This is a genomic window from Bradyrhizobium sp. Crot121 (assembly GCF_059512385.1).
The window spans coordinates 56828-110585 of sequence record NZ_JCAMOR010000023.1; the positions used below are offsets into that span (position 1 = coordinate 56828).

56 protein-coding genes and 1 pseudogene (1 of these 57 only partly in view) are annotated in these 53758 nt (G+C 63.4%); 29 read left to right on the forward strand and 28 right to left on the reverse strand.

The features are described from left to right. Both AC5ZGW_RS20995 and AC5ZGW_RS21000 read left to right on the forward strand, forming a co-directional pair. Nucleotides 1–100, forward strand: the final stretch of a protein-coding gene (locus AC5ZGW_RS20995; RefSeq protein WP_028165591.1) for a protein-L-isoaspartate(D-aspartate) O-methyltransferase. 551 nt of this gene lie to the left of the window's left edge; the window shows 100 of its 651 coding nt (coding positions 552–651); its start codon lies beyond the left edge, outside the window; it ends in the stop codon at nt 98–100. Between the two features lie 110 nt (nt 101–210). Next, nucleotides 211–1605 (forward strand): peptidoglycan DD-metalloendopeptidase family protein, encoded by a 1395-nt coding sequence (locus tag AC5ZGW_RS21000; protein WP_130226373.1) that lies wholly within the window; start codon nt 211–213, stop codon nt 1603–1605. Between the two features lie 141 nt (nt 1606–1746). Here the strand turns inward: AC5ZGW_RS21000 and AC5ZGW_RS21005 are convergent, their stop codons facing one another. Continuing rightward, a complete protein-coding gene (locus tag AC5ZGW_RS21005) occupies nt 1747–2718 on the reverse strand; it encodes an ATP-binding protein (protein WP_130226372.1) in 972 nt (323 codons plus the stop codon). A 183-nt stretch (nt 2719–2901) separates the two neighbouring features. Between AC5ZGW_RS21005 and yajC the strand changes: the two genes are divergently transcribed. The 5 genes from yajC to AC5ZGW_RS21030 are packed head-to-tail and all read left to right on the forward strand — an operon-like array spanning nt 2902 to nt 7194. Continuing rightward, nucleotides 2902–3264 (forward strand): preprotein translocase subunit YajC, encoded by a 363-nt coding sequence (gene yajC / locus AC5ZGW_RS21010; RefSeq protein ID WP_028165588.1) that lies wholly within the window; start codon nt 2902–2904, stop codon nt 3262–3264. A gap of 38 nt (nt 3265–3302) precedes the next feature. After that, on the forward strand, nt 3303–4907 hold the full coding sequence (gene secD / locus AC5ZGW_RS21015) for a protein translocase subunit SecD (RefSeq protein WP_130226371.1): 1605 nt from the start codon (nt 3303–3305) through the stop codon (nt 4905–4907). 10 nt (nt 4908–4917) lie between these two features. Then, nucleotides 4918–5943: a protein translocase subunit SecF gene (gene secF / locus AC5ZGW_RS21020; RefSeq protein ID WP_130226370.1), complete on the forward strand. Its 1026-nt coding sequence runs from the start codon at nt 4918–4920 to the stop codon at nt 5941–5943. A 4-nt stretch (nt 5944–5947) separates the two neighbouring features. Then, the gene (locus AC5ZGW_RS21025) at nt 5948–6331 is read left to right on the forward strand and encodes an Mth938-like domain-containing protein (RefSeq protein WP_028165585.1); all 384 of its coding nucleotides are present in this window, start codon (nt 5948–5950) and stop codon (nt 6329–6331) included. Continuing rightward, nucleotides 6328–7194: a phytoene/squalene synthase family protein gene (locus AC5ZGW_RS21030; RefSeq protein ID WP_130226369.1), complete on the forward strand. Its 867-nt coding sequence runs from the start codon at nt 6328–6330 to the stop codon at nt 7192–7194. Before AC5ZGW_RS21025 ends, AC5ZGW_RS21030 begins: the two co-directional genes overlap by 4 nt. Nucleotides 7195–7203: 9 nt before the next feature. Here AC5ZGW_RS21030 and AC5ZGW_RS21035 read toward each other — a convergent pair whose 3' ends face one another. From AC5ZGW_RS21035 to AC5ZGW_RS21050, 4 genes are all read right to left on the reverse strand, one after another. After that, entirely contained in the window at nt 7204–7479 is a 276-nt protein-coding gene (locus AC5ZGW_RS21035; RefSeq protein ID WP_130226368.1) for a DUF1488 family protein, read from the reverse strand. Nucleotides 7480–7554: 75 nt separating this feature from the next. Then, the gene (locus tag AC5ZGW_RS21040) at nt 7555–8658 is read right to left on the reverse strand and encodes a serine/threonine protein kinase (protein ID WP_130226367.1); all 1104 of its coding nucleotides are present in this window, start codon (nt 8656–8658) and stop codon (nt 7555–7557) included. Nucleotides 8659–8661: 3 nt separating this feature from the next. Then, nucleotides 8662–10089 (reverse strand): methylenetetrahydrofolate--tRNA-(uracil(54)-C(5))-methyltransferase (FADH(2)-oxidizing) TrmFO, encoded by a 1428-nt coding sequence (gene trmFO / locus AC5ZGW_RS21045; RefSeq protein WP_130226366.1) that lies wholly within the window; start codon nt 10087–10089, stop codon nt 8662–8664. A 126-nt stretch (nt 10090–10215) separates the two neighbouring features. Further along, complete coding sequence (locus AC5ZGW_RS21050) at nt 10216–10368, reverse strand: DUF1127 domain-containing protein (RefSeq protein WP_080663824.1); 153 nt, start codon at nt 10366–10368, stop codon at nt 10216–10218. A 674-nt stretch (nt 10369–11042) separates the two neighbouring features. Between AC5ZGW_RS21050 and AC5ZGW_RS21055 the strand changes: the two genes are divergently transcribed. Then, entirely contained in the window at nt 11043–11462 is a 420-nt protein-coding gene (locus tag AC5ZGW_RS21055; protein ID WP_245474749.1) for a hypothetical protein, read from the forward strand. A gap of 152 nt (nt 11463–11614) precedes the next feature. Here AC5ZGW_RS21055 and AC5ZGW_RS21060 read toward each other — a convergent pair whose 3' ends face one another. Both AC5ZGW_RS21060 and AC5ZGW_RS21065 read right to left on the reverse strand, forming a co-directional pair. Next, nucleotides 11615–12427, reverse strand: coding sequence for a lytic murein transglycosylase (locus AC5ZGW_RS21060; RefSeq protein ID WP_130226365.1), 813 nt, complete (start codon nt 12425–12427; stop codon nt 11615–11617). A 215-nt stretch (nt 12428–12642) separates the two neighbouring features. Then, nucleotides 12643–13551, reverse strand: coding sequence for a DUF2189 domain-containing protein (locus AC5ZGW_RS21065; protein WP_130226364.1), 909 nt, complete (start codon nt 13549–13551; stop codon nt 12643–12645). A gap of 297 nt (nt 13552–13848) precedes the next feature. Between AC5ZGW_RS21065 and AC5ZGW_RS21070 the strand changes: the two genes are divergently transcribed. Both AC5ZGW_RS21070 and AC5ZGW_RS21075 read left to right on the forward strand, forming a co-directional pair. Further along, nucleotides 13849–14244 carry a DUF3597 domain-containing protein gene (locus AC5ZGW_RS21070; protein ID WP_130226363.1) on the forward strand — a complete coding sequence of 132 codons (396 nt, stop codon included), beginning with the start codon at nt 13849–13851 and terminating at the stop codon, nt 14242–14244. 88 nt (nt 14245–14332) lie between these two features. Continuing rightward, on the forward strand, nt 14333–15124 hold the full coding sequence (locus tag AC5ZGW_RS21075) for a fumarylacetoacetate hydrolase family protein (RefSeq protein WP_130226362.1): 792 nt from the start codon (nt 14333–14335) through the stop codon (nt 15122–15124). Between the two features lie 15 nt (nt 15125–15139). Here the strand turns inward: AC5ZGW_RS21075 and AC5ZGW_RS21080 are convergent, their stop codons facing one another. Then, a complete protein-coding gene (locus AC5ZGW_RS21080; RefSeq protein ID WP_028165575.1) occupies nt 15140–15412 on the reverse strand; it encodes a GNAT family N-acetyltransferase in 273 nt (90 codons plus the stop codon). 17 nt (nt 15413–15429) lie between these two features. Continuing rightward, the gene (locus AC5ZGW_RS21085; protein ID WP_130226361.1) at nt 15430–15720 is read right to left on the reverse strand and encodes a GNAT family N-acetyltransferase; all 291 of its coding nucleotides are present in this window, start codon (nt 15718–15720) and stop codon (nt 15430–15432) included. Nucleotides 15721–15929: 209 nt separating this feature from the next. Here AC5ZGW_RS21085 and AC5ZGW_RS21090 point away from each other — a divergent pair, with 209 nt between their 5' ends. The 3 genes from AC5ZGW_RS21090 (at nt 15930) to AC5ZGW_RS21100 (ending at nt 18977) form a co-directional block, all read left to right on the forward strand. Further along, a complete protein-coding gene (locus tag AC5ZGW_RS21090) occupies nt 15930–16334 on the forward strand; it encodes an SPW repeat protein (RefSeq protein ID WP_028165573.1) in 405 nt (134 codons plus the stop codon). Between the two features lie 133 nt (nt 16335–16467). Then, nucleotides 16468–18111 (forward strand): acyl-CoA synthetase, encoded by a 1644-nt coding sequence (locus AC5ZGW_RS21095; protein ID WP_130226360.1) that lies wholly within the window; start codon nt 16468–16470, stop codon nt 18109–18111. After that, on the forward strand, nt 18111–18977 hold the full coding sequence (locus tag AC5ZGW_RS21100; RefSeq protein WP_130226359.1) for a PCC domain-containing protein: 867 nt from the start codon (nt 18111–18113) through the stop codon (nt 18975–18977). The genes AC5ZGW_RS21095 and AC5ZGW_RS21100 overlap by 1 nt, the downstream gene beginning before the upstream one ends. Before the next feature lie 941 nt (nt 18978–19918). Here AC5ZGW_RS21100 and AC5ZGW_RS21105 read toward each other — a convergent pair. After that, a complete protein-coding gene (locus AC5ZGW_RS21105; protein ID WP_130226937.1) occupies nt 19919–20257 on the reverse strand; it encodes a hypothetical protein in 339 nt (112 codons plus the stop codon). A 92-nt stretch (nt 20258–20349) separates the two neighbouring features. Between AC5ZGW_RS21105 and AC5ZGW_RS21110 the strand changes: the two genes are divergently transcribed. The 4 genes from AC5ZGW_RS21110 (at nt 20350) to AC5ZGW_RS21125 (ending at nt 23536) form a co-directional block, all read left to right on the forward strand. Then, on the forward strand, nt 20350–21132 hold the full coding sequence (locus AC5ZGW_RS21110; protein WP_130226936.1) for an AAA family ATPase: 783 nt from the start codon (nt 20350–20352) through the stop codon (nt 21130–21132). A 14-nt stretch (nt 21133–21146) separates the two neighbouring features. After that, a complete protein-coding gene (locus AC5ZGW_RS21115) occupies nt 21147–21902 on the forward strand; it encodes an AAA family ATPase (protein WP_130226935.1) in 756 nt (251 codons plus the stop codon). Between the two features lie 156 nt (nt 21903–22058). Continuing rightward, nucleotides 22059–22601, forward strand: coding sequence for an SRPBCC family protein (locus AC5ZGW_RS21120; RefSeq protein ID WP_130226934.1), 543 nt, complete (start codon nt 22059–22061; stop codon nt 22599–22601). Between the two features lie 2 nt (nt 22602–22603). Then, a complete protein-coding gene (locus AC5ZGW_RS21125; protein ID WP_130226933.1) occupies nt 22604–23536 on the forward strand; it encodes a YVTN family beta-propeller repeat protein in 933 nt (310 codons plus the stop codon). 253 nt (nt 23537–23789) lie between these two features. On the opposite strand, the gene AC5ZGW_RS21130 is transcribed toward AC5ZGW_RS21125, so the two are convergent. From AC5ZGW_RS21130 to AC5ZGW_RS21145, 4 genes are all read right to left on the reverse strand, one after another. Next, nucleotides 23790–24443, reverse strand: a complete 654-nt coding sequence (locus tag AC5ZGW_RS21130; RefSeq protein ID WP_130226932.1) for an HAD-IA family hydrolase — start codon at nt 24441–24443, stop codon at nt 23790–23792. Continuing rightward, nucleotides 24368–25123, reverse strand: coding sequence for a hemerythrin domain-containing protein (locus AC5ZGW_RS21135; protein ID WP_245474787.1), 756 nt, complete (start codon nt 25121–25123; stop codon nt 24368–24370). The genes AC5ZGW_RS21130 and AC5ZGW_RS21135 overlap by 76 nt, the downstream gene beginning before the upstream one ends. Before the next feature lie 123 nt (nt 25124–25246). Continuing rightward, entirely contained in the window at nt 25247–28222 is a 2976-nt protein-coding gene (gene uvrA / locus AC5ZGW_RS21140) for an excinuclease ABC subunit UvrA (RefSeq protein ID WP_130226931.1), read from the reverse strand. Nucleotides 28223–28530: 308 nt separating this feature from the next. Next, nucleotides 28531–29286, reverse strand: coding sequence for an outer membrane protein (locus AC5ZGW_RS21145; protein ID WP_130226930.1), 756 nt, complete (start codon nt 29284–29286; stop codon nt 28531–28533). Nucleotides 29287–29738: 452 nt separating this feature from the next. On the opposite strand from AC5ZGW_RS21145, the gene AC5ZGW_RS21150 reads away from it, so the two are divergent. After that, nucleotides 29739–30236, forward strand: coding sequence for a single-stranded DNA-binding protein (locus AC5ZGW_RS21150; RefSeq protein ID WP_130226929.1), 498 nt, complete (start codon nt 29739–29741; stop codon nt 30234–30236). A gap of 415 nt (nt 30237–30651) precedes the next feature. After that, on the forward strand, nt 30652–33390 hold the full coding sequence (gene gyrA / locus AC5ZGW_RS21155) for a DNA gyrase subunit A (protein WP_130226928.1): 2739 nt from the start codon (nt 30652–30654) through the stop codon (nt 33388–33390). 163 nt (nt 33391–33553) lie between these two features. Here the strand turns inward: gyrA and AC5ZGW_RS21160 are convergent, their stop codons facing one another. Further along, complete coding sequence (locus tag AC5ZGW_RS21160; protein ID WP_035690748.1) at nt 33554–35464, reverse strand: potassium transporter Kup; 1911 nt, start codon at nt 35462–35464, stop codon at nt 33554–33556. Nucleotides 35465–35583: 119 nt separating this feature from the next. Next, the gene (locus tag AC5ZGW_RS21165) at nt 35584–35844 is read right to left on the reverse strand and encodes a hypothetical protein (protein WP_130226927.1); all 261 of its coding nucleotides are present in this window, start codon (nt 35842–35844) and stop codon (nt 35584–35586) included. A 215-nt stretch (nt 35845–36059) separates the two neighbouring features. Between AC5ZGW_RS21165 and coaD the strand changes: the two genes are divergently transcribed. The 5 genes from coaD (at nt 36060) to queA (ending at nt 39244) form a co-directional block, all read left to right on the forward strand. Continuing rightward, nucleotides 36060–36557 (forward strand): pantetheine-phosphate adenylyltransferase, encoded by a 498-nt coding sequence (gene coaD, locus AC5ZGW_RS21170; RefSeq protein ID WP_130226926.1) that lies wholly within the window; start codon nt 36060–36062, stop codon nt 36555–36557. A gap of 38 nt (nt 36558–36595) precedes the next feature. Next, nucleotides 36596–37159 carry a peptidylprolyl isomerase gene (locus AC5ZGW_RS21175; protein ID WP_028165553.1) on the forward strand — a complete coding sequence of 188 codons (564 nt, stop codon included), beginning with the start codon at nt 36596–36598 and terminating at the stop codon, nt 37157–37159. 9 nt (nt 37160–37168) lie between these two features. Next, the gene (locus AC5ZGW_RS21180) at nt 37169–37603 is read left to right on the forward strand and encodes a UCP034077 family protein (protein ID WP_130226925.1); all 435 of its coding nucleotides are present in this window, start codon (nt 37169–37171) and stop codon (nt 37601–37603) included. Continuing rightward, complete coding sequence (locus AC5ZGW_RS21185; RefSeq protein WP_130226924.1) at nt 37579–38046, forward strand: peptidylprolyl isomerase; 468 nt, start codon at nt 37579–37581, stop codon at nt 38044–38046. The genes AC5ZGW_RS21180 and AC5ZGW_RS21185 overlap by 25 nt, the downstream gene beginning before the upstream one ends. Nucleotides 38047–38152: 106 nt before the next feature. After that, nucleotides 38153–39244 carry a tRNA preQ1(34) S-adenosylmethionine ribosyltransferase-isomerase QueA gene (queA, locus tag AC5ZGW_RS21190; RefSeq protein WP_130226923.1) on the forward strand — a complete coding sequence of 364 codons (1092 nt, stop codon included), beginning with the start codon at nt 38153–38155 and terminating at the stop codon, nt 39242–39244. Between the two features lie 221 nt (nt 39245–39465). Here the strand turns inward: queA and AC5ZGW_RS21195 are convergent, their stop codons facing one another. From AC5ZGW_RS21195 to AC5ZGW_RS21205, 3 genes are all read right to left on the reverse strand, one after another. Further along, entirely contained in the window at nt 39466–40089 is a 624-nt protein-coding gene (locus AC5ZGW_RS21195) for a PepSY domain-containing protein (protein ID WP_130226922.1), read from the reverse strand. A 637-nt stretch (nt 40090–40726) separates the two neighbouring features. Then, a complete protein-coding gene (locus AC5ZGW_RS21200) occupies nt 40727–41440 on the reverse strand; it encodes a TetR/AcrR family transcriptional regulator (protein ID WP_130226921.1) in 714 nt (237 codons plus the stop codon). A gap of 100 nt (nt 41441–41540) precedes the next feature. After that, a complete protein-coding gene (locus AC5ZGW_RS21205; RefSeq protein ID WP_130226920.1) occupies nt 41541–42578 on the reverse strand; it encodes an aspartate-semialdehyde dehydrogenase in 1038 nt (345 codons plus the stop codon). Between the two features lie 306 nt (nt 42579–42884). Here AC5ZGW_RS21205 and tgt point away from each other — a divergent pair, with 306 nt between their 5' ends. Continuing rightward, nucleotides 42885–44018: a tRNA guanosine(34) transglycosylase Tgt gene (tgt, locus tag AC5ZGW_RS21210; protein ID WP_130226919.1), complete on the forward strand. Its 1134-nt coding sequence runs from the start codon at nt 42885–42887 to the stop codon at nt 44016–44018. Between the two features lie 3 nt (nt 44019–44021). Here tgt and AC5ZGW_RS21215 read toward each other — a convergent pair whose 3' ends face one another. Next, nucleotides 44022–44237 (reverse strand): hypothetical protein, encoded by a 216-nt coding sequence (locus AC5ZGW_RS21215; RefSeq protein ID WP_028165546.1) that lies wholly within the window; start codon nt 44235–44237, stop codon nt 44022–44024. A gap of 231 nt (nt 44238–44468) precedes the next feature. Between AC5ZGW_RS21215 and cysK the strand changes: the two genes are divergently transcribed. Together cysK and AC5ZGW_RS21225 are read left to right on the forward strand one after the other, a co-directional pair. Next, on the forward strand, nt 44469–45446 hold the full coding sequence (gene cysK, locus AC5ZGW_RS21220; RefSeq protein ID WP_130226918.1) for a cysteine synthase A: 978 nt from the start codon (nt 44469–44471) through the stop codon (nt 45444–45446). Nucleotides 45447–45448: 2 nt separating this feature from the next. Further along, a complete protein-coding gene (locus AC5ZGW_RS21225) occupies nt 45449–45688 on the forward strand; it encodes a BrnA antitoxin family protein (RefSeq protein WP_130226917.1) in 240 nt (79 codons plus the stop codon). Nucleotides 45689–45760: 72 nt separating this feature from the next. Here the strand turns inward: AC5ZGW_RS21225 and AC5ZGW_RS21230 are convergent. Both AC5ZGW_RS21230 and AC5ZGW_RS21235 read right to left on the reverse strand, forming a co-directional pair. Then, nucleotides 45761–47204: pseudogene (locus tag AC5ZGW_RS21230) on the reverse strand (caspase family protein). Between the two features lie 181 nt (nt 47205–47385). Then, nucleotides 47386–48264, reverse strand: a complete 879-nt coding sequence (locus AC5ZGW_RS21235) for a DMT family transporter (protein WP_130226916.1) — start codon at nt 48262–48264, stop codon at nt 47386–47388. A gap of 163 nt (nt 48265–48427) precedes the next feature. Between AC5ZGW_RS21235 and AC5ZGW_RS21240 the strand changes: the two genes are divergently transcribed. Both AC5ZGW_RS21240 and AC5ZGW_RS21245 read left to right on the forward strand, forming a co-directional pair. Continuing rightward, a complete protein-coding gene (locus AC5ZGW_RS21240; protein ID WP_028165541.1) occupies nt 48428–48826 on the forward strand; it encodes a RidA family protein in 399 nt (132 codons plus the stop codon). A 9-nt stretch (nt 48827–48835) separates the two neighbouring features. Continuing rightward, entirely contained in the window at nt 48836–49036 is a 201-nt protein-coding gene (locus AC5ZGW_RS21245) for a hypothetical protein (RefSeq protein WP_028165540.1), read from the forward strand. Between the two features lie 51 nt (nt 49037–49087). Here the strand turns inward: AC5ZGW_RS21245 and AC5ZGW_RS21250 are convergent, their stop codons facing one another. The 6 genes from AC5ZGW_RS21250 to AC5ZGW_RS21275 form a co-directional block, all read right to left on the reverse strand. Continuing rightward, the gene (locus AC5ZGW_RS21250; RefSeq protein WP_165435290.1) at nt 49088–49639 is read right to left on the reverse strand and encodes a hypothetical protein; all 552 of its coding nucleotides are present in this window, start codon (nt 49637–49639) and stop codon (nt 49088–49090) included. After that, on the reverse strand, nt 49584–49940 hold the full coding sequence (locus AC5ZGW_RS21255) for a hypothetical protein (protein ID WP_080663820.1): 357 nt from the start codon (nt 49938–49940) through the stop codon (nt 49584–49586). Before AC5ZGW_RS21255 ends, AC5ZGW_RS21250 begins: the two co-directional genes overlap by 56 nt. 197 nt (nt 49941–50137) lie before the next feature. Further along, nucleotides 50138–50737: a formyltransferase family protein gene (locus tag AC5ZGW_RS21260; RefSeq protein WP_130226915.1), complete on the reverse strand. Its 600-nt coding sequence runs from the start codon at nt 50735–50737 to the stop codon at nt 50138–50140. Between the two features lie 195 nt (nt 50738–50932). Then, complete coding sequence (locus AC5ZGW_RS21265) at nt 50933–52222, reverse strand: hemolysin family protein (protein ID WP_130226914.1); 1290 nt, start codon at nt 52220–52222, stop codon at nt 50933–50935. 271 nt (nt 52223–52493) lie between these two features. Beyond that, the gene (locus AC5ZGW_RS21270; protein WP_028165536.1) at nt 52494–52742 is read right to left on the reverse strand and encodes a hypothetical protein; all 249 of its coding nucleotides are present in this window, start codon (nt 52740–52742) and stop codon (nt 52494–52496) included. Between the two features lie 113 nt (nt 52743–52855). Next, complete coding sequence (locus AC5ZGW_RS21275; RefSeq protein WP_028165535.1) at nt 52856–53059, reverse strand: hypothetical protein; 204 nt, start codon at nt 53057–53059, stop codon at nt 52856–52858. Nucleotides 53060–53758 lie beyond the last annotated feature (699 nt).

The window sequence follows — 53758 nt, forward strand, 5'->3', positions numbered from 1 at the left end:
CTTGGTGCGGGTGACCAGGACCGAGACCGGCTTCGAGCGCAAGGAACTGGTCGACGTGCGCTTCGTGCCGGCCCTGCCGGGGGTGGCGCGGGAACTGTAGAGTCTGGGGATTGCTGCCTCGCGCCAATACCTTATTCCGAAGGTTAAGCGGTTATTTACTCGGTACGTGTTTACTCAAAACAGTATTTTGTTGCGTACGAGTGAGTAACCATGTCCGCTCTTGTCGAGTTGCTTCGCTCGCGCCGCGTCCCGCAGGTGACGGTGCTGGCGCTGATGTCGGTCGGTTTTGCCGGGTGCAGCGGCGACATGTCGACGCGCTTCTCGCAAAACTCTTATTCCAGCAATCCTTTCGCCTTCGAGCCCCAGGCGACCGGCTCTGTGCCGCAGCAGCCGGTCGAGCGGCGTGAGTTGCCGCAATATGCGCGGCCGCAATCGCCCTATTCGCAGTCCCAGCCCTATCAGTCCCAGCCGCTGCCGCCGCCGGTTGCTGCGCCGCAATCCTATCCGGTCTCGAACTCCAGCGTAGCAGGGGGCGGGCGGGGCGTGGCATCCTATGCGCCGCCACAACAACCGCCGCGCCTTGAGGCGCCCCAGCAGCAGCGTCTCGAGACGACTGCTGCCGTGCCGCAGTCGGTGGCGCGCGCGCCCGCAGGCCATGGCGGCACTACCATCATCGTCGGCACCAGCGATACGCTGGAAGTGCTGTCGAAGCGCTACAACGTCTCGACAGCCGAGATCCTGCGCGCCAACGGCTACAAAGGGCCGCGCGCGCTGTCGCCCGGTCAGCAGCTTGTCATCCCGCGTCCGGCTGCCGTTGCGGCGGCGCCGGCACCTGCCGTGGCGCCGCCGGCAAGCAAGCCGGTCGCGGTCGCAGCCACGGTTGGAGGCGTCCATTACGTCAACAGGGGCGACACGCTGCACAGCATCGCGCGCCAGCATCACGTCTCGCCGGCCGAGCTTGCCAAGGCCAACCATCTCGATCAGTCGGCCAGGCTCAGCCTAGGCATGAAGCTGACCGTCCCGGGCGCCAAGACCGCTGCGGCCGCGCCCACGGCGCCGGCAGTTGCGCCGGCTCCCGCTGCCGCGCCAGCCGCTCCGGCACCGAAGGTGGTTGCGACCGCCCAGCCGCAAAGCGCCCGGCTGGTTCAGCCCGCGGCGAATGTCGAACAGCCTGCTCCGGCCGCGGAACCGGTGGCGGTCAAGCCCAGCGAGACCACGAGCTCGTTGCCGACCTTCCGCTGGCCGGCCCGCGGCAAGGTGATCACCGGCTATGGCGCCAAGACCAACGGCAAATCCAATGACGGCATCAACCTCGCGGTGCCCGAGGGCACGCCGGTGAAGGCCGCCGAGGATGGCGTGGTCGCCTATTCCGGCAACGAATTGAAGGGCTATGGCAACCTGGTCCTGGTGCGGCACTCGAACGGCTACGTCACCGCTTATGCCCATGCCAGTGAGCTGCTGGTGAAGCGCGGCGATACGATCAAGCGCGGCCAGGTGATCGCCAAGTCGGGCCAGTCGGGAGAGGTGAGCTCGCCGCAGCTTCACTTCGAGATCCGCAAGGGATCATCGCCGGTCGATCCGCTGCAATTCCTCAACGGCGCGTGAGGCCGTCTTCGTCATTGCCGGGCCTGACCCGGCAATCCATCTTTGAACAAAGCGCTTTTGTGAAGATCGATGGATACGCGGGTGAAACCCCGCGTAGGACGATCGAAATCTTGGCCTGCTCTGCGCGCCATGCTGGGCGCCTTACTTGCCCGCTAGCCTCACGCCAAGCCGGCCGGCCAATTCCTGCGTGAACTGCCAGGCGACGCGGCCGGAGCGGGAGCCGCGGGTGGTCGACCATTCCAGCGCCTCGCGCTCCAATTCCTCGCCATCGACCTTGATGCCGAAATGGTCGCAATAGCCTCTGACCATGGCGAGGTATTCATCCTGGCTGCAGCGGTGGAAGCCGAGCCACAGGCCGAAGCGGTCGGACAATGAGACCTTCTCTTCGACCGCTTCGCCGGGATTGATCGCAGTGGAGCGCTCGTTCTCGATCATCTCGCGCGCGAGCAAATGCCTGCGGTTGGACGTGGCATAGAGGATGACGTTCTCGGGACGTCCCTCGATGCCACCTTCCAGCACCGCCTTCAGCGACTTGTACGAGGCGTCGTTGCCGTCGAAGGAGAGGTCGTCGCAGAACACGATGAAGCGGAAATCGGAGGCGCGCAGCACTTCCATCAGCATCGGCAGGCTCTCGATATCCTCGCGATGGATCTCGATCAGCTTCAACCGGTCCGCAGGCTTGCGGTCGAGATTGATGCTGGCATGTGCGGCCTTCACCAGCGAGGATTTCCCCATGCCGCGCGCGCCCCAGAGCAGCGCGTTGTTGGCGGGCAGCCCGTTGGCAAAGCGCTCGGTATTTTCGATCAGGATGTCGCGCATCCGGTCGATCCCCTTGAGCAGGAAGATCTCGACGCGGCTGACGCGGGCGACGTTCGAGAGCCGTCCGTCCGGATGCCAGACGAAAGCATCGGCCGCACCAAGCTGCTCGCTTGCGTCGGAGTCCGGGGCGGCGGCGGAGAGGTGGCGCGCGATCGCTTCCAGGGCGTTCGCGATCCGCTCCGCGGTGTCGCCGTTGGGCTCGCTTGCCGGACCTTTTGTCGCGGTTTTGCGGGGGCCTTTGGAGGCCAGTTTGGGCATGGCGCGAGGCGCTGATTTTTTGGCTTTTTTCGACATTTGCGCAGTTCCTGAGGGGGCAGCCTTTAACGGGCCTTGGCGGTTGCCGCAAGCGGCCTAAATGAGGGGCTGTTAACGTTGCAATTGGGCCGGCCGCCGCTATAGTCCGCGCGAATTTGCCCGGACCGGGCTTGACGCGCCAGGCGTCGCCGGTCCTTTTCCCGTCTCACGAGGATTGTCCGAATGCTGATTACTCCTGCGTTTGCCCAGGCCGGAGCCGGCGGCGATGCCAACAGCATGTTGATGTCGCTTCTGCCGTTCGCCCTGATCTTCGTGATCATGTACTTCCTGATTCTGCGCCCGCAGCAGAAGAAGGTGAAAGACCATGCCGAGCTCGTCAAAAACATTCGCCGCGGCGACACCATCGTGACCTCGGGTGGCCTCGTCGGCAAGGTGACCAAGGTGGTCGACGACGACCAGATCGAGTTCGAAATCTCCGATGGCGTCCGCGTGCGGCAGATGCGGCAGATGATCTCGGGCGTGCGCACCAAGGGCGAGCCGGCGAAGGAAAAAGCCGAGGCCAAGGACGAGACATCCGCGAAGTGATCGTCGCGCCGCAATTTTCGATCTGACAGGTCAAGGCGATGTTGTATTTCACGCGGTGGAAGGCGCTGGGGATCATCCTCACGGCGCTCGTGGTGTGCCTTTGCGCCGTGCCGAACTTTTTCCCGGAATCGCAGGTCAAGACCTGGCCGGGGTGGGCGCAGCGGCGCCTGGTGCTCGGCCTGGACCTGCAGGGCGGCTCCTATCTGCTGCTCGAGGTCGATTCCAACTATGTGAAGAAAGAGAAGCTCGACCAGATCCGCGACGACGCGCGGCGCGTGCTGCGCGACGCCAAGATCGGCTACACCGGTCTCAACGCGCGCAACGATGCCGTGGAGGTACGGATCAGCCGCGATACCGACCTGCCGACCGCGCTCTCCAAGTTGCGTGAGCTCTCGCAGCCGCTCGGCGGCTTGCTTGGTTCCAGCGGCCAGCGCAGCCTCGAAGTGTCCGATGCCGGCGGCGGGCTGATCCGCCTGACCGTGCCGCAGGCTGCCATCACCGAGCGCATCCGCCAGACGATCGAGCAGTCGATCCAGATCGTCGAACGCCGCGTCAACCAGCTCGGTACCGTCGAGCCCGTGATCCAGCGCCAGGGCACCGACCGCATCCTGGTGCAAGTGCCGGGTCTACAGGACCCGACACGTCTGAAGGAACTGCTCGGCAAGACCGCGAAGATGGAATTCCGGATGGTCGACACCTCGGTGCCGCCCGACCAGGCCCAGCAGGGCAGGGTTCCGCCTGATTCCGAACTGCTGATGAGCGCGTCGACGCCGAAGATCCCCTACGTCGTCAAGAAACAGGTGCTGGTCTCCGGCGGCGACCTGACCGACGCGCAGCCGGGATTCGACCAGCGCACCGGCGAGCCGATCGTCAGTTTCCGCTTCAATACCTCCGGCGCACGGAAATTTGCCCAGGCCACGACCGAGAACGTCGGCCAGCCCTTCGCCATCATCCTCGACAATGAGGTGATCTCCGCGCCCGTGATCCGCGAGCCGATCACCGGCGGCCAGGGCCAGATCTCGGGCAGCTTCACGGTCCAGTCCGCCAACGATCTCGCGATCCTGTTGCGCGCCGGCGCGCTGCCGGCACCGCTGACGGTGATCGAGGAGCGCACGGTCGGTCCGGGGCTCGGCCAGGATTCGATCGAGAAGGGCGAACTGGCTGCCTATGTCGGCTCGATCCTGGTCATCGTGTTCATGCTGCTGACCTATCGCCTGTTCGGCGTGTTCGCCAACATCGCGGTGACCATCAACGTCGCGATGATCTTTGGCCTGTTGTCGCTTCTGAACGCGACGCTGACGCTGCCCGGCATCGCCGGCATCGTGCTCACGGTCGGCATCGCGGTGGACTCGAACGTGCTGATCTATGAGCGTATCCGCGAGGAATTGCGGGGCGGGCGCAACGCGATCTCGGCGATCGATGCCGGCTTCAAGCGTGCGCTTGCGACCATTCTCGACTCCAACATCACCACCTTCATCGCCGCTGCGGTGCTGTTCTACATCGGTACCGGCCCGGTGCGCGGCTTTGCCGTCACGCTCGGGATCGGCATCATTACCACGGTCTTCACCGCGTTTACGCTCACGCGGCTGATCGTCGCGTGGTGGGTGTGGTGGAAGCGGCCGCAAAAGACCGTGCCGATCTGAGAGGCCTGTTGTGACTCATTACGTTCTCATTGGCCTTGGCATCCTGATCGCCGTGCTGACCGTGGTCGCCGCGCTCGGCCTCCTGCCGCCGCTGCGCATCGTCCCGGACAACACGCATTTCGATTTCACGCGCTTCCGCCGCATCAGCTTCCCGATCTCGGCGGTGCTCTCGATCATCGCGATCACGCTGTTCTTCACCCACGGCCTGAATTTCGGCATCGACTTCCGGGGCGGCACGCTGCTGGAAGTGCAGGCCAAATCCGGCAACGCCGATATCGCCGCGATGCGCGCCACGCTCAGCACCTTGAACCTCGGTGAGGTCCAGTTGCAGCAGTTCGGCGGGCCGGCCAACGTCTTGATCCGCGTCGCGGAGCAGCCCGGCGGCGACAGCGCCCAGCAGGAGGCCGTGCAGAAGGTCCGCGGCGCGCTCGGCGATTCCGTCGAATATCGCCGCGTCGAGGTGGTGGGCCCGCGCGTCTCCGGCGAACTGCTGGCTTACGGCATGCTCGGCCTGATGGTCGCGATCGTCGGCATCCTGATCTATCTCTGGTTCCGCTTCGAATGGCAGTTCGCGCTCGGCGCCATGATCGCCAACGTCCACGATATCGTGCTGACGATCGGCTTCATGTCGGTCTCGCAGGTCGATTTCGACCTCACCAGTATCGCCGCGCTGCTGACGATTCTCGGGTATTCGCTCAATGATACGGTCGTGATCTACGACCGTATCCGCGAGATGCTGCGGCGTTACAAGAAAATGCCGATGCCGCAGCTCCTCAACGAATCGATCAACTCGACGCTGTCGCGCTCGATCATCACCCACGTCACCGTGACGCTCGCGCTGCTGGCGCTGCTGCTGTTTGGTGGCAACGCCATCCACAGCTTCACTGCGGTGATGATGTTCGGCGTGGTGCTGGTCGGCACCTACACCTCGATCTTCATCGCGGCGCCGATCCTGATCTATCTCGGCGTGGGCACCGTACGCGGCGACGCGCCGGAAACGCCGGCCAGGAAGCCGGAAGCAGCGGTCAAGAAGTAGCTCCATGGCTCAATCCTCGGACGCTCCACATCTTCCGAGGTCGGCGCCGATCGAGGCCTACGGCAAGGGCGGCTTCGCCTTTGCCGACATGTCGCATCGGGGCTCGCTGCTCTGCCTGCCCGATGGCATCTGGGCCTGGCCGGTGACGACGCCGCAGCAGATCGACCGATACTCGCTCGAACGTGTGTTCGCGAAGGCCAACATCATCGACACGCTGATCGTCGGCACCGGCACCGAAGTATGGATAGCGCCCAAGGCGCTGCGGGATGCCTTGCGCGCGGTGCATGTGGTGTTGGATACGATGCAGACGGGGCCTGCGATCCGCACCTACAACATCATGTTGGGCGAGCGTCGGCGGGTGGCGGCGGCGCTGATTGCGGTGCCATGACCGAGTCCGGGTCCGGCCGCACGGACGCCGCGGCATTCTGCGCCGACCTGGTGCGCACGCATGATTTCGCGCGCTATGCCTCCACGCTGTTCGTGCCGGCGCGCGAACGCCGCGCGCTGCTCGGGATCTACGCCTTCAACGCCGAAATTTCCCGCGTTCATGAGCTGGTCAGCCAACCCTTGCCTGGCGAGATACGCCTGCAATGGTGGACCGACATGCTCGCAGGCAGCGGACATGGCAGCGTCGAAGGCAACCCGGTGGCTGCGGAACTGCTGCTCGCGATCAGGAATTTCCGGCTGCCCGTTGAGCCGCTGTCGCGGCTGGTCGAGGAGCACCAGTTCGATCTCTACAACGATCCGATGCCGTCGATGGCGGCGCTCGAGGGCTATCTCAACGAGACCGCCTCGGCGCTGTTCTCGCTCGCTGCGCGCGTGATGGCACAACCCTCCGAGGAGATCGATCACCTCGCACAGCACGCCGGGCTCGCGCAAGGTATCGCGCAAGTGATCGCCGCATTGCCGCGCGATGCTTCGCGGCGGCAATTGTTCCTGCCACTGCAGTTCCTTGAGCAGCACGGCGGCGGAATCGAAGACGTGTTCTCCGGCAAGCAGACGCCCCAACTGCGCGCGGCGATCGACCAGCTCATCAGTGAGGCGAGCAGTCATCTGAAGACCGCGTTCTCGCTGCTGCCGACGGTCCCGCCGGCGACGCGGCCGATCTTCCTGCCATTGGCGCTGGCCGAGCGCGATCTCGCGCGGATATCGCGGGCCGGCAGCAATCCCTTCGCCCCGCAGGTCACATCACGGCTGCGGGTCCTGTGGACCACGTGGCGGGCGTCGCGGCGACGGGAGTTCGGCGGCTAACACCGCGCATTACTTGCCGATGTGCTTGGTGAAGATCCTGATCGTGCGGCCCTTCACGACCGGGCCGGCATCGAACAGGCCGGACGCGATCTTCTCGATCTCGTCGCGCAGCGACACAAACTGCCCCTGCCGCGCGATGCTTGGTGTGCCGCGCGTTCCCGCAAGCTCGTCCATCGCGGCGTCGCTGATCTGACACTCCACGGCTTCGCCGTCGTTCAACATCGTGAACGTGAATGCGAGCCGTTCGGAATCATGTCCGCCAATCTTGCCACGCGTCAGCGGCATTGAAGCACTCTCCTTGGGATCGATTCCAAAGGTGCTTCGCAACGATGGCATTGTCGAGGTGGCGATGCCGAACGGTTACCGCGTCAGCCGATCCATTTCCGCGACCTCGAAATTGAATCGGTCGCGAAGATTTTTGCGCTGCTCAAGGATGTCCTTGAGGAAGGCGCGGTCGGTCTCGTTCTGCATCATCGGCTCGATCAGGTCGATCTGGTTCATCGCCACGAGCTGCAATATCTCGGTGCGCGGCTTGCCCGCGGCATCGCGCGGCAGCGCATGGACGACCTGGATATGCTCGGGCGGCTTGACGCCCTTGGCTGAGGCGAGCGTGTTGCGCAGCTTCTTCTCCAGCGCGGCCTCGTCGGCTTCCACAAAGGCATAGAGCCCGACGCCGACGCGGCGGTCGGCGAAAGCGACGATCGCGGTGTCGCGCACTTCAGGGTTCTTCCGGATCAGATCAATCAAGACCGGCGCGTCATTGACCAGCCGCCGGCCGCCGCCTTCGCGATCGGTGAAATTGAAGAGTCCGCGGGTGATCGCCTGGTAGACCTTCTTGCCGGTCTTGAGCCAGACGCTGGCGACGACGGACTTGCGTGCGAGGATCTTGCGTTCCTTCGGGGTCAGCGCCTCCGGCGCATAGCTGCGCTTGTGCTTCAGCAGGTGCCGCAAGTCCTCATAGGCCGCGATGCGGAACAGACGGCTGCGGCGCTTGAAGCAGGCGGCGAGCTGGAAATCGGTGAGATAGGCGCAGCCGTTGCGGCCGACCAGCCAGTTCTGCTCCTTGGCGAGATCGTTGTGGCAGATGCCGGCGCGATGCAGTCTGCGCAGCGCATCCTTGGCCGAGCGGAAATAGGCGACATCGCCATGTGGCTTGGCCAAGTGCAGCGCCACGCCGTCGATGAACCCGCGTACCAGCGCGCGTTGTCCCGCCCACAGCAGTTTCGGTCCGACGTCGAGGTCGCGCGCCAGCGACAGCGCGCGCCGCTCGCGCGAAAACAGGTGCAGCGCCAGTGGAAACGACCAGAACGGCACCAGGTCGAGTCGGCGCAGCACCGCATCGGTTTCGCTGGTCTCGATGCGGAAACGGCCGCGCTCGACGGTCGAGAACACGTCGCGCTTGAGCAGGACTCCTTCGCGCCATCGCGCCGACAGGGTGGCGGCGTCGTGTTTCGGCAAGCTCATGGCTCAAGCCGCCGCCGCGACGTGCAAATGCTCCGATATCCAGCGGTCGAGATCGGCAAGCGCGCGGGCGGACATCGCCTGCTTCTTCGCTACCGTCTTCTCGTTGCCGCGGAGCCGCGTGCCGTCGGGTTTCTTCGTTGGCGGGCTGGCCAGAGGCGGGAACAAGCCGAAATTGATGTTCATCGGCTGGAACGAGCGCGGACCCGTGTCGATGGTCTCGATATGGCCGCCGGTGATGTGGCCGAGCAGCGCGCCCAGCGCCGTGGTCGAAGGCGGCGGCGCCAGCGAATGGCCGCCAGCGTTCGCTGCGGCATAGAGGCCGGTGAGCAGGCCGATGCTGGCGGACTCCACATAACCTTCGCAGCCGGTCATCTGGCCGGCGAAGCGCAATCGCGGCTCGGCGCGCAGCCGTAGTTGTGAATCCAGAAGCTTGGGCGAGTTCAGGAAGGTGTTGCGGTGCAATCCGCCGAGCCTGGCGAATTCGGCGTGCTCGAGACCCGGAATGGTGCGGAACACGCGCTGCTGGGCGCCGTGCTTCAGCTTGGTCTGGAAGCCGACCATGTTGTAGAGCGTGCCGAGCTTGTTGTCCTGGCGAAGCTGTACGATCGCGTAAGGCTTTGTTGTGGGATCGTGAGGATTGGTGAGGCCAACCGGCTTCATCGGACCGTGCCGCAGCGTCTCGCGCCCGCGCTCGGCCATCACCTCGACCGGCAGGCAGCCGTCGAAATAGGGGGTGTTGGTCTCCCAGTCCTTGAAGTCCACCTTCTCGCCGGCCAGCAGCGCGTCGACGAACGCGTCATACTGCTCCTTCGTCATCGGGCAGTTGATGTAGTCGGCGCCGGTTCCGCCTGGGCCGACCTTGTCGTAGCGCGACTGGAACCACGCCACGTTCATGTCGATGGAGTCCTTGTGCACGATCGGCGCAATGGCATCGAAGAAGGCGAGCGCGCTTTCGTCAGTGAGCTCGCGGATGGCGCCCGCCAGCGGCGCCGAGGTGAGGGGGCCTGTCGCAACGATCATATTGCGCCATTCGGCGGGCGGTAGGCCCGCGATCTCCTCGCGGCGAATCTCGATCAGGGGATGGTCGTTGAGGGCCTTGGTGACCGCCGTGGAGAACCCCTCGCGATCGACCGCCAGCGCCCCGCCGGCGGGCACCTGGTTGGTATCGGCGGCGCGCATGATCAGCGAGCCGAGCCGGCGCATCTCGGCATGCAGCAGGCCGACCGCGTTGTTGGCGGCGTCATCGGAGCGGAAGGAATTGGAGCAGACGAGCTCGGCAAGGCCATCGGTGCGATGGGCCTCGGTCATCCGTTGCGGGCGCATCTCGTGCAGCACCACGCGCCCGCCGGCGCTCGCCACCTGCCAAGCGGCTTCGGAACCGGCAAGGCCGGCGCCGATGATGTGGACAGGATCTGTAAAGGGTTTGGTCATCGCGCAGGGTTAGCGCGTTTTTTCCGCGAGCGCATCTGAAACCGGGCAGAGAAACTGGGGAGAGAATACGAGAACGACCGCGTAAAGCAGCGGGCGTTATCCGTTCATTGATGGGCTGACGAACGATTAGCCGTTGTAGTGCCCAGAGGCGACGCGCGGGATATCGGAGCGATCGAGGCCGATGTCCGCCAGCTCGCGATCGCTAAGCTGCGACAGCTCGGCAACATTACGCTGATAATCCCGGAAAGCCCGGATCATGCGGATGAGCGAGAGTAACATGGTAGTCTCCTAGAAATTACGATTCAGCGTTTCGGCACGCGTCATCGTTGATGAAGTGAACATAAGTTGAGTTGATGCGGTGCGGTAGCGCTTATGTTGCGATGCAGTTAAGTGAAAAATGCATGACAAAGTAAGGGTCGATTAACCCTTCATGGGGCTGCCCGAGAAGGCGCGGGCGGTCCCGGTGTGAGGCCTGTCGGAGATCAGAAAAAGCCCGTAAAATCACTGGCTTGTTACAAGAATAGCGTCTCTGTCGCCCCTGAAGCATGTCGTGGCTATCAGTGCCGAAATCAAACGTTGAAACCCGATTGGCGTCATGCGGAGGTCAACTCGCAAGGGCTCGCTTCTCATGCGTGATTCGCATGCGTCTCTTAGAAATGAAATAAAAATCATTTCTTCTGGGGCAGATTTAGAAGAACATTCCTTCGCCATCTAGGAGTTGGCGTCGGACCGAGCGCCCGAAGCCAGGCGCAGGATCATCGTCTGGCAGACCGTCCACCCCTCAGCGTAGTCGCCCAAGGATGTTCGCACGAAGGACTCGTCGCCGACGCTGAACCCGCAGTTCCCGGTCCGCGGGAATTCGGTTCGTGAGGAGAGGAGACGGCACGTCGCACCGGGCGAGCGGCAACGATCTCTTACGCGGCGTTTCCTTACCGGGCTGTAATGAAAAATCGATGCAACGCATGCGTGCTTTGCTCGCAGCGTCGATCACATCTCTATCGCGCGGAATTCATTCTGAACTTTTCGATGATGGGCGAACAATTGTTGTCACGGATTCCGGCAATGACGTCGGCTTCCGTTCAAATAATACAGAAAATGGGGAAAATACCATGCGCAACAAACTGATCGCAGCGACTGCGATGGCTGTCATTGCTTACGCGGCCATTCCTGCCCACGCCGCCAAGGTGAGCGCCGGCTGCAGCGGCGACAATCTCAGCAAGACTGAATCTATGGTCGAGAACATGGCGGACGGTCCAGGCAAAATCGTGGCGCAAAAGGAGATTGCCCAAGCCCAGGACGCTCTGCTCGGTGGCAAGATGGGCGTGTGCGCGGCGCATCTGAACAAGGCCATGCACGCCGGCGAGGCGAAGTAGGAGGCAAGGCCTCTCGAAGGAGCCGATCGCCCTGCGGCGATCGGCTCCTTAAAGACAGAGGGGCGTTAGATTTCTTTTTGACGCGTTTGCTTGACGCGAACCGGCGTCCACCCTCGGATCAAGTCCGAGGGCATGCTTCGCTCGCAAACGCTTTAGGGCGCTCGGGTAAGCTGGGTGGCAAAATAGGCGACGGTCCGGGCGTAAACCTCGCTCTTGTTCCATTGCTGGATTACCGCGAAGTTCGGATTGCCTGGCTCCCAATTCTTGCCGCGTTGCCAGCCATGGTTGGCGAAGAAATTCGCGGTCGAGGCCAGCACATCGGGCGCGCTGTGCAGGAGATCGCGGCGGCCATTGCCGTCGAAATCGACTGCGAATTTGATGTAGTTCGACGGCATGAACTGGGTCTGGCCGATCTCGCCGGCCCATGCGCCGCGCAGTTCCTGCGCAGGGACATCGCCGCGCTCGATGATGCGGAGCGCATCCAGAAGCTCGGCCCTGAACATATCGGAGCGGCGGCAATCATAGGCGAGCGTCGCCAGCGCCCGCATCGTCGGGAATTTGCCGATGTTGACGCCGAAATCGGTCTCCAGTCCCCAGATCGCCACCAGCACTTCGCCTGGCACGCCATACGCCTCCTCGATGCGGGACAGCACCGAGCCGTACTGCTTCATCATGTTGGCGCCACGGGTGAGGCGGGGCGGCACCATGCGTCCCGAGAATTCCTCGAAAGTCTGACTGAACACCTTCTGCGACTGGTCGCGCGTGAGCACGTTCTTGTCGAGTGTGACGCCGTTCAGGCCGACCTGGATCGCGGACTGCGAAATCCCCTTCGACGCCGCCTCCTTCTTGAAGTCGTCCAGCCACGTATCGAACGAGCCGCTGCCGCAGGTCGCGGCGAACGAAGGCGTGCAGAGGGTCAGGAGCAGGGCTCCCAGCGCAGTCCGGAGGGAAAAGCGAAAGCTCATGAAATCACTCACTCCATGTCGACGCACCATCGACACTAATCTCGAAACGCTACCAAAATGTTTGCGGCAACAGCGGCCAAAACAAGGCTTCTGGGCGTTACGCGAGCAAGTCAATCCATCATGCCGGGGCGATAACATATTTTGGAGCTGGCCCCTGCGCATCTCCGATCCGGTGCTCGCGCACCAGGCCGGAGATGAATGGATTTGCCGAAGATCTACGCGCTGTCCTTCCGCCGCCATGGGAACAGGTTGGCGGGGAAGTCGGCGGCAGGCTTGCGCTCGCGCGGGCGCGGCGGGAACGGTCGCACATTGGGATCGGGAACGATCACCTGCCGGTAGAGATGCCAGGTGGCATGGCCGAGCAGGGGAATGACAACGGCGAGGCCGAGGAAGAAAGGCAGCGTTCCCAGCACTAGCAATGCCGCAACGATCAGGCCCCAGGCGGCCATTGGTAGCGGATTGCGCGCGACCGCGCGCAGCGAGGTGACCATGGCTTCACCGGTCGTGGCGTGACGGTCGAGCATCATCGGGAACGACACCACGCTGATGCAAAGCGCGAGCAGGGCGAAGAGAAAGCCGACGCCGCAGCCGACCAGGATCAACCACCAGCCTTGCGTTGTCGTCAGCACCTGCGTGAAGAAATCGGGTATCCCCGCAGCCGTCGCATAGCCGAATGCCGAGACATAGATGGCCTGCGCCGTGGCGATCCAGGTCACGAACAGCGCGAACAGCAGCGTGCCTAATCCAAGCATGGCGCCGAATGACGGCGAGCGGACGATCTCGAGCGCGTCCCATGCAGAAGGTTCTTCGCCATTCTCACGACGGCGACTGAGTTCATAGAGACCGATCGCCGCGAACGGGCCGAGCATGGCGAAGCCCGCGGCCAACGGGAACAACAGCGGCAGCACGGAATAGCCGTGCACGACGCGGGCAAGCACCAGGCCCAACACCGGATAGACCACGCACAAGATGACGGCGTGGCTTGGCACGGCTTTGAAATCCTCCCAGCCGAGCTGCAGGGCGCGATGCAGATCGCCAAGACCGATGGTGCGGATCTCGGGCGCAGTCGCGACTTCCTGTCCGTTCTGCGTCAATGATGTGACATTGTCGTGATAGGTGGCCATAGTGGTTGTCTCCCTGCGCGGCCGCATTTCTGTGCCCGCGAGCGAGGGCACGACGTGCCGTCTCCTAAGCGATCACGAACAGGCCAGACGCGAAGACACCCAACCGGCCATGTCGCGAACTGAGATGTCACGGTACTCCGAAACCGGGACAGACGCGCTCACGCTTCGGTGAATGTCGCATTGGCAACCTTGGCTGGTCCGGGTAAAATCATTTTGCGACCCGGGCGGGTGCTGCCGGTCGAAAAGAGCCCCGAGAGAACCACCTGACACCATATCTCAAGTCCTTTGGAGTGAACGATGAGCATTTTCGGAAAAATCATGAGCTCGATCTTTGGCAGCAGCACAGCGACTGCGGCGCCGGCTAGCGGTGCGCCTGCGGGGAGCGCGCCCGCGGCCGGCACCTCGCCGACTGCTACGGCTGCAGCGCCTGCGCAGAGCGTCGACGTCGCTCCGATTTTGGATGCGGCCGTCGCCGCGAAGAAGGAGAAGCTTGAGTGGCGCACATCGATCGTCGACCTGATGAAGGCGCTCGACATCGATTCGAGCCTGTCCGCGCGCAAGGAGCTTGCCAAGGAACTCGGCTACACCGGCGATACCAATGATTCCGCGAGCATGAACATCTGGCTGCACAAGCAGGTGATGACCAAGCTCGCCGCCAATGGCGGCAAGCTGCCGCCGGAAATCAAGCACTAAGGCGACGCTCGTACTTAGGATTCGGAGGCCCGCGATCGTCGCGGGCCTTTTTTTGACCCCAGATAACAACAACGAAGGAGAAACGCCCATGACTACGATCGATCGCAGGACCATGCTGGCCACCGGCGCGCTCGCGCTGGCGGGAACGGCTGCGCAGGCGACGTCCGCTGAGGCGCAGGCTGGGCCGAAGGCGATGTTTCCGGTGGCGGCGACGACGATCCCGATTGTCGGCGAGACCGAGGTATTCCAGGTCCGCCGCATCTATTGCATCGGCCGCAACTATGCCGCGCACGCGATCGAGCGCGGCTCCGATCCGACGCGCGAGCCGCCGTTCTTCTTCCAGAAGCCGACCGATGCGATCCAGAACGTTGAGATCGGGACAGTTGCCGATCATCCCTATCCGTCGCTGACGAAAAACTATCATCACGAGGTCGAACTCGTCGCAGCGCTGAAATCCGGCGGCACCAACATTCCCGCCGACAAGGCGCCGGATCACGTCTACGGCTATGCGCTCGGTCTCGATATGACCCGCCGCGACCTGCAGAACGGCATGGCCGCTGAGAAGAAGCCTTGGGAGATCGGCAAGAGCTTTGACCATGCCGCAGTGATCGGTCCGATCCATCCGGCTTCCAAGACCGGACATTTCACCCAGGGCGCGATCTCGCTCGCGGTCAACGGCACCGTCAGGCAGAACTCGGACCTGCGGAACATGATCTGGAGCGTCGCCGAGCAGATCGCAAAACTGTCGGAAGCCTTCGAGCTGAAGGCTGGCGACATCATCTATTCCGGCACGCCGGAAAATGTCGGCCCGGTGGTCAAGGGCGACGTGCTGCTGTGCAAGCTCGAGGGCCTGCCGGACATGTCAATCCGGATCGTGTAGCAGGCCGCCCGACTCTCACGCCACGAGATCCCGATATTCGGGGTGCTTGCTGAGATAGTCGACGACAAAGCCGCAGCCGGCGATCACCTTGTGGCCGTCGGCGCGGATCAATTCCAGCGCGCCCTTGACGAGTTCGGAGGCGATGCCGCGGCCGCGCAGCGCACGCGGCGTCTCGGTGTGGGTGATGATGATGGCCGACGGCGTCGCGCGGTAGTTTGCGAAGGCGACGCCGCCTTCGACGTCGAGTTCGAAGCGGCTTTGTGCGCTGTTATTGCGGACCGATGTCATGTCTGATGTCTACGCTTTCAGTGTTTCAGCAGATCCTGGTAATCCGCGTGTTTCTCGATGAAGGCCTTCACGAACGGGCATTGCGCGATCACCTTCAAGCCCTCGGCGCGCACCCGGTCCAGCGCGCCGCGGACCAGCTTTGAGCCGATCCCCTTGCCGCCGAGCTCCGGCGGCACTTCGGTGTGGACGAACGTGACCACACCATCCGCTTTCTCGTAGTAGGTCGCGGCAATATGTCCATCGACTGCGAGCTCGTAGCGCTTGCGCCCCGGGTTGTTGACTACGGCTTCGTTCACACGTCCATCCATCATCTCATTCCTGTTGTTTGCATCGCGGCATCGCCCCGCGGTTGTCCCGCGAAATGGCAATCGCCCGCCTTGCAAGCCGATCATAACCGGCCTACGTTTTTTTCAAGACATACGCCCCGAAGCGGCCAGATGGTCGTTTGGTCCTGCAATGTCATAATCGCTGGCTGCTGACGTATGCCTCTTTTCCAGGGAGGTCTACCATGTCTACCATGTCGGATAAGCGTTTCTTTAGCACCCATAGACCTTGGGAGGACTGGTTCGGCATGCTGCTCGGCGTGCTGATCGTCGTCTCGCCGTGGTTTCCGATGCAGGCCGGCCGCGACGTCGTCGATGCCGACCGCAGCATCATGATCCTCAACACCTTCGTGATTGGCATGCTGGTGTTCGGCCTGGCCCAGCTCGAATATGTCGCCCTGCAGCGCTGGGAGGAGGTGGCAGCCATCGTGCTCGGCTGCTGGCTGATCGCTTCGCCCTTCCTCTTCGGCTATTCCGGCGACACCCTGCTGCAGGTGTGGCACGGCATCCTCGGCGCGCTGGTGGTTCTGCTGGGTGCGCTGCAGCTCTGGCAGGACTGGGGCAGGAGCGACCAGGAACTCGCCGACCATCCGCAGTGAGCGCCCTCGTCGCGGAGCGGTGGCTGGGCAGCCGGAGGCGCCGGGTCCGCCCTTGCCGAACCCCGTGCGGAGGCGATAAACCGCGGAGGGGTGGCGAGAAGCCCCGCGTGATGAAATTCCCGATGGGACGGAAATGAGCGGAGAGACGGGTAGCGCGGCCACGCCGCGCGGCGGCCAGTTGCGGATGTCGCGCCGGGTCATGAACCTGGCGCATATCGTGACCCAGAATGCGCGCCGGCACGGCGATCGCGCAGGGTTCATTTGGCAGGACCGAAGCTGGACGTGGCGCGAGATCGATGGCCTCGTCTCGGCGCTTGCCGCTGCGCTGGCGGCGCGGGGCATCGGCAAGGGTGACCGCATCCTGGTCCATTCCAAGAACTGCGACGAGATGTTCTGGTCGATGTTCGCGGCCTTCCGCCTCGGCGCGGTCTGGGTCCCGACCAATTTTCGCCTGATGCCCGACGAGGTCGCCTATCTCGCCGCAGCCTCCGGAGCCAAGGCCTTCCTCTGCCACGGCGATTTTCCCGAGCATGCCGCGGCCGCCGCCAATCCCGCCCTGCAATTCACCTGGCGGATCGGCGAGGAGGGGAGTTTTGGCGAGCGGACCGTCACTGACGCGATCGCGGCGCATGCCGGCGCGAAGGTCGATAATGTCGCGGTCGAGCATGACGATCCCTGCTGGTTCTTCTTCACCTCCGGCACCACCGGCCGCTCCAAGGCCGCCGTGCTGACCCACGGTCAGATGGCCTTCGTGGTGACCAACCACCTCGCCGACCTGACGCCCGGCGTGAGCGAGCGGGATGCCTCGATCGTGGTCGCGCCGCTGTCGCATGGCGCGGGCATCCATCAGCTCGTGCAGGCGGCGCGCGGCGTGCCGACCATCCTGCTGCCATCGGAGAAATTCGATATCGCCGAGACGTTCCGGCTGATCGAGCAGCATCGCGTCAGCAATCTCTTCACCGTGCCGACGATCCTGAAGATGATGGTCGAGCATCCCGCCGTCGACCAGTTCGACCATTCCTCGCTGCGCCACGTGATCTATGCGGGGGCGCCGATGTACCGCGAGGACCAGAAGCTGGCGATGCGAAAGCTCGGCGCCGTGCTGGTGCAGTATTTCGGCCTTGGCGAGGTCACCGGCAACATCACCGTGCTGCCGCCGGCGCTGCACGATCCTGAGGACGGCCCGCATGCGCGGATCGGCACCTGCGGCTTCGAGCGCGTCGGCATGCAGGTCTCGATCCAGGACGACCAGGGACGCGAATTGAAGCCGTTCGCGACCGGGGAGATCTGCGTGATCGGCCCCGCGGTGTTCGCGGGCTACTACGACAATCCCGAAGCCAATGCGAAGGCGTTTCGCGACGGCTGGTTTCGCACCGGCGATCTCGGCCACATGGACGAAGAGGGCTTCGTCTACATCACCGGCCGCGCGTCCGACATGTACATCTCCGGCGGCTCCAACATCTATCCGCGTGAGATCGAGGAGAAGATCCTGACGCATCCTGCTGTTGGCGAGGTCGCGGTGCTCGGCGTGCCCGATCCCTTCTGGGGCGAGGTCGGGGTTGCCGTCTGCGTCGCGCGCGAGGGCGCCAGCGCGGTCGGCGAGGCGGAGCTTGCCGCCTATCTTGCGCCGAAGGTGCCGCGCTACAAGATGCCGAAGCGCTTCTTCTTCTGGGATGCGCTGCCGAAGTCGGGCTACGGCAAGATACCCAAGCGCCTGATCCGCGATGAGCTGGAAGCGCGCGGGCTGCTCGACATCTCCACCAAGCAGACCGGGTGATGCGCAGCATCGCCCAACCGGGTCCCATCGCGCGCGAGCGCATTCAATGGGTCGAAGCGCGCGGGCGCGCGTTTTCGTTTACGCTGCAGGCCGGCATTCCGCTGCTTGAAGCTGCGCGCCGCGGCTTCGCAGCGGAAGGGTTTTCCGGCGGCGTGTTGAGCGCAAGCGGCGGCGCGCTCGGCCCGTTCGCCTACGTGATGCCGGCACTGTCGAAGACCGGCGCCAACGCCGCATTCTACAGCGAGACATTTCGCCCTGATGGCATCACCCGGCTCAAGTTCGCCACGATGACGCTGGGCGAGCGCGACGGTGCGCCGTTCTTCCACTGCCACGGATTGTGGACCGAGGCTGACGGCCGCTTCAACGGCGGCCATATGCTGCCGGAGGAGACGGTGGTCGCCGAACCTTTCGAGGTGCAGGCCTTCGGTCTCAATGGCGCGATGTTTGTCGCCGAGCCTGATGCGGAGACCAATTTCAAACTGTTCGGCCCGGTGCCGCGCCAGGCGACCAGTGCTGAGACCGCCAGCCGCGCCTTTGCGCTGCGGCTGCGCCCGAACCAGGATTTTGCCTGCGCGCTGGAGAAGTTTTGCCGCCAGCATGGCATCCTGCACGCGCGCCTGCATGGCGGCGTCGGTTCGACCATCGGCGCCTGCTTCACCGATGGCCGCACAGTGGTGCCGTTCGCGACCGAGCTCGCGGTCCGAGCCGGCACGATCGCTCCCGATGCCGATGGCCAACTTGAAGCCGAGCTCGAGATCGCGCTGGTCGACTATCTCGGGGGCATCGCCGAAGGGAAATTGGTGCGCGGCGACAATCCAATGCTGATGACGATGGAGCTCGTGCTCGAAGTGCTGGACGAGGAGTAGGCTCTCTCCGATGTTGTAGGATGGGTAGAGCGAAGCGAAACCCATCGACTTCATAGCAAGCGGCCGCATGGTGGGTTTCGCTTCGCTCTACCCACCCTACGATTCCGATTCAATTTTCAAACAGCTCTCCGCTGTCATCGTCCGGCTTGACCCGACGATCCAGTATTCTAGAGGCGATCGTGCTTGAGCCGAGAGGCCGCGGGTTACTGGATGCCCGTCTTCGCGGGCATGACGGTGGAGTTTGGGAGAGGATGTGCGTTCGCATTCTCGCGACGCTTTGCGTCCGAGTTCTGCGTCACTTTCCACCCTCGAAGAGAGGGCGCAGGGAAAGCCGGGTGCTGGTTGCACCCGTGGGTCCCGTGCAACAAAAAGCACGGGGGTAGGACCACAGGTTCAACCGGGATCACACCGGCTTTCCCTGCGCGACGGCTTTACGGCTTACTTCGTACTCTCCCCGGTGACCGGGCTTTTTTGCCACCGTCGCCCGCGGCAGCTCTTGCTGCTCGCGCGCTTAGCGCCAGCGTCGGGGCGCCAGGACCACACGACTTCGCCGTACGCAGCCATGCCATCCGTCCAGCGCTCTCCGCGCCTGACGCAGCCACGTCCATCGCATCCCGCTTCCAACGTCCGTGACGATCGCGATACGCCCCTCCAAGTGGAGGCGGGACGGTGCGGTTTCTAAGGTGATTTGCGGTGAGAACGAAGCGGAATGTTTTTCGTCGGGCGACTGGACGAGGCAAATCACTTTGATATTGCAGGAGAATTTTCGCTCGGGCGGCATGCGAGACCACGTGCTCAGTCCTCATCCTGAGGAGCCGCGCCTCGCGCGGCGTCTCGAAGGATGGCCGCGGGCGAGATCGGGGCCTCATGGTTCGAGACGCGCTACGCGCTCCTCACCATGAGGGTCTGGCATTGCGCGGGCGGCTAGGACGCAAACATCGTCACCGCCGCCCGCGGACGTGGATGTTGATGTCGAGATCGATGTTGCTGACGCAGGTCTGCTCGGTGCGGTGCGAGCCGCCTTCGTGCCAGCGTCCTTTGCGCAGGCGGGCGTCGCGCACATTGGCGAGCCGCAGGCAGCGCCATTGCGGGAGCCTGCCTGAACTCTCGCCGGCGAACTGCCAGGCCAGCACGACTTCTTCGCCTGATTTGTTGGTGCCGATGATGTGCGGGCAAAGCTCGCGCGGCCGGCCCTCGTAGGTGCAGACGACCTGCTGCTCGCCGAGAATGGCTTTGCGGAAAAGAGCGTAGGTGGCGCTCGGCGCGGGGCGGACGCTCATCGGCAGGATCGTTCTTGTTGTGTTCCGTGATCTGTGCCAGATAATCATCCCGGGATTGAAGCTCTGAACTGCGTCGGTTGTTAGGTGCGCCCATGGCCTCGCGAAGAAGCCGAACGATCAATCTGCCGGCGCCCTACCTCAGGCGCGTCTGGCTCGATCCGTCCCGCATCACGGACCGGGAGGCTTATCCATTTTGCCTGCCGTTTCTGCGCGAGGATTTCGAGCTCAGCTTCGACCGTGCGATCACCATCATCGTCGGTGAGAACGGCACCGGTAAATCGACGCTCTTGGAAGGTATAGCGGTGCTGGCCGGCTTCGACGAGGCCGGCGGCAGAAATGGCTACATGCCGGTCGATCACTCGAAGGCGATCGAGAAGATGGGCGGGCAATTGTCGACCGCGCTTCGCGCAAGCTGGTTGCCGAAAATCACCAATGGCTGGTTCTTTCGGGCGGAGAGCTTCTTTTCGGTTGCGAGATATCTGGACGAGGTCAACAACGAATTTATTCCGGGAGTTGGTCGCGGCATCCCTCCAGACTTCCTCTCCCACTCTCACGGCGAAGGCTTTTTGCGTTTCTTTAACGAGCAGTGCCAGCGTCAGGGCATCTTCATCTTCGACGAGCCGGAATCGGCGCTGTCACCTGCGCGCCAGATCGAATTCTTGAAACTGCTGCGCCGCATGGACGATACAGGACATTGCCAGGTGCTGATGGCCACGCATTCGCCGGTACTGATGGCCTATCCAAACGCAACGCTGTTGCGGCTGACGAAATACGACCTTGAGCGCATTACCGTCGAGCAGACAGACCACTACAAGGTGATGCGCGCGTTCTACGCGGACCCGATGGGCTTCGTGCAGGCGGCGATCGCGGAATAGAGTGGGGCGGGGACATGGGCCGAAGACGACACCGAACGATCAATCTGCCTGCGCCGTATTTGAAGCGGGTCTGGCTCGATAGGTCCCTCGTTCCGGATTGGGAAGCCTATCCATTCTGCCTTCCTATTTTCAGGGACGAGTTCGATCTTAGTTTCGAGTCAGCCATCACCATCATCGCCGGCGAGAACGGGACCGGCAAATCGACCATCCTCGAAGGGATCGCAGCGCTTGCCGGGTTCGACAACGCAGGCGGCGGGAAGGGATACAGGCCGGTCGATCATTCCGGCGCCATCGAATCGACGGGCGAAGACCTGTCGGCTGCCCTGCGCGCCGGCTGGTTGCCCAAGGTCAACTACGGCTGGTTTTTCCGGGCGGAGACGTTCTTCTCGGTCGCAAGATATCTGGATCAAACCAGCGAAGCGCCCCCCGATTATCTCTCCTATTCCCACGCAGAGGGCTTTCTCTACTTCTTCGAAGAACGCTGCCAGCGTCAGGGCATCTTTATCTTCGACGAGCCGGAATCCGCGCTGTCGCCCTCGCGCCAGATCGAATTCCTGAAGCTGATGCGCCGGATGGACGAGACTGGCCAATGCCAGATCATCATGGCCACGCATTCGCCGATCCTGATGGCCTATCCAAATGCGACGCTGCTGCGATTGTCGAAATACGGACTCGAGCCGGTGAACGTGAAGGACACGGATCATTACAGGGTCATGCGCGAGTTCTGCGATGATCCCCATGGGTTCGTCGAGGCGGCGATCGAGGAGTGAGGCGAGCAGGGCGCTGACCCGCGGGGCGCTCGTCTTTCTGGTCCAGCACCGCTCCCGCCCGCGCCACAAACCAGCCGCGTTTGGTCTGAAAATGCCTTACGATATGGCAGCCCGCGCGCCTGCGGGCCGCCAAGATAAGATAAATGGGGAAACGACATGAGAGTGACGATCGCGAAGGTGGGAGCCCTGGTGGCGGCGCTGGCTGTGGTAGGGGCGGCTTGGGCCCATGGACCGACCCGGCAAAAGGTGCGGGAATCAATCGAGATCAGCGCGCCGCCTGCAAAGGTATGGGCAGTGATCGGGAATTTTCAGGACATGAGCTGGCTGCAGCCGGTCAGCAAGACCGAAGGTGAGAAAGGCAACGAGATCGGCGCCACGCGGCGGCTGACGCTTGCGAGCGGCGGCACGCTCGACGAGGAGCTCTACAAATACGACGCCGAGAAGTTGAGCTATTCGTACCGGATTACGGCTGTTGACGTGAAGGTGCTGCCGGTCACCAACTATTCCTCGACCTTGACGATATCGCCAAGGGCCGACGGCAAGGGCAGCGTCCTGGAGTGGGCCGGCGCCTTCTATCGCGGCTATCCCAACAACGACCCGCCACCCGAGCTGAACGATGAGGCCGCGGTGAAGGCGGTGAGCGGGCTTTATCGTTCAGGGCTTGAGGCGCTGAAGAAGAAGGTCGAGAGCGGAAGCTGATCATGCGGGCCATCGTTCTGGCGGCTGTGGTCGCCAGCATCGGCTCAGCTTCCGCCGAGGAGGCGTTCGTCACCAATCAGCTCAGCGAAAACCTGACGGTCGTGGACCTCGCAACCGTGCAGCCGGTCGCGACCATCGCGATCGGCGGCAAGCCGGCCGGCGTTGCCGTCACGCTGGATGGACGCTTCGCCTATGTGACGAGCCCCGAGGCCAAGGCGCTCACGGTGGTGGATGCCGCCGCGCGCCAGGTCGTCGGGCAGGTCAAAGTTGGCGGCGGTCCGCTCGGTGTCGCGGTATCGCCGGACGGTGCGGCGGTCTATGTGGCTGACTGGCATGCCGCTGCGGTGCGGGTGATCGATCCGCTGGAGCTGCGCGTTGTCGCTGATATCGCGGTCGGCGCATCGCCCTCGGGCCTCGCGGTGACGCCCGACGGCCGGCTCCTGCTCTCGGCGGACCGCGACGACAACACTGTATCCGTCATCGATACCGCAACGCGCGACCGGCGGGCGGTCATCAAGGTCGGGATGCATCCGTTTGGAGTCACTATCGATGCAGAAGGCCGGCGTGCCTACACCGCCAATGTCGAATCAAACGACGTGTCGGTCATCGATATCGCAGAGGGCCGTGAGATCGGTCGTGTGAAGGCCGGCCTGCGCCCCTATGCGGTTGCGCTGGCGCAGGGCCGTGGCTTCGTCACCGACCAATATGACGGCACCGTCAGCGTGTTCGATCTCGCGACGCTGGCGCCGATCAAGCGCATCAGCGTCGGTGACTATCCGGAAGGGATCGCCGCGACGGCGGATGCGCGTCGCGTCGTCGTGGCAAACTGGGAGAGCAACACGCTCAGCGTCATCGATGCGGCCGAGCTTAAGGTGATCGGTGAGACCAAGGTCGGCGACGGTCCGCGCGCGTTCGGAGCTTTTCTGCGGCACTAGAGCGGGATGACTTGTCTTCGAATCGGCGTGACCGCGGTTGTCCACCTCTCCCATAGGGAGAGGTCGGCGCGCAGCGCCGGGTGAGCGGTTATGGTTCCTCGATCGAGCTCATCCCCCTCACCCGGATCGCATCTCACGATGCGATCCTACCTCTCCCCGACGGGGAGAGGTAAGGCACCTCCGACGTGGCGCCAACTCGACCTGATCTCATCATGCTCTAACGCGCGGATGGAGGTTCGTGCCTAGGCCCATATTAGCGAAGCGTAACCCGCCCTTCGGCGCCGCCGCAAAGGGACGAAGCAATATCCTCCATTCGCTCGAACATCAGGTCGGGCCCGAGCGCCCGCAGCTTGGCGGGCGCCGCATAGCCCCACGACACGGCGCCGCAGGCGATGCCGACGGCGCGCGCGGCTTCGATGTCACGGGTTTCATCGCCGATCGAAATCACCTGTGACGGCGCTAGGTCGGCGCGCTTGAGGACGCGGCTGAATTTAGCGGCCTTGCCAAAGATCGACGCGCCGCAATCGAACGAGGAGAACAGCGCCGTAGTCTCGCCGAGCAGCCGGCGTGCGTTCGCCTCGTTGTCCGAACTGACCAGCACCAGTTGCATGCCGCCGTCCTTGAGTGTGCGCAGCATGGTTTCGGTACCCGGAAACAGTTCGATATCGGCTAGGTGCTCCGCTTTCAGCCGGCGCATATGCCGGGCGATGATGGGTATCTTCCACATCGGCACTTCAAGCCGCGCGACGATCTCGCGCGAGCCGGCATGCCGCAGCTCTTCGACGTCCTCATCCGCGACGCGGCGGAAACCGAAGCGGTCAGCAACATCGTTTACGTTGCGCAGGAACCAGGGAAAGCTGTCTGCAAGCGTGCCGTCGAGGTCGAAGATGACAAGGGAGTAGGGCATTCGGCGGGAGAAGAGATAGCACGCGCTGAGACAATTGCGAAATTAACAAATGGAAAAGCGGTCGCAAACCTGCGATCGGCATTGGCTGTTGCCGCATGCCGCCGGAGGGCAGTTGCACTAATGTCGCTCGGCTTCGGCCTCCTGCTCGAGCTGCAGGATATGAGCCCGCAGCGCATCGAACCTGGCTTCCGTGGTGTCGCTGAACAGCGGATCCTTGTGGGGGACAAGGCTGACGCGATTTCGGTCCAATCCTCGGACTGCAATGCCTTCAGCGCGGCCGGAAAGAAATCACGATCTTCCATCCTGATATGACGCCGCTCATGCTCCAGGAAATCGCGAACGATGCGGTCCACGTCCTGACGAAGGAACTCGCGATCAGCAAGCACGCCGTCGACGGCTTTGGCGACGAGGTGCAATCCCTTGGCGCCTTCCCGGTGCTCATGCGCGAGATCGCCGATCTTCGCTGCAGCGGCGGGATCGCGAATTTTCAGTTTGGCGAAGACACGGTCTTCCTGAGCATGATGGTATATCTCAGTATAGACTTCGAAATAGGCGATGATGGCGCGGATGACCTCGTAGTCCGGCCGGCCTGAGCGATCGAAAATATCCAATTCGTGCTCGAGGACGGCAAGCAGCCGTTCAATATTGCGATGCTCTTGGCTTAGCAGCTCGATGATCATTGCGGTGATCCACAAGGGGGTGAACCATCGCAGAAAAGTAGACGCTCAAATCATCGTGGCATTGCGTTAGATCAAGGTCGAAACCGATTTGCACCGGAACGCGTCCGAAGCGTCGGAAAACCCTCACTCCGCTGCTTCGCTCGCGCTGCTCTTGCGTGGCTTACTGTTCGCCTTCTTCAGCACCGGCGCCAGGAATTTGCCGGTGTAGCTCCGCGGTGCCTTGGCGATGTCCTCCGGCGGACCCCAGGCGACGATTTCGCCGCCGCCGTCGCCGCCTTCGGGGCCGAGGTCGATCACCCAGTCGGCGGTCTTGATGACTTCGAGGTTGTGCTCGATGACGACGACCGTGTTGCCCTGGGCGACCAGCTCGTGCAGCACCTCCAGCAGTTTTGCCACATCGTGGAAGTGCAGGCCGGTGGTCGGCTCGTCCAGGATGTAGAGCGTGCGGCCGGTGGCGCGCTTTGACAGCTCCTTTGCCAGTTTGACGCGCTGGGCTTCACCGCCCGATAGCGTGGTCGCCTGCTGGCCGACATGGATGTAGTCGAGACCGACGCGGTGCAGGGTCTGGAAGGTTTCGCGGACGCGCGGCACCGCCTTGAAGAAATCGGCGGCTTCTTCCACGGTCATGTCGAGCACGTCGGCGATCGACTTGCCCTTGAATAGAACCTCCAGCGTCTCGCGGTTGTAGCGCTTGCCCTTGCAGACGTCGCAGGTGACGTAGACGTCCGGCAGGAAGTGCATCTCGATCTTGATGACACCGTCGCCCTGGCAGGCCTCGCAGCGGCCGCCCTTGACGTTGAAGGAGAAGCGCCCGGGCTCGTAGCCGCGTGCCTTGGCCTCGGGCAGGCCGGCGAACCATTCGCGGATCGGCGTGAAGGCGCCGGTATAGGTCGCAGGGTTCGAGCGCGGGGTACGGCCGATCGGTGACTGGTCGATGTCGATGATCTTGTCGATATGCTCCAGGCCCTCGATGCGGTCGTGCGGCGCGGCGGCTTCGCTGGCATTGTTGAGCTTGCGCGCGATCGCCTTGTAGAGCGTGTCGATCAGGAGCGTCGACTTGCCGCCGCCGGAGACGCCGGTGATGCAGGTGAACAGCCCCAGCGGAATCTCCGCCGTGACGTTCTTCAGGTTGTTGCCGCGGGCGTTGACGACCTTGATGGTGCGGCGATGGTTTGGCGGCCGCCGGTCGGAGATCGGCACCGAAAGCTCGCCGGTGAGATATTTGCCGGTCAGCGATTTCGGATTGCGCATGATCTCGGCGGGCGTGCCTTGCGCGACGATATGCCCGCCATGCATGCCGGCGCCGGGGCCGATGTCGAGCACGTAGTCGGCGAGGCGAATGGCGTCCTCGTCATGTTCGACCACGACCACGGTGTTGCCGAGGTCGCGCAGCCGCTTCAGCGTATCCAGGAGCCGCGCATTGTCGCGCTGGTGCAGGCCGATCGAGGGCTCGTCCAGCACATAGAGCACGCCTGTCAGCCCCGAGCCGATCTGGGACGCGAGTCGGATGCGCTGGCTTTCGCCGCCGGACAATGTGCCGGAGGAGCGGGACAGCGTGAGATAGTTGAGGCCGACGTCGAGCAGGAAGGTCAGTCGCTCGCGGATTTCCTTCAGCACGCGCGCGGCGATCTCGTTCTGCTGCGTGTTCAGCGCTTCCGGCACGGTCTCGAACCACTCGCCGGCGCGCTTCACCGACAGGTCGGCGATCTCGCCGATATGCTTGCCGCCGATCTTGACGCACAGCGCTTCCGGCTTGAGGCGATAGCCACTGCAGGCGGCGCAAGGAATGTCGGTGAAATATTTCGCCAGCTCCTCGCGCGCCCACTCGCTCTCGGTCTCGCGGTAGCGGCGGTTGATGTTGGTGATCACGCCCTCGAACGGCTTCTTGGTGTCGTAGGAGCGGACGCCGTCCTCATAGGAGAACTTGATCTCGTCGTCGCCGGAGCCGTGCAGGATGGCGTTCTGCGTCTTCTTCGCCAAGTCCTTCCACTTGGTGTCGAGCGTGAACTTGTAGTGCTTGCCGAGCGCGGTCAGCGTCTGCAGGTAATAGGGCGAGGAGGACTTGGCCCACGGCGCGATCGCGCCCTTGCGCAGGGACAGATCCTTGTCGGGAATGACGAGGTCCTCGTCGACATGCTGCTCGATGCCGAGGCCGCCGCAGGCGGGGCAGGCGCCATAGGGATTGTTGAACGAGAACAGCCGCGGCTCGATCTCGGGGATGGTGAAGCCGGAGACCGGGCAGGCGAACTTTTCCGAGAACAGGATGCGTTCCGGTCCGCTCTTGTCGTGGATCTTTGCGGTCTTCTTCTTTTCTTCGGCGGGAGCTGCCGCCGGGGCGTCGGCGAATTCGATCACCGCAAGGCCCTCGGCAAGCTTGAGCGCGGTCTCAAAGCTCTCCGCGAGACGCTGACCGATGTCGGGGCGCACCACGATGCGGTCGACGACGACGTCGATGTCGTGCGGAAACTTCTTGTCGAGGCTCGGCGCTTCGGCGAGCTCATGGAAGGTGCCGTCGATCTTGACGCGCTGAAAACCCTTCTTGAGATATTCGGCGAGCTCTTTCCGGTACTCGCCCTTGCGGCCGCGCACGACCGGCGCCAGCAGATAGAGGCGAGTGCCCTCGGGCAAGGCGAGCACGCGATCGACCATCTGCGAGACGGTCTGGCTCTCGATCGGCAATCCCGTGGCCGGCGAATAGGGCACGCCGACGCGGGCCCAGAGCAGGCGCATGTAGTCGTAGATCTCGGTGACAGTGCCGACGGTCGAGCGCGGGTTCTTCGAGGTGGTCTTCTGCTCGATGGAGATGGCGGGCGAGAGGCCGTCGATCTGGTCGACATCAGGCTTCTGCATCATCTCCAGGAACTGGCGGGCATAGGCCGACAGCGATTCGACATAGCGGCGCTGGCCCTCGGCATAGATGGTGTCGAAGGCAAGCGAGGACTTGCCGGAGCCGGACAGGCCGGTGAAGACGACGAGCTTGTCGCGGGGAATCTCGACGTCGATGTTCTTGAGATTGTGCTCCCGCGCGCCGCGGATCGTGATGGCACGCGTTGAGGAGCCGGCGGTCGGTTGGCGCTTCGCCCTGAGCACTTCATCCATATCGGCATTTCCAGGCGCTTGTAAGCGCGCCACGTTATGGGCGCGCGTCGTCGGAAATCCCTACCACGGCGCCGATGGGGTGATGCCGGAACATAGGAAGAACGGGCGACGATTTCCAGTGCTCAGCACGAATCATCAACGATTTGTTTCTGATCGCATTTCCTGCGTGCAGCTTTGGCAGTAGCTGGCAGCAAGAGGGGCCCGCGCAAGCGGAGCTTCGCAGATGAGCGGCTCGGAACGAACGACACGCAAACAAAAAGGCCGGCGCAAGGCCGGCCTTTTCTTAAGATTGATATCCGATCGCGAGATCAGTACCGCCCGATGATCGGAGCGCCGCCGAGGCCGAACTTGTAGTTCACGCGGACGGTGACGAGGTCGATGTCCTGCTTGATATTCTCGGTGGCGAAGAGGCTGCCGGCCGGGCCGGCGAAGCCATTGTTGACGAAATCGTAGGAGCGATTGCCCAGGAAGATGTGATTGTACTCGGCGCCGACCGACCAGTTCGGCGCAAAGCCGTACTCGATGCCAGCGCCAACCGAGGCTCCCCAGCGGGTGTCGTTGATGTCGTTGGTGATCGGGAAACCGGTGAAGGCGTCACGCACGCGGTAGCGATCGGCGACCACGGCCGCGCCGCCCTTGACGTAGAACAGCACATTGTTGGCAGCATAGCCGATCTGGCCGGTGATCAGGCCGAAGGCGTCGACCCTGGTCTCGTTGGTGTCGATGCCCGTCAGCAGGCTGATGTTGCTGCCCTTGAAGTCGGCCCAATTGCCCTGGCCTTCGACGCCGAACACCCAGGTGCCCATCTGCCAGCGATAGCCGATCTGACCACCAGCAGTGCCGCCGTCGGCGTTATGGGAGCCGTCACTGAAACCAAGGACGTCCCAGCGGTTGCGGCTCGTTCCCCAGCCGCCGTTGCCGCCGATATAGAACCCGGTCCAGTCGTAGACGACGGCGACGGGCGCCGGCGGAGCCTTGACATAAGGGCGCGCGGCAAGATCGGCAGCCGAGGCGGGCGCAGCCAGCGCAACCAAGGCAACCGTTCCAAGCAAAAACTTCTTCATCGTAGCTCTCCAGCCTTTGTTCGCTTCAATTTGGTCCCGAAGCGTTACGGTATTAAAGACGCGAGCGCCGCGCCGTCGTTTTAGGCATATACTCCGATTCAACCGGAAATACCGTCGCCGAAACGCAACACTTCACGGCGAAGTACCGGGAACATAAGTTAATGGTTTTCTTGATGTTTTATGGAACCCCAGGGTCGATTTCGGGTTCCATCCTGGCCGCACCAAATTTGGGCCACAATGCCACCACGATTATGTCAAGTTGCATGGAACAAAACTGGAACAATGGCGCGGCTGGTGCTATATGTGGATAACCGCGCAATGGACGGGGAATGGCTGCGCCCGACGGTGTCGGCGAGCGTATAGGGTCCGTCAGCAATGTAAGATGTGGTTAGCGAAGACTGAATGTGGCCGCCGTGTAACCGGCCGGCCCAGTGATTGAGTGGAGAGCGGCGATGGCGGGAAGCGTAAATAAGGTCATTCTGGTGGGCAATCTCGGCAAGGACCCGGAAATCCGGCGGACCCAGGACGGCCGTCCGATCGCCAATCTGAGCGTCGCGACCTCCGAGACCTGGCGCGACCGGGCCACCGGCGAGCGCAAGGAAAAGACCGAGTGGCACCGTGTCGTCATCTTCAATGAAGGGCTCGCCAAGGTCGCCGAGCAATACCTGAAGAAGGGCGCCAAGGTTTACGTCGAGGGCCAGCTCCAGACCCGGAAATGGACCGATCAGAGCGGGGTCGAGAAATATTCGACCGAAGTGGTGCTGCAGGGCTTCAACTCCAACCTCACGATGCTGGACGGCAGGGGCGGCGGTGGCGGCAGCTTCTCCGACGACATGGGCAGCGGTGGCGGCGATTTCGGCGTCAGCGGCCCCTCGAGTTCCGCGCCACGCCGCGCCGTGCCGGCCGGCGCCCGCAACAACAACGACATGGACGACGATATCCCGTTCTGATCGAGCGGTACGTTGCCGGAAAGATCGCGTGAGGATGAAAATCTCCCTCGCGCGATACAGCTTGCGTCGAACTTATCCTCTTCAATGACTGCAGGATATCAGCGTCAAGCGATTGATATGGCTTGATGTGCCGCGGCCGGGTTGCTTGTGGCTCCGGTTAATGTGAATTGTGAGGAAATCGATCTAACCGACAGGGCGCGGCGATGCGGGCGCCGCCAACGGCCCGCGGGCGGTTTCCTGACCTCGGAGGGCGCCTTGCCGCACGCCGCTGGGGTGTTCCCGCGGCGCGCCGGTCGACCCCGTAAGTCTATGAAAAAACGAAGGGAAAAACCGGTCGCCGAGGCCGTTCCGGGGTGGTGGTCGGGCCCCCGATACGCTATATGATTCTGCAGTAGAACCGACCCGGATTCCCCCTTTGTCAGAACCTGAAGACGACAAGCCCGGCGAGCCGTCGGGGCCCTCCGACATTCGTCCCGTTTCCATCCTCGACGAGATGAAGAAGTCCTACCTCGACTACGCCATGAGCGTGATCGTGGCGCGGGCGCTCCCCGATGCGCGTGACGGGCTCAAGCCGGTCCACCGCCGCATCCTGTATTCGATGTACGACCAGGGGCATACGCCGGACAAGAAGTACGTCAAGTCCGCGCGCGTGGTCGGCGACGTCATCGGTAAGTATCACCCACACGGCGACCAGTCGATTTACGACGCCATGGTGCGCATGGCGCAGGATTTTTCGATGCGCGTGCCGCTCATCGACGGCCAAGGCAATTTCGGCTCGGTCGACGGTGATCCGCCGGCGGCCTATCGATACACCGAAGCACGCCTGACGCGGGCGGCAGAGGCTGTGCTGGCGGACATCGAGAAGGACACGGTCGACTTCCAGCCCAACTACGACAACAGCGAGCAAGAGCCGTCGGTATTGCCGACGCGGTTTCCGAACCTCCTGGTCAATGGCGCGGGCGGCATCGCCGTCGGTATGGCCACCAACATCCCGCCGCACAATCTCGGCGAGGTCGTCGACGCCTGTGTGGCGCTGATCGACAACCCGGCGCTCACCATCGACGACCTCATCAACATCATTCCGGGGCCGGATTTCCCCACGGGCGGCATCATCCTCGGTCGAGCGGGCATCCGAGCATCCTATCATCTCGGCCGCGGCTCGATCGTGATGCGCGGCAAGGTCACGATCGATACCCTGCGAAAGGATCGCGAGGCGATCATCATCACGGAGATCCCGTACCAGGTTAACAAGGCGAACATGGTCGAGCGGATCGGCGAGCTGATCCGCGAGAAGAAGATCGAGGGGATTTCCGACCTGCGCGACGAATCCGACCGCGAAGGTTTCCGCGTCGTGATCGAACTGAAGCGCGAGGCGATGCCGGACGTGGTGCTGAATCAGCTCTACCGCTTCACGCCGCTGCAGACCAACTTCCCGGCCAACATCCTGGCACTCGATTCCGGCCGTCCGCAGACGATGAACCTGAAAGATCTGCTGACGATCTTCGTCAACTTCCGCGAACAGGTGGTGACCCGGCGAACCAAATACCTGCTCGGCAAGGCGCGCGACCGCGCACACCTCCAGGTGGGCCTGGCCATCGCGGTTGCCAATATCGACGAGGTCATCCGCGTCATCCGCTCTTCGCCGAATCCGGCGGCCGCGCGCGAAACCCTGATGTCGCGCGATTGGCCGGCGCGGGACGTCGAAGACATGATCACGCTGATCGACGATCCGCGCCACCGCATCAATCCGGACGGCACCATCCGCCTTTCGCTGGAGCAGGCGAGGGAAATCCTCGACCTCCGGCTGCAGCGCCTCACCGCGCTCGGCCGCGACGAGATCGGCGAGGAACTCACCAAGCTCGCGGCGGAGATCTCCGACTATCTCGACATCCTGCGCTCGCGCGCCCGGGTGCAGGCGATCGTCAAGACCGAGCTTGCCGAGGTGAAGGCCGAGTTCGCCACCCCGCGCAGGACTGTTATCGTCGAGCAGGAAGGCGAGGTCGAGGACGAGGATCTGATCCAGCGCGAAGACATGGTGGTGACCGTGTCGCACGCCGGCTACGTCAAGCGCGTGCCGCTGTCGACCTATCGCGCCCAGCGCCGCGGCGGCAAGGGCCGGGCCGGCATGCAGACCCGCGACGAGGATTTCGTCAGCCGCGTGTTCGTGGCGTCGACCCATACGCCGGTCCTGTTCTTCTCCTCGCGCGGCCAGGTCTACAAGGAGAAAGTCTGGCGATTGCCGATGGCCGCGCCGAATGCGCGCGGGAAGGCGCTGATCAACATCCTGCCGCTGGAGCAGGGCGAGCGCATCACCACCATCATGCCGCTGCCGGAGGATGAATCCTCCTGGAAGAATCTCGACGTGATGTTCGCCACCACCGGCGGCAACGTCCGTCGCAACAAGCTGTCCGACTTCGTCGACGTCCGCCGTTCCGGCATCATCGCCATGAAGCTGGAGGAGGGCGAGGCGATCGTCGACGTGCAGATCTGCACCGAGCATGACGACGTGCTGCTGACCGCCGCCGGCGGCCAGTGCATCCGTTTCCCCGTCACCGATGTGCGCGTCTTCACCGGCCGTACCTCGATGGGCGTGCGCGGCATTTCCCTCGCCGAGGGCGACAAGCTGATCTCGCTCGCGATCCTGCGCCATGTCGAGACGACCTCGGACGAGCGCTCGGCCTACCTGAAGATGCGCCGCGCGGTCGCAGGCGAAGCGACCGCCGAGGAGCCGGTCGAGACCGAGGCCGAGGAGGCCACAGGCGCGATCCAGCTCTCGCAGGAGCGCTATGTCGATATGTCGGCGCAGGAGCAGGTGGTGCTGACGGTGTCCGAAAACGGCTACGGCAAGCGGACCTCATCCTACGAGTACCGCACCACCGGCCGCGGCGGCAAAGGTATCGTCGCCATGAGTGTCAACAGCCGCAACGGCAAGCTGGTGGCCTCGTTCCCGGTAGAGGAGGCCGACCAGATCATGCTGGTGACCGACAAGGGGCAACTCATCCGCTGCCCCGTCGGCGACATCCGCATCGCCGGCCGCTCGACCCAGGGCGTCATCGTATTCGACACCGCGGACGACGAGCATGTCGTCTCGGTCGAGCATATCGGCGACGACAGCGAGAATGGCGAGAACGGCAACGGAAACGGCGGCCAATGACCCGTAGCCCGGGTGAAGCGCAAGCGTAGCCCGGGACCTTCGTGGGTAAGGATGGAATCCCGGGTTGCGCTTCGCTCCACCCGGGCTACAGCTACGGACTTCACCAACTCCAGCGAAAGCCAATGTCGCGACGCGCGACGTCAGGGCGGCTGTTGTCAGGTGGTCAGATCTCGATTTCCGTCCCGAATTCCACCACCTGTCCGGTCGGCACGCCGAAGAACGCCGCAGTGCGTTCGGCGTTGCGTTGCAGGAATGCGAAGATTGATTCCCGCCAAACCCACATGCCCGGAACGTCCTCGCGCGGGATGATGGTCTCGCGGCCGATATAGTAGGTGACGTCGGAAAGATCGATGCCGGGCAGCTTGCCCTGCCGGCAGGCGAGTTGCAGGCCCTCATAGATGGTCGGGTATTGCATGAAGCCGTAGTGCAGGATCACCCGCGTGATGCCCGGGATGATGTCGATGATCTCGGCGCGGTCGTCCTCGGAAATGCGCGGGGATTCCTCGATCTGCACGGTGACCAAAAGAACGCGTTCGTGCAGGACGTGGTTGTGCTTGACGAACTGCGTCAGTGCGAGCGGCACGCCGCTCGGCGCGGCTGCGAGGAACACGGCAGTGCCCGGCAGCCTGGCGCGGCACTTGGTGATCGCGGTCTCGATCAAATCCTCTTCCGGCTGGCGTAGTCTTGCACGGGCACGCTCGACCAGCTTTACGCCGCCGCGCCAGGTGAGCATCAGGAATGCGATCAAGCCTGCCAGCAGCAGCGGAAACCAGCCGCCTTCGTGCAGCTTGGTCGAGTTGGCCGCGAAGAAGATGAGGTCGATGACAAGAAAGAAACCGTTGACGGCGAGCACGATCAGCGGCGAGTAGCCCCACTGGATCGCAACCAGCGCCGCCAGCAGCGTGGTGATCGCCATCAACAAGGACACCGCGATGCCATAGGCGCCGGCGAGGGCGTCCGAAGTGCCAAAGCCCAGTACCGCGCCAAGCGTCGCGGCGGCGAGCAGCCAGTTCACCAGCGGCACATAGATCTGGCCGATCGCGTCGCTGGTGGTGTGCAGGATGTGCATCCGCGGCAGGAAGCCGAGCTGGATCGATTGCTGGGTCAGCGAGAACACGCCCGAGATGATCGCCTGGGAGGCGATCACGGTGGCGATCGCGGAGAAGGCGACCAGCGGGTAGTGCAGCCAGTCGGGCGAGAGCTGGAAGAACGGATGGTCCAGCGCGCCCGGATCGGTGATCAACAGCGCGGCCTGCCCGAAATAATTGAGCACCAGCGCGGGCAGGCAGACGGCGAACCAGGCGAGCCGGATCGGAAACCGCCCAAAGTGCCCCATGTCGGCGTACATCGCCTCACCGCCCGTGACCGCGAGAAAAGCTGCGCCGAGGATGGCGAAGCTGATGTGGAAATTCTGGTGGATCAGGAAATTGAAGGCATAGAACGGGCTGAGTGCCGCGAGCACCGCCGGCGCCTGGACGATGCCGTGGATGCCGAGCGCCGCGAGAACAAGGAACCAGCCGAGCATGACCGGTCCGAAAATCCGGCCGATGAAGCCGGTGCCCTGCTTCTGCATCGCGAACAGGCCAACCAGAATCACGATGGTGATCGGCACCACCGCCGGCGCCAGCGATGGCGCGTCCACCTTTAATCCCTCGATCGCGCTCAAGACCGAGATCGCCGGGGTGATTGCGCCGTCGCCGTAGAGCAGGGCGGCGCCGATGAGGCCGACGACCAGAAGCTGCGCACGCCAGGTGCCCGGCTGGGCATGGCGCGCGTGCAGCAGCGCCAATATCGCCACGATCCCGCCTTCGCCGCGGTTGTCTGCACGCAGGATCAGGAGCGCGTATTTGATCGAGATGATCAGGATCAGCGCCCACAGGATCAGCGATACCACGCCCAGGACGGCGTTCGGCGCGATCGTGCCGCCATGGGCGGCCGCCCTGGCAGCCTCCTTCAATGCATAAAGGGGACTGGTCCCGATATCGCCATAAACGACGCCAAGCGCGCCGATGGTTGTTGCAAGAGGAAGGGGGCTCGGCGGATGGCCTGAGGCGATGGCGGGCGTGCTTGACATCAGCGAGACCCCCGATTGCACCGCGCCGACCGGATCATCCTCAAGGGCGCGACCAAACGGCAGTCTGCGATGAGACGTCGCAAATTACCACTATGTTCCTACGGAGGAGGAGGCCGGGGTTACGGGGTGCGATCGGCGGTGACGAGGCGGGCTTCGCGGACCGCGGCATTGCCGCCGGCCTTGCGGAGGCAGGAGGCATCAAAATTCGGCCAATTCTGCTGCGCGCAGGTGTCCTTGGCAGGGGGGCGGATATCCAGCCGGTCGGCCTTGGCGAGGGGGCGGGGCACGCTGGCTTCGACCTGGGGTGCAAAGCCTGGAAGAACGGTGAGAGCGGCGGCAATGAAGGCGGCAACGGCGACGGCAGAAAGTGCCTTGATCATGACGGTTCCCTGTGAGTGGGCCTTGGCGGCCCGTCGTTTCGTTGGCGGCGGTGATAGAGGCCGCCAATTTCCTGCTGTCTTCGCCCGAGGCGAAAATGATTTCGTTCCCTGGGCATTTTGTTTCGTCGGCGCCAGATCAATGAAACATTGGGGTTCAGGGCCGCCTGGGAACCCGGCTGGCTTGCCGGCCAGCCCCGGGCAGGCTAGAGGGGGATATGCCTCGCACCGCGCTTTATCCCGGCTCCTTTGACCCGGTCACCAACGGCCATCTCGACGTGGTCAAGCACGCCGTCGTCCTCTGCGACCGCCTGATCGTCGCCATCGGCGTCCATCCGGGGAAGAAGCCGCTGTTTTCGGTCGAGGAGCGCCTGGTGATGCTGCAGGAGGTATTCGGCCCCGTCGCCGCCAAAGCCGGCTGCGGCTTCGATTGCATCACATTCGATGACCTGGTCGTTACCGCGGCGCAACGCGCCGGTGCTACGATTCTGATCCGGGGCCTGCGGGACGGCACCGACCTGGACTACGAGATGCAGATGGCCGGCATGAACGAAGCCATGGCGCCCGAGGTGCATACCGTTTTCCTGCCGGCCTCGCCGGCCGTCCGGCCGATTACGGCGACCCTGGTGCGCCAGATCGCCGGCATGGGCGGCGATGTCTCCAACTTCGTGCCCAAAGCCGTTGCCGCCCGCCTCAAGGCCAAATTCGCCAGCTAGTTCTCGCGCTCTTCTCAGACATCCGTTCCGGAGTTTTCATGATCCGAATCCTCGCCGTTCTCGCCGCGCTCCTCTGTGTGGCTCCCGCGGTCGCGCAGCCCTTGCCGGCCAATCTGGACAAGGCCAATGCGATCGTGATCGACACCAACAAGGGCCGCATTGTCGTCAAGCTCAGGACGGACATCGCGCCGCAGCATGCCGAGCGCATCAAGCAGCTCGCGCGCGAGGGCTATTACAACAACGTGCCGTTCCACCGCGTGATCGACGGCTTCATGGCGCAGACCGGCGACGGCCAGAAATTCGACGGCACCGGCGGCTCGAAATACCCGAACCTGAAGCAGGAATTCTCGAACGTGCCGTTCAAGCGCGGCATCGTCGGCATGGCTCGGCGGGGTGACAGCGTCGACAGCGCCAACTCGCAGTTCTTCATCATGTTCGCGGACGGCCCGAGCCTGAACAACCAATACACCGTAATCGGCGAAGTGGTGTCCGGCATGGACGTGGTCGACAAGTTGAAGAAGGCCCCCGCAGGCTCCCCGAGCGGTGCGGTAACCGATCCCGACAAGATGGTGAAGGTGCAAGTCGCATCCGACATCAAGTGAGTTCAGGCGATGCTGCGCGGCAAACCATTTCTCTGGTTTGCAGCGCCGCTGATGCTGCTTGCCTGCACGGCGCGGGCGCAGCCGGCGCCCGAGAAGCTTGATACGCTCAAGGACCTTTTCATAAAGCTGCACAGTTGCTTCAAGCCGCCGCCGCTGTCGCAGGCCAACCCGATCGACATCACCGTGATCGTCAGCTTCACCCGCCAGGGCGCGATCCTCGGCCGTCCCAGGATCACCTATGAGACGGCGGAGGCCAGCGAGAATGACCGGTTGCAATACCGCATCGCCGTGATGCAGGCCTTGGAACGTTGCACGCCGTTGCCATTTACCGATGCACTGGGCGGCGCGGTTGCCGGCCGGCCGATGGCGATCCCTTTCCGAACCCGCAAACGTCAACCCGAAGCCAAAGAGAGGCGAGCATGGCTGTTACCGAAAATACTTTGATCCTCGAGACCACCCAGGGTCCCGTCACCATCGAGATGCGCCCTGATCTCGCGCCGAACCACGTCGCCCGCATCAAGGAATTGGTGCGCGAGGGCTTTTACGACGGCATCGTGTTCCACCGCGTGATCGAGGGCTTCATGGCCCAGACCGGTTGCCCCCATGGCACCGGCACGGGCGGCTCCGGAAAGAAGCTGAAGGCCGAGTTCAACAAGGAGCCGCATGTCCGCGGCACCGCCTCGATGGCGCGCGCCGCCAACCCGGATTCCGGCGACAGCCAGTTCTTCATCTGCTTCGACGACGCCGCCTTCCTCAACGGCCAGTACACGGTCTGGGGCAAGGTCACCGAGGGCATGGAGAACGTCGACAAGATCAAGCGCGGCGAGCCGGTGCAGAACCCGGACAAGATCGTCAAGGCAAGGATGGCTGCCGACGCGACAGCCTGACACTCAATCGTCATACCCGGGCTTGACCCGGGTATCCATCGCTCTTCAGAAGAGTTTTTCCTAAGAGATGGATTGCCGGGTCAAGCCCGGCAATGACGGCTAGAAGATGCGCACCGACCTCTTTGACTTCGACCTCCCGCCTGAACGGATCGCGCTGCGGCCCGCGAGTCCGCGCGACGCCGCGCGGATGCTGGTGGTGCAGGGGGACGGCGTGCTGCGCGACCGCACCGTGGCCGAGCTGCCGCAATGGCTCGAGCCGGGCGACCAGCTCGTGGTCAACGACACCAAGGTGATCGCGGCGCAATTGAAGGGCCGCCGCATCGGCCGCGAGACCGAACCGAAGATCGAGGCGACGCTGATCAAGCGGCTCGACGGTTCGCGCTGGCAGGCGCTGGTGAAGCCGGCGAAGAAATTGGCGGAAGGCGACACTGTCCGCTTCGGCAATGAGGGCAGGGTCTGCCTGCTTGGACATCTCGATGCGCAGGTCGAAGCCAAGGGGCAGGAAGGCGAGGTGACGCTGTCATTCTCCTTCCACGGGCCCGCGCTCGACCAGGCCATCGCCGATCTCGGTAGACCGCCGCTACCGCCTTACATCGCCTCGAAGCGCACGCCAGACGATCAGGACGCCGCCGACTACCAGACCATGTTCGCGGCCAATGAGGGCGCGGTCGCAGCCCCGACCGCGGGCCTGCATTTCACGCCGGCGCTGGAAGCTGCACTACGTGGCCACGGGGTCGATATTGTCAGACTGACCCTGCATGTCGGGGCAGGGACATTCCTGCCGGTGAAGGTGGACGACACCTCCGAGCACAGGATGCATTCCGAATGGGGCTGCGTCTCCGCAGAGACCGCCGCAGCGCTGAACGCGGCGCGCGCCAAAGGCGGGCGCATCATCGCGGTCGGCACGACCTCATTGCGACTGCTCGAAAGCGCTGCGAGGGAGGATGGCACGATCCAGCCATTCACCGGCGACACCGCGATCTTCATCACGCCCGGCCACCGCTTTCGCGCAGTCGATATCCTGCTGACCAATTTCCATCTGCCACGCTCGACCCTGTTCATGCTGGTGTCGGCCTTCTCCGGCCTCGAGACGATGAAGCAGGCCTATGCGCATGCCATCGCTGCGGGCTATCGCTTCTATTCGTATGGCGATGCGTGCCTGCTGTTTCGCGCGCACGAGGGACGCGAGTTTCTGTAGATTGTGTAGCGTCGGATGCGCAGGAGCTTTATGCGTTCGCGCTGCCAGTTGATGTGCCCTCGCCCCTTGTGGGAGAGGGCTGCTCCGCTGCTTCCCATTAGACTCATTCGGGTGAGGGGTTGTCTCCGCGAGCATCGTCGCCCGTGGCGACAACCCCTCATCCGGCGCTTCGCGCCACCTTCTCCCACAAGGGGAGAAGGGAAGGGCCGATAGACCGAGCGTCAACGGCTCTTGCGGCGGGGCGGTTCGAGGATCACCTGCTTCAGATCCAGTCCGCTGACGATGATGACCACGAAGCTCAGCTTGCCGCGTTCGCGTGTCAGGCCTCCGCTGATCGCCTTGCCCGAGGCGGCCCGTTCCGCCACCCGCACCGCATCCGACAACTGCTGGTCAACACCCGACAGCGAAGCGATGTTGGTGCGGTCCTCCGCGTTGAGTTCTTTCAGGGACGACACCAGCCGATCCGTCGAGATCTCGCCGGTGGCAGCATCGATGGCATGTTCCCAGAGCTGGCCGTCATGAAACGTCCTGACCCGGTACACCGGCGCACCTGATCCCCCATCGAAGCTGACATCGGAGGTCCTCGCGCCGGCGTGCGCCCGCTCGGCGATCTCGATGGCCCGGCTGAGCGACACCTGGGCGGTCCGGAACAGCTCAATTTGATGGGCGACCGCCTTGTCGTCAGACTCCGTTGCCTGCTCCTGGCCGGAGGAAGCCTCAGGAGCAGAAGGTGCGGCGACAGTGAAGGAGGGCGCGGATGCGAGCAGCGTCAGCAGACCGATCACGAGCAGGTGCCGTGTCGTTCTGGACTCTGTGCCCGTGGCGAGCGTGCGCGGATTCACCATCGATCCTCCTCCGTGGCGCGAAGCATCTGTTTCGCAGCCATGCGTCTCCCATCATTTGGGACTTCGATCCGGCATTTTTGAGTTCCGAACCGAGATCACATCGCGGCATTTTTCGCTCAGCCGCCGCCTATTTGCGTGAAGGCACGAAACAATCTCTTCGGTGTTCGGAATGGAACCGGAGCAGAATCGAAAGACATCGGGCGTGCAGGCCTCGCGCTGTTCCGGCGTTCCCCGACCTTCTGCATCGGCTCGCGATGCGCATGACAGCGCCGTGATCGCAAGACCGACGGCCATGAGCTGGACGCTTCTTTGCAACAGGGCGGGGGCCAATGAGAGGATCCTTGCTGGTCCGGACGACTATCGCGCGTTGCGTTCGTGCGCCGAAAGGACACGGCCGACCCGTGTCCGGGTCGGCCGTCCGAACAGCGCAAGCCGGCTTGGGGGCCAGGAAGACACAGGTTGCGCCGATCGAAGTCTGCGACGGCGTGAGCACTGGGCGAGTCCGGTGCGGCGGACACGTCGGCTCACTTAACGAAACCGTACGGTATCGTTTAGTTATCGTCAACAGCTCTCGGGTGCCGGGGAGCCACGCAAATCGCGGGGCTGCCCGCGGCGTCGGGCATGGCTTGTCGAGATGTCAGCGGGGCGGGCGGGTGCGTGCGCCGGATTTCTGCGGCCGACCGCCAGGTCCGCCGATGCCGGTCATCAAGAGGCGCAAGGAAGCCCGCAAGCGTTTTTCCTCAGCCTTCCGGTCAATTGGAATGCCGTTGGTCGCTTGCCGGAAGGTGTGGCCGACGGTGATGTTGAGGTAGACCTCGGCGGCGATCGTCGTGTCCTCGATTTGGACCGCTCGCTCGGCGACCAGACGATCAAACAGACGGGTCATCGTCGAAACGGCTTTCAAGTAGCCTTCTTCCTCGGCGAGCCTTGCGAGCTCGGGAAAATTGGTTGCCTGCGCCGCCACAATGCGGCCCAGAGCCCCCGGCTCAGGCCCGCTGATCAAATCGAGCATCTGCCGCGCGAGATCGAGGAGAACTTGCTCGACGGAAACGCCGGAAACATCGCTGCACTGCATTTCCGCCGCTGTCGAGAGCGGAGAGAGCCAGCGCGCAATCTCGCGCCGCAGCACGGCCTCGAACAGGCCGCGCTTGTCGCGATAGCGGGCGTAGACGGTGGGCTTGCTGACCCGCGCCGTTTCAGCGACGGCGTCGATCGACGTCGCCTCGAAGCCGCGCTCCAGAAAAAGCCGGGTGGCAACCTCGATCAGCCGCAGGTCGCGCTGGATGGCGGCGCTTTTTGTCGGGCGGCCGCCGCGGGATTTCGCAGCGCTCTGCCGTGCCGCCCGTGCCATTAACCTCGTCAGTGGTTCCGTCCTCTCGGCGCTAATGTACCTCAGCTCTATATCGCGCCTCCGTGCAGCCGTCATCGCCAATCTGCTGGCGACGCCGGCCTCATGCCATCACGCGCTCGGGCAACAGCTCCGCGATCTGGACCGCGTTCAGCGCTGCGCCCTTCAGGAGCTGGTCGGCCGCCACGAAGATCGAGATCGAATGGCCGCTCGGGTCGCTCAGATCCTTGCGGATGCGGCCAACCAGCACGTCGTCCTGGCCGGAGGCATCGATCGGCATCGGGAAGTAATTTGCGGCGCGATCGTCCACGATCCGCACGCCGGGCGCGGCGGCAAGCAGCGCGCGCACCTGGTCCTCGCTGATCGGCTTCTCGCATTCGAAGGTGATGGCCTCGCAGTGCGCGCGCAGCACAGGGACGCGGACGCAGGTGACGCCGACTGCGATGCGGTCGTCCTCGAAGATCTTGCGGGTCTCCTTGATGACCTTGGTTTCCTCGTCGTTGTAGCCGGTCTCGGGATCGACGGCGGTGTTGTGGTTGAACAGGTTGAATGCGTAAGGATGCGGCATCACCTTCGGCGTATAGACCTGTCCGTTCAGATTGGCGCGGGTCGATTCCACCAGCTCCTCCATGGCAGCGGCGCCGGCGCCGCTCGCGGCTTGATAGGTCGAGATGATCACGCGCTTGATCCGGTTCTTCTGATGGATCGGCCACAGCGGCACGAGCGCGGTGATCGCGGCGCAGTTCGGGACGGCGATGATGCCCTTGTGCTCGCGGATGCGGGACGCGTTGATCTCGGGGATCACGAGCGGCACGTTCGGGTCCATCCGGAACGCCGAGGAATTGTCGACGACAATGGCACCGGCCTTCACCGCGATCGGCGCGAACTTCTTCGAGACGCCGCTGCCGGCCGAGAACAGGGCGATGTCGACGCCCTCGAAGGAGCGCTCGTTGAGCTCCTCGATGACGACCTTTTGGCCGCGGAAGTCGATGGCCTTGCCCGCCGAACGGCTGCTCGCCAGCGGCTTCAGCTTGCGCACGGGGAAGCCGCGCCGGTCCATGGTGGCGATGAACTCGGCACCGACGGCGCCGGTCACGCCGGCAATGGCAACTACGGGATCGTTCTTCACGGAAGTCTCCATCTTATTTGAGCATGATCTTTTCGGAAAACCGGTGCCCACTTTTCCGGATCATGCTGTAGGGCAATAAAAAAAGCCCCGGACCTTCATCAGGCGGGGCTTCGGTTTGAGACGATGCGGTCGGTCCGACTACACGCGCACGCCTCCCAAGGCCCCGGAGAGCTTTTTGGTCGTGGTGGTGCGTTTGGTCGCGGTCATCATGGTGTTGGAACTTATGCGGGAGAGTTTTTGCGCCGTCAACGGCTTTGCGGCAGAAAAACGACGTCGGCGCGGTTGAACGAGCCACGCTGGCGCGCCATAAGCGGCCGCATGAGCCTTCCCAATCATTTCGAATTGCTCGCAACTGACGGCAATGCCCGTACTGGCCGGCTGACCACGCCGCATGGCGTGGTGCGCACGCCGGCATTCATGCCGGTCGGCACGGCCGGCGCGATGAAGGGCATGCACTGGCGCGAGGTGCGCGACGCCGGCGCCGACATCGTGCTCGGCAACACCTATCATTTGATGCTGCGGCCGGGTGCCGAGCGCATCGCAGCCCTCGGCGGGCTGCAGACGTTCACCGGCTGGAACGGGCCGATGCTGACGGACTCCGGCGGCTTCCAGGTGATGTCGCTGTCGGAGCTGCGCAAGGTCAGCGAGAACGCGGTGACCTTCCGCTCGCATATCGATGGCGCCAAGGTCGAGCTGTCGCCGGAGCGCTCGATCGAGGTGCAGCGATTGCTTGGCTCCGACATCGCGATGCAGATGGATGAATGCGTGCGGTTGCCGGCGGAGCGCGACGATATCGAGCGCGCGATGCGGCTGTCGCTGCGCTGGGCCGAGCGCAGCAAGCGCGCCTTCGAGACTGCACCCGCCGGCTACATGCTGTTCGGCATCGTGCAGGGCGGCGATCTCCCCGAGCTGCGCCGGCAAAGCGCCGAGGCGCTGGTCGAGATCGGTTTTCATGGTTACGCGATCGGCGGGCTCGCGGTCGGCGAGCCGCAGGCCGTTATGCTGGCGATGATCGAGGAGACTGCGCCGGCGCTGTCAGCGGATCGTCCGCGCTATCTGATGGGCGTCGGCACGCCCGAGGACATCCTCGAAGCGGTGGCGCGCGGCATCGACATGTTCGACTGCGTGATGCCGACGCGGAACGGACGTCATGGCGTGGCGTTCACCCGGTTCGGGCCGGTGAACCTGCGCAACGCACGACACGCCGACGATCCGCGTCCGCTGGACGAAGAGAGCGCGTGGCCTTCCGCGCGCAGCTATTCGCGCGCCTATCTGCATCACCTCGTGAAATCGGGTGAGACGCTCGGTGCGATGCTGCTATCGGAAATCAACATCGCCTATTACCAGCAGCTCATGCAGGACATACGCGCCGCGATCGCGGGCGGAAGTTTTGAGGACTTCCAAAACCAAACGCGCGCCGATTGGGCGCGCGGTGACATCGCCGCCAGATAGGGCTTAGTTGCAGACGAAGCGCTTGACCGCGTGCTTGGTCACGAAACCGTAACCGCAGGTGTCGCAGGTCCAGAGATAGCTGATGATGCTGTCGTACAGATAGGCAGACGCTTCCGCAGCTATCATGGTGTCTGCGCACACCGGGCAGGTCGGCAGATCGCAGCCGCGCGGATTCGGACGAACCGCAATGGTCGACGGGATTTCAGCGATTGCTGTCATCGTGACCTCCTGGCGATCTGTGGGGAGCTTAACTTGGAGGTAACTTATACACCGATTTATTTGACGTTGTCGCAACACAAATGCGTTGGTTTATCGCTATTTAGAAACATTTCGCTGTTGCGATGCATCGATTTGTTAATCGATCGTTTCCCTTCTTGCGCTGCGGTGGGCCCTGTTCCTAACTAACGAGAACCGCGATTTTCGCGGCACATTTTGCACAGGAGCCCCGTGATGGATGCGCCTTCAACTACGCGTGCAGTGCAACGGCCGGGACGAGGGCTGGTCTATGACTCCATTGTGGACGCGATCGGCAACACGCCGATCGTCCGCCTGCGCCGGTTGCCGCAGGCGCATGGCGCGCACGCGACGATCCTCGCCAAGCTGGAATATTTCAATCCGGCGGCGAGCGTGAAGGATCGCATCGGCGCGGCGATGATCATCGCGATGGAGAAGGCCGGCATCATCAATGCCGACACCGTGCTGATCGAGCCGACCTCGGGCAATACAGGCATCGCGCTGGCGTTCGTCGCGGCCTCGCGCGGCTATCGGCTGAAATTGGTGATGCCGGAATCGATGTCGATCGAGCGCCGCAAGATGCTGGCGTTTCTTGGCGCCGAGCTCGTGCTGACGCCGGCAGCGCAGGGCATGAAAGGCTCGATCGCGGCCGCCGAAGAGCTGGTGCGCACGACGCCGAATGCGGTGATGCCGCAGCAGTTCAAGAACCTCGCCAATCCGGAGATCCATCGCCGCACCACCGCCGAGGAGATCTGGAACGATACCGGCGGGAACATCGACTACTTCGTTGCGGGAGTCGGCACCGGCGGGACCATCACCGGGGTCGGGCAGGTCCTGAAGCCGCGCAAGCCCTCGCTGCGCATCGTCGCTGTCGAGCCCGAAGAAAGCCCGGTGCTGTCAGGCGGCCAGCATTCGCCGCACAAGATCCAGGGCATCGGCGCCGGTTTCATTCCTGACATCCTCGATCGCTCCGTGATCGACGAGATCGTCAAGGTCAACAGCACCACCGCGATCGAGATGTCGCGCGCGCTCGCGCGCAACGAGGGCATTCCCGGCGGCATCTCCTCGGGTGCGGCGATCGCCGCGGCGCTTGAGATCGGCAAGCGGCCGGAAGCTGCGGGAAAGACCATCCTGGCCGTGGTGCCGTCGTTCGCCGAGCGCTATCTGTCGACGGCGCTGTTTGAGGGGATTTAGCAATGGCCGATCAACCGAGGCGACCGCGCACGCTGAACGACGCCCGCAGCGAGGCGGAAGCGGCGTTCAAGCGCGCCACCGCGAAGGTGGCCGAAGCGCCGCCCAAGAAGAATGCCGCTCCCGGCGTGCGCGAGCAAGTTACGCTGCGCATCGACCAGGACGTGCTGGAGTGGTTCCAGGAGGGCGGCCCGGGCTGGCAGGACCGCATCAACGAGGCGCTGCGCAAGGCGGCGGGGAAGTAGCTCCGACGAGGAGCCGCCAGAAACTGAAAAGCCCGGCGTGAGCCGGGCTTTTCGTTGAACGTTTCAAGGGCGTTAGCGACGGAACGCGCCGCCCAGCATGCCACCCACGACGCCGCCGACGAAGGCGGCTCCCGGATCGATGCCACCGCCGTGATGGCGGGGGGGGAGGGGGAGCGCTGCTGCCACCACCTCCGCCGCCACCGCTGCTGGCGCGACGGCGCGGACGCTCTTCATCGCTCGAGTTCGTCGACGTGGTCGCCACGACCTCGGTCAGCAGCGCCTTGTGCTGCAGCCTATTGAGGTAGCCGCTCTTCGGATAGCCGCGCGCGGCCTGCCAGCGCGTGATCACGGCGCGGGTGGGCTCGTCGAATTTTCCGGTGGCTTTGACATCGAAGCCGAGCCCGTCGAGGCGGCGCTGCACGTCGCGGCGCTGGCCCTTGTCGAGGCCGATCTGGTCCTCGGTGACCTGGCTTGCTTCCTCGGTGAAGGTCGCGGGATCGATGCCGGCAGTAAGGTTACGCGTCTGCGTGCTCGGAGCCGCGGCGCTCTCAAGCGCGGCGATGCGGGCGAGCGCGAGCGAACGGAACTGCCCGTTCGGATAGCTCGAGAGATAGGCGTTGAACTCTTCGGTCTTGTTGGAGTCCTTGATCGAACGCCAGAACTCGAGCTCGACGTCCGAGCTCGGCGCGGCCGCAACCGCAGTCGATGCCGCAGGCGTGCCCGCCGCGGTGGCCGGGTTGTTCGCCGGCGCGCCGTTGAGATAGACCGAGCCGATCAGGTTGGTGTGGCCCCAGGGCAACTGGCCCTTGCTGGTCTCCTCGTTGACCTGGGCGCGGACCTTGGTCATCGCCTGCTGGATCTCAACGCCGGGCTGGGTGATGTTGGCGATCAGCGCGCGCGTGAACGGGCTGTTGGCGCCTTCCTGGCCGTCGAGCGCGGTCTGGCCCGGGCCGGTTGCGAACGCGATCAGCGTGCCTTCGCCGGATTTCATTTCGGCAAGGCCGGTCTGCACGTTGACGCTGCGGGTCGCCGAGTTCGACTTGATCTTGGCGGCGAACGGATTGTCGCGGCAGGCATCGAGGAACACCAGCTTGACCTTGGCGTCGCTCATGGTCTGGTCGAGCGTGAGGTCGATGTTGATCGCAGAGCCGAGCTTGACGTCCATCTCCGACTTGATGTCGGCATCGACCGGCAGAAGATAGTTGGTGCCACTGATCGCGATGCCGTGGCCGGCATAGTAGAACACCGCGATGTCAGCTCCCTGCGCCTTCTTGCCGAAGTCGAGCAGCTTCTCGGTCATCTTGTCGCGGGTGAGGTTGGTGCCCTCGACCACTTCGAAGCCGACATTGCGCAATGCGCTGGCCATCGACTTGGCGTCCATGGTCGGATTGGGCAGCGGCGTCACGTTCTTGTAGGCGCCGTTGCCGACGACGAAGGCGACGCGTCTGTCGGCTCGGGCGGCAGTTGCGGTCAGCGCCACGCAGATCAGCGAGGCGAGGAGGGTAAGGGTGCGCATTGAAATCCCCCAGCAGAATCGAAAAGGCTTTGCTCTATCGCATTGTGTCAGACTACACGATAACACCACCGTTCGCGCAGCATAAAAATACCGCTGCGGTCGACGAGAGAATCGCGTTGCCATAAGGCATGCCATGAAACGCGCGGCGGCTACGTGATCTACGTCACAACCGCGTTGATCGTCAGGTCCCTGCGCGGGCGTGAGCCGGCGCGCTCGGTTTCAAGTTCAAGAGATTGCCAGTCAGGATCAGCGCTGCACCGAGCACGGTGAACAGGTCGAGCTGCTCCGAATAGATCAGCCAGCCCGCGGTCGCGGTCAGTGGCACCCGGAGGAAGTCCATCGGAATCACAACTGTCGCATCCGCGTAGAGCATCGCGCGTGCCATGCAATAGTGTGAGAAAGTGCCGCAGAAGGCGATCAGCACGACCCAAGCCCAGACATGCGCTGGCGGCCATATCCAGACATAAAGCGACGGCAACAGGCCTGCGGCCGACTGCACGACCAGCATCCAGAAGATGATCGCCAGCGTCTGCTCAGTGCGGGTCAGCGACTTCACCATCGCAACCGAAATGCCAAAACCTACGGCTGCAGCGAGCGCGATCAATTGACCCGGATTGACCTCGCCCGCTGCGGGGCGGACGATGATGATCACGCCGATCAGGCCGAGCACGATCGCCGCGACCTTCCACACCGTCATGCGCTCGCCGAGAAAGGCCGCCGCGAGGATCGCCGTCCAGATCGGCATCGTGAATTCGATTGCCACCACCTGGCCGATCGGGATCAGCGTCAGCGCGAAGAACCAGCCGAGCTGCGCGCCGTAATGGATCAGATTGCGCGCGATGTGCATGTGCACGCGCGCGGTCTTCAGGATCGAAAATCCGCCACTCGCGTGGATCAGCGGATACAGCATGAAGAAGCCGAGGATCGAGCGCGCTTCCATGAGCTGAAACACGTTTATGTCCCGCATGGCTTCGCGGCCGGCAATCGCGATCACCAGCATCAGCGTGAGCCAGCCCGCCATCCACAGCGCGGCCTTGATCTTGGAAGGGGTGCGGTCCATCGGCGATGCGGAGAAGGAGGGGGACGGGCGGGAACATCGGTATCGGCGAGGCCCACGCGATTTGCAACTCGCAATTCCGAGAAGGCAGCGATGCAGGCCCTCAGCTTTGCCGTGATGGCCCCTTAGGTGCTAATCATCGTCCCGCTTCTGGGAGGATGAATTCATGCATGTCTTGCAACCGGCCGAATGGTCGAAACCCCGCGGCTTCTCGCACGGCGTCAGCTTCGACGCATCAGGCAAATGGATCGTGCTGGCGGGCCAGACCGGCGGCGATGAGAAGGGCGATTACGCGCCGGACATGGCAGCGCAGGTCGCCACTGCACTGAAGCGGATCATCAAGCTCTTGAGTGAAGCCGGCGCCGGGCCTGAGCACATCGTGCGCCTGACCTGGTATCTGACCAATCGTGCTGAATACGAGGCCGCGGGCGCCGGAATCGGCGCGGCCTGGAAGGAGACGCTGGGGCGCAATTTCCCGCCGTCCACTCTGCTTTATATCGACGGCCTGGTCGATCAACGCGCCAAGGTCGAGATCGAAGTCACCGCCTTCGTTCCCGCGGCATAGGTGCCGCTGATGGCAAACCGTAAGACGTCGGCAGATTTCGTGACCGGCTTCGCCACCGGCTGGCCCGAACATCAGCCCGACATCATGGTGCTGTCGCTGACGACGCACAAAGGCGTGCAGGATTTTGCGTTCAACAAGGAGCAGGCTCTGCTGATCGCCAAGACCATCAAGGACACCGCCGAGCGGCTGGCGAAGCCGAAGACGAGCTGAACGGGTTTCCTGAATTATCGCCCGCTTCCGCGGGAGAGCCGCGTGCGCGAGCTATCTCGATAGCGAGATGTCCGCTTCGCGGAACCCGTTATCGGCCCTGATGCTGACAGATTGCTTGTTGCCGCTCGTCCGCATGCTGAGGTTCGCATTGAACCCGCCGGCATTAACGGCAACCTGGAAATTACCGCCGCCGCCGCGGCCCTGCAGGCTCCCGCTGATCCCGCGGCTACCCTCGGTCCAGTTACCGGAGATCGCGCTACCCTGGGCGACGACATCGGCTTGCAGGTTGAACTTGTAGGCATCGCTGGCGCAGGTCAGCGACATCGCCATGTTGACGCCGCCGACGCGGTAGGTCGCGCGGCAGCGGATGCGCTCCCTGGAGCCGTCGTCCAAGGTTACGCTGCCACCGCCAGACCAAGTGCCGGCCATCCCGGTAAACGGGCCGGACTGAGCATGGCCGGGGGAGACCAAAAACGTTGCCGCAGCAAATGCCGCCGCGACAGTCAGCCGCCGTGCGGAGGGGAACAGCTTCGAGGTCCGGTGGATCTTACTGACGGGAAGCTTCCCATCGACCGCTGCACGGTACGCCTGCTGATGCCCCATTCCACTTCCCCGATCCGGAGTTGCCACTGAGCTGTCCGTTGGCATATGCACCATTGATCGAGACTCGCACAAGGCCCTCACGGCCGACCCTGCCCGAGATGCCAGCGCCCGGCGCGGAGATTTGACCGTCCGTGACCGTAACCGTGGAAGAGGTCGAAGGCTCGCAGGTTCCAGTTTTGGTGACCACGGTGACCTGCCAGAGGCCGTCATAGGGCTGCTGGGCCGAAACAGGGGCAGAAATCAGGGCAGCAGAACCGAGAAAGGACGCAAACAAGAGCGCGCGAATGCGGTCAGGACGCATGGATCAGATTTCCTTGAAATGTGTGTGATCAGTCCGGCTTATCCGGACACAATGTGTTCAAAATGGGCCGTCCTGTGGAAGGCAAAAAGTTCCTGCGAGATCAAACACATCATGGTGAACTTGCATGGTGAATCCGCAGCGTGAATCCGCACATCGAAAGACAGGCGCGTTCGATTGTTGCGGCAGACTTTGGGCGTTCAGTGCCTGGCGTCAGGGAGACTGGGTGCCTTGGTCGCGAATTGCTCATCCTGCGGCTTGGCAGGAAGGCTGCCATGAGCTCTGGCATGGTCGATCACCTCGGCGAGCAGCCGGAGCCCCAGCGGCGCCAGCGCCCGCTCCCAGAGCTCGCGCGCGGTTTCGCCTTTCTTGACGAACACCCAGTCCTGCGCCGCGATGGCGCCGGCATCCATGCGATCGGCGAGATGATAGATGCTGCCGCCCGCGATCGGATCGCCTTCCTTGATGGTCCATTCCACGGCAGCCATGCCGCGATGTCGGGGCAGTAGCGAGGGATGGTAGCCGATCCCGCCGAGTTTCGCGGCGGCCAGCGCTTCCTTGCTGACCCGGGCGTGGCTGTGGGCCGTTACGATCAGATCGGTGCTGGGGGCGATCTCGGAGGCTACAACGAGCTTCGGATTGGCCTGCACCACCACATCGATCCCTGTGGCCCGCGCAGCCGCCGCCAGCCGGTCTTCGCCATCGTGCACCACGACCCTGACGACATCGACTTCGCGTTGGCGCAGCATATTCAAGGTCGCCACGCCGAAATGGCGGGAACCGACGAGGGTAATCCGCATATCTGTGTTCCGTACCTGATCTTGCCGTTATGCCGATAGCACAGGGCGGCCGACGATCCCGCGCCGGGAATGGACAAGTTCCTGGTTATCAACAGAACGGCGCTGCAGCGAGCCGGTCTGGCGCATGGGACGGGTGCGCAACAGCCGTCACGGCAGGGCCGGGAACCGGTGGGTTTCCAGGCCATAAGAGATAGGTCACGGCTCTTCCACGCGGCTGACCAAGGCCTTGTCGATCCTCCGGCCGTCGAGATCGACGATCTCGAACTGCCAGCCATGGGCCGTGACCTTTTCGCCGACATTGGGGATCGCGCCGAATTCCTGTAGCAGGAAGCCCGCAAAGGTCTGGTAGGGCCGCGGCGAGGGAAGGGTGATGCCGAGCAGGTCGGCAAATTCGAGCGCCGGCATCCAGCCCGAGATCAGGTAGGAGCCGTCATCGCGCCTGACGTAAGCGGGTTCCGCCGGCCCCTCCTCGGTGTGGAACGCGCCGACGATCGCTTCCAGAATGTCGGCGCTCGTCACCACGCCCTGGAAGGTGCCGTATTCATCGTGCACCAGGCCGATATGGACGGCAGAATCGCGCAGGATCGCGACCACGTCGCGTGCATCGACGGTCTCCGGAATCACCGGCGCCTGACGGACGAGCGAGCGGATGTCCGGCGTTCCGCCGGACAGATAAGCATCAAGCAGATCCTTGGCTTGAACGATGCCAAGTGCAACGTCGCCATTGTCGTCGAATACGACCACGCGAGAGTGGTTGGTCTTGAGCAGCGTTGCATGAATCTCGGAAGGGGGATCGGTGAGGTCGATCGAACTGACTTCGTGGCGCGGTGTCATCACCGCGCCGACCGGAAGATCGCCGAGCCGCATTACGCCCGCGATCATCTCTTTTTCGCCGGGCTCGAGCACGCCGGCGTTTTCGGCTTCGACCACCAGCGTCCTGATTTCTTCCTCGCTGACTTTCTCTTCGGCTTCGCCACGATGGCCGAGCAGCCAGAGCAGCGCCTTGCCGGAGCGGTCGAGCAGCCAAACCAGCGGCAGCGAGATCCTCGCCATCCACACCATGGCCGGCGCGACCCTGACCGCAATCGCTTCCGGATCGCGCAGCGCGATCTGCTTAGGCACGAGCTCGCCGACGATCAGCGAGGCATAGGTGATGACGGTGACGACAAAACCGACGCCGATGGCATCGGCGAGCGCTGGGGAGACACTGAATCCGAGCAGCCATTGCGAGACCCGCTGCCCAAGCGTTGCTCCGGAAAAAGCGCCCGAGAGCACCCCGATCAGGGTAATGCCGATCTGCACGGTGGAAAGGAATTTGCCCGGGTCGGATGAAAGCGCCAGCGCTTGCCGCGAGCCGCTCACGCCTTTTTCGACCAATCCCGCCAGCCTTGCTGGCCGGGAGGAGACGATCGCCAGTTCCGACATCGCAAGCAGGCCATTGACGACGATCAGGACAAAAACGATCGCAAGTTCCAGATAAAGCACGATTAAACCTTCTTTAACGCTCGGCCGCGACAGCACCGAACATATAGGAAACGCAACCCGTTTGGCTGCGGCTTGCCGACCGCCGTCGGGAACAGCCGCGCCGCGCGAAGGTGTTAACACAGGTTCGGCTCGGTGTGAGGGGCGTCACATCGTGAAGCCGGGGAGCGGCGGTACAAACTCGGCCACCGCAATAGCTGGCGATAGAGCGACGCAGGTGGATGCTCCAGGCCTGACGGCCTGGCGCATGTTCGGTTCTGATCGAATCAGAAGTCTAGCGCCAAGCGAGAATCCGCATCTCTGGTCTTGCGAAGCTGCGCTCCGGCTGCCCGCTCTGCTTCGGCTGGGGCGCGGCAACGCGCTCGAGACGCGCGCGCAGATCGGCGTTGTATTGCTTCATCTGGTTGCGCAGTTCGCGCCGGCCGAAAGCGGTCAGCGAGGGATCAGCGAGTTGCAGCCAAGCGGCGCGAAGCCATTCCTGCAACGCGCGGATGTCTTGATCCAAGATCTCTGGTTGGGTCATGCCGCCAAACCGTGTGAGAATCGATCAAGACGCGAGTAGGTCTGATTCGTCAGAGAATACCTAGGACAAAATAGCGTCCGGGTTGCATTTCGAACGGCTGATCAGTGCCATCCTCATTCGACCTCATCCGGATTCGAGCGCAGCATGTCCATTGCGACCCAGATGCCGGCAAGCACCGCGGCGATCATCGCGACGTGCCGAATCTGCGTGGTGGAAAAGCCGAGATCCTCGTGAGCGACATATTCCAGTATGATTGCCGCGTACCCCGCGACAACGACGGCGGCGATGATCGTGGGCAGGTCGAACTTGTTTTCCATGGCGGCACCGCGGTCCTACGGCGCCCTGTTTAGCGCGCCGAAACGCCGACCGCTGTGACGTGGTTCACGTCAGCTATTCAAACCGTGCCGCCGTCTCGTGTCGGCCCTGGACGGGTAGAGAAAGATGACTTGGGCCTCGGGGAGTTGGAGCGGGACGTGCGGCGACGTGCTGACCACGCGCTGACTTCCGTCGGTCTCGGTGTAGCTCCTCAGAGTCTCCAGCAACAGGAAGAATTTTTCGGCAAGCACGGCAGCCTCCATCAGTGCTTTCTAATCTGTGCGAGGCGCGCCGCTAGCAATTCAATCAATTAAACGAGAGGTTGCAGGCGCAAACCGCTGCTGCAGCGCAATCGCAGGTGCCGGTGACGAAGCCAGACAGAGCTTGCTGGACCGTTCTGTCATGCTGCGCCGATCGCAAATGCTCGACGTCCCGTAGTCGCCCGGATGGATCGCGCCTCAGATTTTGCGTATGACACGATCGTTCCACCAGACATCATCGCGCTGATGGGGCGGGGGATGATGCGACGAGGCTCGGTCTCTAGGTTGACCGGGCCTCGTCCTTTTTGTTTTCGGCGGTTCACGAATATCGGCACGCCGGGCGCGTCGACCTCGCTCTAACAAGCATTCTCCTGAGCCCGCTTTTTCAACTCGCGATCGATCAGCGTTTGCGTCCGGCGTATCGCGAGCGCCTCCAACGGC

Excerpts from the sequence above, each read along its gene's own strand:
- AC5ZGW_RS21180 (WP_130226925.1), top strand. The coding sequence starts at position 37,169 with ATGCTGCGCGGCAAACCATTTCTCTGGTTTGCAGCGCCGCTGATGCTG.
- AC5ZGW_RS21130 (WP_130226932.1), bottom strand. The coding sequence starts at position 24,443 with ATGCCCTACTCCCTTGTCATCTTCGACCTCGACGGCACGCTTGCAGAC.
- AC5ZGW_RS21165 (WP_130226927.1), bottom strand. The coding sequence starts at position 35,844 with ATGATCAAGGCACTTTCTGCCGTCGCCGTTGCCGCCTTCATTGCCGCC.
- AC5ZGW_RS21120 (WP_130226934.1), top strand. The coding sequence starts at position 22,059 with ATGAGAGTGACGATCGCGAAGGTGGGAGCCCTGGTGGCGGCGCTGGCT.
- uvrA (WP_130226931.1), bottom strand. The coding sequence starts at position 28,222 with ATGGATGAAGTGCTCAGGGCGAAGCGCCAACCGACCGCCGGCTCCTCA.
- AC5ZGW_RS21095 (WP_130226360.1), top strand. The coding sequence starts at position 16,468 with ATGAGCGGAGAGACGGGTAGCGCGGCCACGCCGCGCGGCGGCCAGTTG.
- AC5ZGW_RS21100 (WP_130226359.1), top strand. The coding sequence starts at position 18,111 with ATGCGCAGCATCGCCCAACCGGGTCCCATCGCGCGCGAGCGCATTCAA.
- AC5ZGW_RS21035 (WP_130226368.1), bottom strand. The coding sequence starts at position 7,479 with ATGCCGCTGACGCGTGGCAAGATTGGCGGACATGATTCCGAACGGCTC.
- AC5ZGW_RS21150 (WP_130226929.1), top strand. The coding sequence starts at position 29,739 with ATGGCGGGAAGCGTAAATAAGGTCATTCTGGTGGGCAATCTCGGCAAG.
- AC5ZGW_RS21065 (WP_130226364.1), bottom strand. The coding sequence starts at position 13,551 with ATGGCCACCTATCACGACAATGTCACATCATTGACGCAGAACGGACAG.
- AC5ZGW_RS21000 (WP_130226373.1), top strand. The coding sequence starts at position 211 with ATGTCCGCTCTTGTCGAGTTGCTTCGCTCGCGCCGCGTCCCGCAGGTG.
- AC5ZGW_RS21055 (WP_245474749.1), top strand. The coding sequence starts at position 11,043 with ATGCAACGCATGCGTGCTTTGCTCGCAGCGTCGATCACATCTCTATCG.
- AC5ZGW_RS21050 (WP_080663824.1), bottom strand. The coding sequence starts at position 10,368 with ATGTTACTCTCGCTCATCCGCATGATCCGGGCTTTCCGGGATTATCAG.
- AC5ZGW_RS21110 (WP_130226936.1), top strand. The coding sequence starts at position 20,350 with ATGGCCTCGCGAAGAAGCCGAACGATCAATCTGCCGGCGCCCTACCTC.
- AC5ZGW_RS21025 (WP_028165585.1), top strand. The coding sequence starts at position 5,948 with ATGGCTCAATCCTCGGACGCTCCACATCTTCCGAGGTCGGCGCCGATC.
- AC5ZGW_RS21005 (WP_130226372.1), bottom strand. The coding sequence starts at position 2,718 with ATGTCGAAAAAAGCCAAAAAATCAGCGCCTCGCGCCATGCCCAAACTG.
- AC5ZGW_RS21060 (WP_130226365.1), bottom strand. The coding sequence starts at position 12,427 with ATGAGCTTTCGCTTTTCCCTCCGGACTGCGCTGGGAGCCCTGCTCCTG.
- AC5ZGW_RS21085 (WP_130226361.1), bottom strand. The coding sequence starts at position 15,720 with ATGGATGGACGTGTGAACGAAGCCGTAGTCAACAACCCGGGGCGCAAG.
- coaD (WP_130226926.1), top strand. The coding sequence starts at position 36,060 with ATGCCTCGCACCGCGCTTTATCCCGGCTCCTTTGACCCGGTCACCAAC.
- secD (WP_130226371.1), top strand. The coding sequence starts at position 3,303 with ATGTTGTATTTCACGCGGTGGAAGGCGCTGGGGATCATCCTCACGGCG.
- AC5ZGW_RS21185 (WP_130226924.1), top strand. The coding sequence starts at position 37,579 with ATGGCTGTTACCGAAAATACTTTGATCCTCGAGACCACCCAGGGTCCC.
- AC5ZGW_RS21080 (WP_028165575.1), bottom strand. The coding sequence starts at position 15,412 with ATGACATCGGTCCGCAATAACAGCGCACAAAGCCGCTTCGAACTCGAC.
- AC5ZGW_RS21030 (WP_130226369.1), top strand. The coding sequence starts at position 6,328 with ATGACCGAGTCCGGGTCCGGCCGCACGGACGCCGCGGCATTCTGCGCC.
- AC5ZGW_RS21090 (WP_028165573.1), top strand. The coding sequence starts at position 15,930 with ATGTCGGATAAGCGTTTCTTTAGCACCCATAGACCTTGGGAGGACTGG.
- AC5ZGW_RS21160 (WP_035690748.1), bottom strand. The coding sequence starts at position 35,464 with ATGTCAAGCACGCCCGCCATCGCCTCAGGCCATCCGCCGAGCCCCCTT.
- AC5ZGW_RS21145 (WP_130226930.1), bottom strand. The coding sequence starts at position 29,286 with ATGAAGAAGTTTTTGCTTGGAACGGTTGCCTTGGTTGCGCTGGCTGCG.
- cysK (WP_130226918.1), top strand. The coding sequence starts at position 44,469 with ATGGATGCGCCTTCAACTACGCGTGCAGTGCAACGGCCGGGACGAGGG.
- AC5ZGW_RS21240 (WP_028165541.1), top strand. The coding sequence starts at position 48,428 with ATGCATGTCTTGCAACCGGCCGAATGGTCGAAACCCCGCGGCTTCTCG.
- trmFO (WP_130226366.1), bottom strand. The coding sequence starts at position 10,089 with ATGACCAAACCCTTTACAGATCCTGTCCACATCATCGGCGCCGGCCTT.
- AC5ZGW_RS21260 (WP_130226915.1), bottom strand. The coding sequence starts at position 50,737 with ATGCGGATTACCCTCGTCGGTTCCCGCCATTTCGGCGTGGCGACCTTG.
- tgt (WP_130226919.1), top strand. The coding sequence starts at position 42,885 with ATGAGCCTTCCCAATCATTTCGAATTGCTCGCAACTGACGGCAATGCC.
- AC5ZGW_RS21195 (WP_130226922.1), bottom strand. The coding sequence starts at position 40,089 with ATGGTGAATCCGCGCACGCTCGCCACGGGCACAGAGTCCAGAACGACA.
- AC5ZGW_RS21200 (WP_130226921.1), bottom strand. The coding sequence starts at position 41,440 with ATGGCACGGGCGGCACGGCAGAGCGCTGCGAAATCCCGCGGCGGCCGC.
- AC5ZGW_RS21135 (WP_245474787.1), bottom strand. The coding sequence starts at position 25,123 with ATGATCATCGAGCTGCTAAGCCAAGAGCATCGCAATATTGAACGGCTG.
- AC5ZGW_RS21275 (WP_028165535.1), bottom strand. The coding sequence starts at position 53,059 with ATGGAAAACAAGTTCGACCTGCCCACGATCATCGCCGCCGTCGTTGTC.
- AC5ZGW_RS21250 (WP_165435290.1), bottom strand. The coding sequence starts at position 49,639 with ATGGGGCATCAGCAGGCGTACCGTGCAGCGGTCGATGGGAAGCTTCCC.
- AC5ZGW_RS21245 (WP_028165540.1), top strand. The coding sequence starts at position 48,836 with ATGGCAAACCGTAAGACGTCGGCAGATTTCGTGACCGGCTTCGCCACC.
- AC5ZGW_RS21115 (WP_130226935.1), top strand. The coding sequence starts at position 21,147 with ATGGGCCGAAGACGACACCGAACGATCAATCTGCCTGCGCCGTATTTG.
- AC5ZGW_RS21205 (WP_130226920.1), bottom strand. The coding sequence starts at position 42,578 with ATGGAGACTTCCGTGAAGAACGATCCCGTAGTTGCCATTGCCGGCGTG.
- AC5ZGW_RS21075 (WP_130226362.1), top strand. The coding sequence starts at position 14,333 with ATGACTACGATCGATCGCAGGACCATGCTGGCCACCGGCGCGCTCGCG.
- AC5ZGW_RS21225 (WP_130226917.1), top strand. The coding sequence starts at position 45,449 with ATGGCCGATCAACCGAGGCGACCGCGCACGCTGAACGACGCCCGCAGC.
- queA (WP_130226923.1), top strand. The coding sequence starts at position 38,153 with ATGCGCACCGACCTCTTTGACTTCGACCTCCCGCCTGAACGGATCGCG.
- AC5ZGW_RS21235 (WP_130226916.1), bottom strand. The coding sequence starts at position 48,264 with ATGGACCGCACCCCTTCCAAGATCAAGGCCGCGCTGTGGATGGCGGGC.
- AC5ZGW_RS21040 (WP_130226367.1), bottom strand. The coding sequence starts at position 8,658 with ATGAGCTTGCCGAAACACGACGCCGCCACCCTGTCGGCGCGATGGCGC.
- AC5ZGW_RS21175 (WP_028165553.1), top strand. The coding sequence starts at position 36,596 with ATGATCCGAATCCTCGCCGTTCTCGCCGCGCTCCTCTGTGTGGCTCCC.
- AC5ZGW_RS21215 (WP_028165546.1), bottom strand. The coding sequence starts at position 44,237 with ATGACAGCAATCGCTGAAATCCCGTCGACCATTGCGGTTCGTCCGAAT.
- AC5ZGW_RS21270 (WP_028165536.1), bottom strand. The coding sequence starts at position 52,742 with ATGACCCAACCAGAGATCTTGGATCAAGACATCCGCGCGTTGCAGGAA.
- AC5ZGW_RS21125 (WP_130226933.1), top strand. The coding sequence starts at position 22,604 with ATGCGGGCCATCGTTCTGGCGGCTGTGGTCGCCAGCATCGGCTCAGCT.
- AC5ZGW_RS21105 (WP_130226937.1), bottom strand. The coding sequence starts at position 20,257 with ATGAGCGTCCGCCCCGCGCCGAGCGCCACCTACGCTCTTTTCCGCAAA.
- yajC (WP_028165588.1), top strand. The coding sequence starts at position 2,902 with ATGCTGATTACTCCTGCGTTTGCCCAGGCCGGAGCCGGCGGCGATGCC.
- AC5ZGW_RS21070 (WP_130226363.1), top strand. The coding sequence starts at position 13,849 with ATGAGCATTTTCGGAAAAATCATGAGCTCGATCTTTGGCAGCAGCACA.
- AC5ZGW_RS21255 (WP_080663820.1), bottom strand. The coding sequence starts at position 49,940 with ATGCGTCCTGACCGCATTCGCGCGCTCTTGTTTGCGTCCTTTCTCGGT.